At 66.5% G+C, this 57671-nt stretch carries 40 protein-coding genes and 2 pseudogenes (1 of these 42 running past the window's edge); 22 read left to right on the top strand and 20 right to left on the bottom strand.

Annotation, left to right across the window (positions count from 1 at the left end):
• From NZL82_RS16485 to NZL82_RS16445, 9 genes are all read right to left on the bottom strand, one after another.
• On the bottom strand, positions 1 to 511 hold the 5' end (the start) of the coding sequence (locus NZL82_RS16485; RefSeq protein WP_261270846.1) for a FemAB family XrtA/PEP-CTERM system-associated protein. It extends 527 nt beyond the left edge of the window; only the first 511 of its 1038 coding nucleotides appear in the window; the start codon lies at positions 509 to 511; the stop codon falls past the left edge of the window.
• Positions 508 to 1380 (bottom strand): XrtA system polysaccharide deacetylase, encoded by an 873-nt coding sequence (locus NZL82_RS16480; RefSeq protein ID WP_261270845.1) that lies wholly within the window; start codon positions 1378 to 1380, stop codon positions 508 to 510. Before NZL82_RS16480 ends, NZL82_RS16485 begins: the two co-directional genes overlap by 4 nt.
• On the bottom strand, positions 1370 to 2683 hold the full coding sequence (locus NZL82_RS16475; RefSeq protein WP_261270844.1) for an ExeA family protein: 1314 nt from the start codon (positions 2681 to 2683) through the stop codon (positions 1370 to 1372). Before NZL82_RS16475 ends, NZL82_RS16480 begins: the two co-directional genes overlap by 11 nt.
• A gap of 19 nt (positions 2684 to 2702) precedes the next feature.
• Positions 2703 to 4427, bottom strand: a complete 1725-nt coding sequence (locus NZL82_RS16470; RefSeq protein WP_261270843.1) for a hypothetical protein — start codon at positions 4425 to 4427, stop codon at positions 2703 to 2705.
• Positions 4427 to 5515: an AAA family ATPase gene (locus NZL82_RS16465; protein WP_261270842.1), complete on the bottom strand. Its 1089-nt coding sequence runs from the start codon at positions 5513 to 5515 to the stop codon at positions 4427 to 4429. The genes NZL82_RS16470 and NZL82_RS16465 overlap by 1 nt, the downstream gene beginning before the upstream one ends.
• Before the next feature lie 8 nt (positions 5516 to 5523).
• Positions 5524 to 7035, bottom strand: coding sequence for an XrtA system polysaccharide chain length determinant (locus tag NZL82_RS16460; RefSeq protein ID WP_261270841.1), 1512 nt, complete (start codon positions 7033 to 7035; stop codon positions 5524 to 5526).
• A gap of 12 nt (positions 7036 to 7047) precedes the next feature.
• Positions 7048 to 7686 (bottom strand): XrtA/PEP-CTERM system exopolysaccharide export protein, encoded by a 639-nt coding sequence (locus tag NZL82_RS16455; RefSeq protein WP_261270840.1) that lies wholly within the window; start codon positions 7684 to 7686, stop codon positions 7048 to 7050.
• Positions 7687 to 7777: 91 nt separating this feature from the next.
• Entirely contained in the window at positions 7778 to 9004 is a 1227-nt protein-coding gene (locus tag NZL82_RS16450; RefSeq protein WP_261270839.1) for a pyridoxal-dependent decarboxylase, exosortase A system-associated, read from the bottom strand.
• Entirely contained in the window at positions 9001 to 10503 is a 1503-nt protein-coding gene (locus NZL82_RS16445) for an AMP-binding protein (protein ID WP_261270838.1), read from the bottom strand. Before NZL82_RS16445 ends, NZL82_RS16450 begins: the two co-directional genes overlap by 4 nt.
• Before the next feature lie 159 nt (positions 10504 to 10662).
• Between NZL82_RS16445 and NZL82_RS16440 the strand changes: the two genes are divergently transcribed.
• The 8 genes from NZL82_RS16440 to NZL82_RS16405 all read left to right on the top strand — a co-directional run bounded on the left by NZL82_RS16440 (position 10663) and on the right by NZL82_RS16405 (position 19174).
• Positions 10663 to 10935, top strand: a complete 273-nt coding sequence (locus NZL82_RS16440) for an acyl carrier protein (RefSeq protein ID WP_261270837.1) — start codon at positions 10663 to 10665, stop codon at positions 10933 to 10935.
• Positions 10932 to 11627 (top strand): hypothetical protein, encoded by a 696-nt coding sequence (locus NZL82_RS16435; protein ID WP_261270836.1) that lies wholly within the window; start codon positions 10932 to 10934, stop codon positions 11625 to 11627. Before NZL82_RS16440 ends, NZL82_RS16435 begins: the two co-directional genes overlap by 4 nt.
• Positions 11615 to 12439 (top strand): hydrolase 1, exosortase A system-associated, encoded by an 825-nt coding sequence (locus NZL82_RS16430; protein ID WP_261270835.1) that lies wholly within the window; start codon positions 11615 to 11617, stop codon positions 12437 to 12439. The genes NZL82_RS16435 and NZL82_RS16430 overlap by 13 nt, the downstream gene beginning before the upstream one ends.
• Before the next feature lie 75 nt (positions 12440 to 12514).
• Positions 12515 to 13372, top strand: coding sequence for an SDR family oxidoreductase (locus tag NZL82_RS16425; RefSeq protein ID WP_261270834.1), 858 nt, complete (start codon positions 12515 to 12517; stop codon positions 13370 to 13372).
• 26 nt (positions 13373 to 13398) lie between these two features.
• Positions 13399 to 13920, top strand: coding sequence for a ferritin-like domain-containing protein (locus tag NZL82_RS16420; protein WP_261270833.1), 522 nt, complete (start codon positions 13399 to 13401; stop codon positions 13918 to 13920).
• A 70-nt stretch (positions 13921 to 13990) separates the two neighbouring features.
• Positions 13991 to 14857, top strand: coding sequence for a manganese catalase family protein (locus NZL82_RS16415; protein WP_261270832.1), 867 nt, complete (start codon positions 13991 to 13993; stop codon positions 14855 to 14857).
• 198 nt (positions 14858 to 15055) lie between these two features.
• Positions 15056 to 17800, top strand: coding sequence for a [protein-PII] uridylyltransferase (locus tag NZL82_RS16410; RefSeq protein WP_261270831.1), 2745 nt, complete (start codon positions 15056 to 15058; stop codon positions 17798 to 17800).
• Between the two features lie 117 nt (positions 17801 to 17917).
• Positions 17918 to 19174: a M28 family metallopeptidase gene (locus NZL82_RS16405; protein WP_261270830.1), complete on the top strand. Its 1257-nt coding sequence runs from the start codon at positions 17918 to 17920 to the stop codon at positions 19172 to 19174.
• A 98-nt stretch (positions 19175 to 19272) separates the two neighbouring features.
• Here NZL82_RS16405 and NZL82_RS16400 read toward each other — a convergent pair whose 3' ends face one another.
• Together NZL82_RS16400 and NZL82_RS16395 are read right to left on the bottom strand one after the other, a co-directional pair.
• On the bottom strand, positions 19273 to 20271 hold the full coding sequence (locus NZL82_RS16400; protein WP_261270829.1) for an RcnB family protein: 999 nt from the start codon (positions 20269 to 20271) through the stop codon (positions 19273 to 19275).
• A 148-nt stretch (positions 20272 to 20419) separates the two neighbouring features.
• A complete protein-coding gene (locus NZL82_RS16395; RefSeq protein ID WP_261270828.1) occupies positions 20420 to 20914 on the bottom strand; it encodes a GAF domain-containing protein in 495 nt (164 codons plus the stop codon).
• Between the two features lie 115 nt (positions 20915 to 21029).
• Between NZL82_RS16395 and NZL82_RS16390 the strand changes: the two genes are divergently transcribed.
• From NZL82_RS16390 to NZL82_RS16380, 3 genes are read left to right on the top strand one after another with little or no spacing between them, the layout of a single operon-like run.
• The gene (locus NZL82_RS16390; protein WP_261270827.1) at positions 21030 to 21920 is read left to right on the top strand and encodes a 2-dehydro-3-deoxygalactonokinase; all 891 of its coding nucleotides are present in this window, start codon (positions 21030 to 21032) and stop codon (positions 21918 to 21920) included.
• Positions 21917 to 22561: a 2-dehydro-3-deoxy-6-phosphogalactonate aldolase gene (locus NZL82_RS16385; RefSeq protein WP_261270826.1), complete on the top strand. Its 645-nt coding sequence runs from the start codon at positions 21917 to 21919 to the stop codon at positions 22559 to 22561. The genes NZL82_RS16390 and NZL82_RS16385 overlap by 4 nt, the downstream gene beginning before the upstream one ends.
• Positions 22562 to 22566: 5 nt before the next feature.
• Positions 22567 to 23508: a Gfo/Idh/MocA family protein gene (locus NZL82_RS16380; protein ID WP_261270825.1), complete on the top strand. Its 942-nt coding sequence runs from the start codon at positions 22567 to 22569 to the stop codon at positions 23506 to 23508.
• Between the two features lie 135 nt (positions 23509 to 23643).
• On the opposite strand, the gene NZL82_RS16375 is transcribed toward NZL82_RS16380, so the two are convergent.
• Entirely contained in the window at positions 23644 to 26727 is a 3084-nt protein-coding gene (locus NZL82_RS16375) for a TonB-dependent receptor domain-containing protein (RefSeq protein ID WP_261270824.1), read from the bottom strand.
• Positions 26728 to 27200: 473 nt separating this feature from the next.
• Positions 27201 to 30257 carry a TonB-dependent receptor domain-containing protein gene (locus NZL82_RS16370; protein ID WP_261270823.1) on the bottom strand — a complete coding sequence of 1019 codons (3057 nt, stop codon included), beginning with the start codon at positions 30255 to 30257 and terminating at the stop codon, positions 27201 to 27203.
• A gap of 349 nt (positions 30258 to 30606) precedes the next feature.
• Between NZL82_RS16370 and NZL82_RS16365 the strand changes: the two genes are divergently transcribed.
• On the top strand, positions 30607 to 31638 hold the full coding sequence (locus tag NZL82_RS16365; protein WP_261270822.1) for a N(4)-(beta-N-acetylglucosaminyl)-L-asparaginase: 1032 nt from the start codon (positions 30607 to 30609) through the stop codon (positions 31636 to 31638).
• Positions 31639 to 31769: 131 nt separating this feature from the next.
• On the opposite strand, the gene mprF is transcribed toward NZL82_RS16365, so the two are convergent.
• Positions 31770 to 34349 carry a bifunctional lysylphosphatidylglycerol flippase/synthetase MprF gene (gene mprF, locus NZL82_RS16360; RefSeq protein WP_261270821.1) on the bottom strand — a complete coding sequence of 860 codons (2580 nt, stop codon included), beginning with the start codon at positions 34347 to 34349 and terminating at the stop codon, positions 31770 to 31772.
• A 289-nt stretch (positions 34350 to 34638) separates the two neighbouring features.
• Between mprF and NZL82_RS16355 the strand changes: the two genes are divergently transcribed.
• The 3 genes from NZL82_RS16355 (at position 34639) to NZL82_RS16345 (ending at position 37131) form a co-directional block, all read left to right on the top strand.
• Positions 34639 to 35121, top strand: coding sequence for a hypothetical protein (locus tag NZL82_RS16355; RefSeq protein WP_261270820.1), 483 nt, complete (start codon positions 34639 to 34641; stop codon positions 35119 to 35121).
• On the top strand, positions 35090 to 35779 hold the full coding sequence (locus tag NZL82_RS16350) for a response regulator transcription factor (RefSeq protein ID WP_261270819.1): 690 nt from the start codon (positions 35090 to 35092) through the stop codon (positions 35777 to 35779). Before NZL82_RS16355 ends, NZL82_RS16350 begins: the two co-directional genes overlap by 32 nt.
• 77 nt (positions 35780 to 35856) lie before the next feature.
• Positions 35857 to 37131, top strand: coding sequence for a HAMP domain-containing sensor histidine kinase (locus NZL82_RS16345; protein ID WP_261270818.1), 1275 nt, complete (start codon positions 35857 to 35859; stop codon positions 37129 to 37131).
• A gap of 119 nt (positions 37132 to 37250) precedes the next feature.
• Here NZL82_RS16345 and NZL82_RS16340 read toward each other — a convergent pair whose 3' ends face one another.
• Positions 37251 to 40568 (bottom strand): glycosyltransferase, encoded by a 3318-nt coding sequence (locus NZL82_RS16340; RefSeq protein ID WP_261270817.1) that lies wholly within the window; start codon positions 40566 to 40568, stop codon positions 37251 to 37253.
• A gap of 191 nt (positions 40569 to 40759) precedes the next feature.
• On the opposite strand from NZL82_RS16340, the gene NZL82_RS16335 reads away from it, so the two are divergent.
• Positions 40760 to 41512, top strand: coding sequence for a virulence factor (locus tag NZL82_RS16335; RefSeq protein WP_261270816.1), 753 nt, complete (start codon positions 40760 to 40762; stop codon positions 41510 to 41512).
• A 23-nt stretch (positions 41513 to 41535) separates the two neighbouring features.
• On the opposite strand, the gene NZL82_RS16330 is transcribed toward NZL82_RS16335, so the two are convergent.
• Positions 41536 to 43206, bottom strand: coding sequence for an alkaline phosphatase (locus NZL82_RS16330; RefSeq protein WP_261270815.1), 1671 nt, complete (start codon positions 43204 to 43206; stop codon positions 41536 to 41538).
• A 178-nt stretch (positions 43207 to 43384) separates the two neighbouring features.
• On the opposite strand from NZL82_RS16330, the gene NZL82_RS16325 reads away from it, so the two are divergent.
• Together NZL82_RS16325 and NZL82_RS16320 are read left to right on the top strand one after the other, a co-directional pair.
• Positions 43385 to 45808 (top strand): TonB-dependent receptor, encoded by a 2424-nt coding sequence (locus NZL82_RS16325; protein WP_261270814.1) that lies wholly within the window; start codon positions 43385 to 43387, stop codon positions 45806 to 45808.
• Positions 45809 to 45923: 115 nt separating this feature from the next.
• Positions 45924 to 46868, top strand: a complete 945-nt coding sequence (locus NZL82_RS16320; protein WP_314732898.1) for a cell wall hydrolase — start codon at positions 45924 to 45926, stop codon at positions 46866 to 46868.
• Here NZL82_RS16320 and NZL82_RS16315 read toward each other — a convergent pair.
• The 3 genes from NZL82_RS16315 to NZL82_RS16305 form a co-directional block, all read right to left on the bottom strand.
• A complete protein-coding gene (locus NZL82_RS16315) occupies positions 46865 to 47569 on the bottom strand; it encodes an HAD family hydrolase (RefSeq protein ID WP_261270813.1) in 705 nt (234 codons plus the stop codon). The two genes, NZL82_RS16320 and NZL82_RS16315, sit on opposite strands and share 4 nt — an antisense overlap.
• A gap of 29 nt (positions 47570 to 47598) precedes the next feature.
• On the bottom strand, positions 47599 to 48309 hold the full coding sequence (locus tag NZL82_RS16310) for a hypothetical protein (protein WP_261270812.1): 711 nt from the start codon (positions 48307 to 48309) through the stop codon (positions 47599 to 47601).
• Between the two features lie 72 nt (positions 48310 to 48381).
• Entirely contained in the window at positions 48382 to 50970 is a 2589-nt protein-coding gene (locus NZL82_RS16305; RefSeq protein ID WP_261270811.1) for a PAS domain-containing protein, read from the bottom strand.
• A gap of 169 nt (positions 50971 to 51139) precedes the next feature.
• On the opposite strand from NZL82_RS16305, the gene NZL82_RS16300 reads away from it, so the two are divergent.
• From NZL82_RS16300 to NZL82_RS16290, 3 genes and pseudogenes are all read left to right on the top strand, one after another.
• Positions 51140 to 51598, top strand: a complete 459-nt coding sequence (locus NZL82_RS16300) for a DUF2946 family protein (protein WP_261270810.1) — start codon at positions 51140 to 51142, stop codon at positions 51596 to 51598.
• A 33-nt stretch (positions 51599 to 51631) separates the two neighbouring features.
• The gene (locus tag NZL82_RS16295; protein WP_261270809.1) at positions 51632 to 53845 is read left to right on the top strand and encodes a TonB-dependent siderophore receptor; all 2214 of its coding nucleotides are present in this window, start codon (positions 51632 to 51634) and stop codon (positions 53843 to 53845) included.
• Positions 53842 to 55062 (top strand): annotated as a pseudogene (locus NZL82_RS16290) (PepSY-associated TM helix domain-containing protein); the annotation flags it as partial. The gene NZL82_RS16295 and the pseudogene NZL82_RS16290, both read left to right, overlap by 4 nt.
• Positions 55063 to 55276: 214 nt before the next feature.
• On the opposite strand, the gene NZL82_RS16285 reads toward NZL82_RS16290, so the two are convergent.
• Positions 55277 to 57244: an acyltransferase family protein gene (locus tag NZL82_RS16285; protein ID WP_323131673.1), complete on the bottom strand. Its 1968-nt coding sequence runs from the start codon at positions 57242 to 57244 to the stop codon at positions 55277 to 55279.
• Between the two features lie 297 nt (positions 57245 to 57541).
• Here NZL82_RS16285 and NZL82_RS16280 point away from each other — a divergent pair.
• A pseudogene (locus NZL82_RS16280) lies at positions 57542 to 57671 on the top strand (IS5/IS1182 family transposase); the annotation flags it as partial.

The raw sequence follows: 57671 nt of genomic DNA, 5'->3' as shown, positions 1-57671 counted from the left end.
TCTCCCAGTCCTGCGACAGCGCCTTGCGGACCTCGGCGCGTTGCTTGCGGGGAATGGCCTTCAATTCGGCCTCGTCATCCATCGCAAGGGGACGGACGAAACCCAGATAGCTTTCGGCATCCGCCGTCCACCCCTGGGGCACCGGCCCGCCGCGCAACTCGACCGAGCCGATGTGGCGCTCGTCCGCAAGCGTCCAGGCCACCTCCGCCAAGGCATCACCGCCCTGCCCCAGCACGCCGCCATCGACCCCGAAGCCGGTCGAGACCATCGCCGCCCCGAACAAGGGCGATCGTATCTCGCTGAGCGGCAGAACGCCGATGATCGCGCCGGTCTCGTCCTCGGCCACCAGATAATGGGCCTTCTGCCCGCAACCCTCGGCCCCCGCCTTCGACCAGCCGGTGCGGTGGAAGGGCGTACCGTCCGGCTGTGCCGCCACGAAAGTATCGATCCGCGCACAGTCCGCCTCGCGCGCCAGATCGGCGACGCGGATCGTCGGCATCGGCGCGGTCATGCCAGCCGCGCCGCTTCCTCGGCCGCGACCTGATCGACCCGGCCCCAGTCATACCGCGTCAACAGCCCGCGCAGCTTGCCCGCCATTGCCCCCAACCGGCTGTAATGGCGAATGCGCGAGCGCAGCGGCGCATGGGTTACGCGCGGCTGGCCCGGATCGACCTCCCAGGGGTGGAAGTAGAAGATCGCGCCATGCGCATCGCGCTGAACCTGTCCCACCGCGACATCGGTCAGCCTGGCGGGCAGCATCCGGAAGAATCCGCCCCCGGTCGCCAGCCGCCGCCTGCCGAACTGCGCGACCGTCACCGGCAATTCGACCAGATCGGAATCGTCCAATGGCCGCCATGCATAGCGCGGCGATTCGGCCCAGCCATAATGATCGTGACGAAGCGGCGCGACGCTGGAGGAATAGCGGTAACCCGCCTCCGCCAGCACCGGATGCGCCCAGGGGGTCCGCTTGTCGATCGAAAAGCTCGGTGCGCGGTATCCGGTGACGGCCTGCCCGCCCGCATCCTCGATCGCGGCCTTGGCGCGGGCGAGGTCGGCGCGGAACTGATCGGCGGTCATGGTGAAGACGCGTTGATGGTCCCAGCCATGGCTGGCCATCTCATGCCCCGCCGCGACGATGCGGCGGATCAGCGAGGGGTGACGATGCGCGACCCAACCCAGCGTGAAGAAGGTCGCGCGCGTCCCCGTGTCGGCAAACAGCGACAGCACGGCATCGGTATTGGCCTCTACCCGGCTGTCGAGACGATCCCAGTCGCTCTTGTCGATGGTCTTCTCGAACGCGCCGACCTGAAACCATTCCTCGACATCGACCGACATGCCGTTGATCGGCCGTGTCGTCGGCGAAACGCCCTCAGGCGGCATGGCCCCACGCCCCCGGCCGAATGGTGGAGACGTCTTCGCGTCGCGCTTCGCCGGCGCGATTGTCGATTTCCGACCAGTCGACCAACAGGGTCAGGACACGGCGAAGCGCCGCCTCCTGCTGCTCCAGCCGGGCTTCCAGTTGCGCCACCCGGTCCTCCATCGCGGACAGTGCCGGGCTCTCGGCGGGCGGCTCGGCAGCCGGTTCGGGCTTCGGCCCGGGGCGGAGCGAAACGGGTTCGGGCGCAGGTGGCGGCGCGACGACGCGGTGGCGGGGCAGTTCGCCTTGCGGCATGGCCGGGGTGCGGACGATCGGATCGGCGGGACGAACCGGCGCGGCGGTATGCACACCCGCGCCGGTGCCGACATGGACGTTCGCGCCGTTCAGCTTGAAGGACTGCATGGTCGGACCGGCAAAGACCGGGCGATCGACAACCGGAGGCGTCGGCGGGACGGGCGGCTCTTCGACCGGAGCCGCCATAGGCCTTCCGCCCAGATCGGCGGCCATGTCGGCGGCAACGCTCTCGACCGTATCCTGGCCGATCAATTCGATTCCCTCGATCGCCGCCTGCAACAGCACGCGCCCCGCCAGCACGTTCAGGCGACGCGGCACCCCATTCGACACCGCATAGAGCGCGTCAAAGGCGTCGGCGGCGAAATCGGGGCGGCCGGTCCATCCCGCCACCGCCAGGCGATGCGCGATATAGTCGGGGACTTCCTCCGCCTCCATCGGGTCGAGATGATGGATGGCGATGACCCGCTGGCGAAGCTGCTCAACCGCGGCCGAGCCCAACAGGCGTTCGCGAAATTCGGGCTGTCCGACCAGCAGGATCTGGAGCAGCGCATGGCCCCCCGCCTGGAAATTGGACAGCATGCGCAATTCTTCGAGCGAGGCGAGCGGCAGTGCCTGTGCTTCGTCGACGATCAGCAGGATGCGGCGACCGTCACGCGCCACGCCGTTCAACGCGCGTTCGATACCCGACAGCAGCGCCGCCTTGGACAGGCCCTGCGCGTCGACGTTCAACTGCTCGGCCAGGACGCGCAGCAGGTCGTGCGGCTCGACCGCCGTCGACACGACATGCAGCACCTTCAGGCGGCGGGGATCGAGCGTTTCGATCAGATGCCCCACCAGCGTCGTCTTGCCCGCACCGACATCGCCGGTGATGACGATGAAGCCCTCACCCTGCGCCAGACCATAGCCGAGATAGGCCATCGCCTTGCCATGGGTGGCGGTTTCGTACCAGAAACGCGGGTCCGGCGTCAGTTGAAACGGGCGTTCGCCCAGCCCGAAATGGGTCTCGTACATCATCGTGCCTTTCGGCCGGTCAGAATTGATACCGTGCGGCGATCAGGGCCTGCGCCGACAGGGCGTTGGTCAGGTCCCCGACCGTGAAATGGTACAATCCAACCGACGCGGTTGTTCCGAGCCGACCGAAGTTGCGGAAATAGCTGGCGGTCGTACCCAGCGATACCACGTCCTCGGCCCCCGCCAACCTACTGGCATAATAGTTAACGAAGCCATTCACGTTAAGCCCCGAATTCGGGCTCAGCGCATGGCCGAAGAAAATCTGGGCATAGTAGCTTTCGTCCTCCGCGCCATAGACGATGATGCCGGGCGAAGCATCGGGTGCGAACAACCGCCGGCTGGCATAGCCGAGGCCGAAGCCCAGGGTGGACCGCCCCCGCGACAGCGACACGGTCGCATCCACGCCGCGCGCGCGATAGACCGAGGTCTGCACCGATTGCAGCACATCGTTCAGGCATCCTCCCGGCGTCGTTCCGGTGGCGGAGAAGACGCAGCCGTTGAACTGCTGCCCAAAGGCGTCGCGCGTTTCGATGAAGTTGGTTGGCAGGTTGGACAGGCCGTTGCGCAACTGGCGGCCAAAGGTCTGGATACCGTCGTAGACCGACGCCTGGACCATGACGTCTCGCGACGCCTGATAGCGCGCAAGCCCGGTGACGCTAAGCGATCCGTAACGCTCGCCGACATGCCCCTCCACCGAGGTGCGACGATTGGGACGCCAGATCACGCCCGCATCATAATAGACACCCTGGGTGCGATAGGCGATGCGGCGCGGGCTGTCCGGATCGGTGACGAACCGGCCCCGGGCATCGAGCAGCGGCTGACCGGCGGCGTCCCGCTCGGCATCGCGCTGGCTGGTCTGGATTCGCTCATAACCGGCTCCGGCAGTCAAGGCGACATAGGGGGAGATCGGCTTGAGCACGTCGCCACGGACGAACCACCCCTCGTAACGCTGCGCCAGTTGCCCCGCATCGTCGCGGTCATAGGCGGCGTTGAACGACAGGCCTACCGGCGCGACAGTCCCCGGCCGTGCCGTCGCGCTGAAGGTCGCAAGCTGGTTCAGGCTGTCGCTGAAATAGTCGAGGCGCGGCTGCCCCGGTGCCAACCCACCGAGGCCCGGCGTATCGGCCCGCGTAAAACCCAGCCGGTAATTGGCGCCGATCTGCACCGGTCCCGCCTGCGTCGCCAGCGAGGGCCCGATATAGGCGGAATAGACTTGCGAGATATTGCCGATGTCACCGACCAGCACGCCCGGCGCCGCCCCGCGAATATCGGCGCGCGTCCGGGTCGCCAGCGCGCCGCCGTCGATGCTGAGCTCGCGCGTCAGGCGATAACTGCCGCGCGCCAGCCCGCTATGGATGTCCCCATCCCCGGCGCGGTCGCTCCACCCGATCCGCCGTTCGTAGCGATAGCTGACCTGCCCCTCGGCCCGCATGGTCTGGACGGCGGCGTTCACCCCCGCCGCCAGCGTCGTATAGGTCACGGCGTCGCCGCCATTGAGGTCGGCGCTGAAAAGCTGCCCCACCTCGACATAGGGGGTCAGCCGGGCCCGCGAACGCGCCGGACGGGTCGCATCGTTGGATGTGGTGCCCGGTGCCCCGTTGCCCTGTACCCCGTTGCCCGGTGCCGGGTCGGTACGGGCCGCTCCGACGGAGGCCGCCGCTCCATCCTGTGCCTGCGCCGCAAGCGCGGTCGGCCATGCCGCCACCCCGCACAAGGCGCATGTCAGGATGAAGCGGCCGCGCATCACAGGGCGCCGTCCTTCCCATATGTCCCGTAGAAGCCGAACCGGCGGCTGCCCGGCACAAAGGCCACACTGTTCAGAACGAGCTGGATATTCTCACAAGCGTCGAGCAGCGCGACCGCCGCAGAGACTTCGCTTTCCGGGGTTCGGTCGGCGCGAACGACCATCATCACCTGCCCCGCCAGCATCGCCAGCACCGAGGCGGGCGATGCCACCAGCGCGGGCGGCGAGTCGAAAATCACCAGGCGGCGCGGGTTGGCGGACAGCAACCGCTGCACCACGGCGCGCGTCCGCGCCGAAGCGAGCAATTCGGTATCGCTGGCCTTGCGCGTCCCGCACGGCAGGACCGAAAGATGCGGAACATCGGTACGGATCACCAGCGACTCGACATCGATGCTGCTGTCGTCGAGCGCATCGAGCAGCCCCTGCCCCTCCACCAGCCCCAGCCGGGCGAGCACATCGGGCTTCGCGACATCGGCATCGACCAGCAGCACCTCGGTATCGCGCTCGGCCGCCAGCGACAGCGCGAGATTGACCGAACAGAAGGTCTTGCCGTCCTGCGGCCGGGCCGAACAGATCAGGATGACGCGCGCCTTGTCGTCGTCGCCGCCTTCGACCAGCCGCTGGCTGGTGGTAATGAGCTGACGTTTGACCAGCCGGAACTCCTCGGCCAGCGGGCCGATCGGCGCGCCGGGCACGATCATCCCATTTTCCGCCAGCATCGCGCGGTCGACCATCGCAATGTCGGAAAAGCCGGGATTATATTCGCTCGCCAGAAATTCCTCATCCCCCGGCTGGGCCAGGAACTCGGCGGGAATACCGCTGAGCGAGGCGGGGGCTTCGCCCGGGGCCATGGCGGGCGGCGCCGGCTCGGGTTCGTCGGGCGCGATGACCGCAGGCGGCGTCCAAACGGGTGGCGCGGGTTCGGGGGCCGGTTGGGGCACCGGCACGGCCTCTGCCGCGGGCGCATCCTCGACGCCCTGGGGCGCAGGCGCCTCGGAACCGGGGTCGCGGAAATAGGTCCGGAAGTCGTACACATTCGCCGCTCGTTCGAGCAGCGAGGGTTCGCGGCGGGGCTTGGGGTTTTTCACGCTTCCGTTCACGCGGCCATTCCCCGTTGTAATAGCTCGATCGCCAACACCATGACATAGGCGCCACCCAGCGCCGCCGTCCCGCCTAGGAACAGTTTCAGCCGCTGCGCCCGTGCCGTTGCCTGCGACCGCGTCACCACCTCTCCGATCGCACCGATCACCGGCATCCCCATGGTCCGCTGTAGCGATTGGGGGGTGGTGAAGGTCTGGCGCAGCTTAGACAGCGCGAAGGCCGAACCGATGCCCAGGCCGAGCCCGGCGGCGAAGACCATGCTGAGCAGCAGGATGCGATTGGGGGAGGTCGGCGCGCGCGGATAGGTTGGCGGGTCGATCAACGAGAAGCGCATCGCGTCGGTCTGGTTCTGCGCCTGTCCCCGCAGGGCAACCTGTTCGCGCTGGCGGAGCAGCTGGTCGTAACTGTCCTTCAGCACCTGATAGTCGCGGTCGTTCGCCCCCTGCTGCGCGGCCGCTTCGGGATCGCTCGACAGGCTGGCGTTCAGCCGGTCGAGATCGTTCTGCAGTTGCGACTTGCGGATCTTCAGGCTGGCGAGCTGCGCCTGCTTCTCGGCCGCCATCGACTGGAGCGACATGTAAAGCGGATTGGGCTGCCCGCCTGCCGCCGCGCCCGCCGGTTCGGCGCGGACCGCCGCCTGCGCCGCCACCAGCTGGTTCTTCAGCGCGACGACATCGGGATGGTTTTCGGTATAGCCCCGCGCCCGTGCGTCGGCGAGTTGCCCCTGGATGGTCGCCAGCCGCGCTCGGGCGGGACTGACCGCGACGCCGCCCCCGTCGCTGACGCTGCGCGGCGTCCCCGCGAGTTGTCCCTGTACCGCCGCGAAGCTGGACTGGGCGGCGGCGAGATCGCTGTCCACCTGCGCCATTTGCGACCGGGCCAGCCCGATCCGGTCCGCGACCGACCCCGTACCGGGCAGGCCGCCCAGAAACTGGTTCTGGTACTGGGCACGCCGCGCCTCGGCGATCTGAAGCTGTTTCTGGCGATCGGCCAGTTGCTTGTCGAGGAAAGCGAGGCTCTGGTTCGTGTTGTTGCGATCGCCGACCAAGTTGGATTCGACGAAGATGTCGATCAGCTTCTGCGCCACCTGCTGCGCCAGCTTGGGGCTGCCTTGCGTGACGGTCAGCTGGAAGATGGTGTCCTGCTGGTTCTCGATCTTGATCGCCTGCGCCAGCGACGAGACGCGGGCGGCGACATCGGCATCGCTCGACACGGTGCTGGCGAGGTCGGTGCCACGCACCACCTTTTGCAGGTTGATCGCGGAGATCAGCGTCTGGCGCACCCGATCGACCGAACCCATGTCGTTCGGCTGGCCGTTGGTCATTCCATCGGGCAGGATCTGCGAATTCTGGACCGCGATGCGCGCGCGCGATTCATATTTGCTGGGAATCTGCGCGACGAACAGCCACCCCAGGATGCACACGATCCAGGCCACCGCCAGCGCCAGCCAGCGGCGAATCCATATGGCATGGAGCGCGATGCGGATTTCGTCCTGAATGGTCGACACCGGCGATCGGCCTCAGAACATCGATTCGGGGATGATGATGACGTCGCCCGGTTCCAGCCGGACATTGGCGCTGGAGTCGCCCTTTCTCAGCAGATCGTTGATCTGCAGCGCATATTCCTGTTGCTTGCCGGTCTCGCGATTGGTGCGCACCAGCTTGGCCTTGTTGCCCGCCGCGAACTGGTTCAGCCCGCCCACCGCGATCATCGCATCGAGCAGCGTCATGTTCGCGCGATAGGGGATGGAGGCGGGCCGCTCGGTCGCGCCGACGATCCGCACCTGCTGGCTATAGGTGCCGGAGAAATTCTCGACGATCACCGATACGATCGGATTGGAGACATATTCGGACAACGCCTTTTTCAGATCGTCCTGCAACATCGCGGGCGTCTTGCCGACGGCGGGCATGTCGTTGACCAGTGGCGTGGTGATGCGGCCATCGGGGCGCACCTGCACCTTGGTCGACAGGTCGGGATTGCGCCAGACGAAGATGTTGAGCGTGTCGAGCGGGCCGATCACATATTCCTCGCCCGGCTGCTCCTTGCGCGCGACATAGCCGGCCGAGGGCAGCTCGGACCTGGTCCCGCCCGTGGAACAGGCGGTCAGCGTCGAGGCGGCCATGCCTGCGAGCAGAAGGGGGCGGGCGAACGATGCCATGCGAACAAGTCTCCTGAACCTCCCGCCCCGATTGGAGACGAAAGGCAAATTGCGCAGGATCGGCTATGCCCACCAATAGGTGAACATAGGGTTATGCCTTTGTGCGCGGGCCCATCTCTTCCCCGGCGGGGGGATGTCCCAGAAACGCGGCAGGGCTGGCCGAGGCTCCATAGGCCCCCGCCAGGAAGATCGCGACGATGTCACCCACCCGTCCCGAAGGCAATGCCACCCGATCGCCCAGCCGGTCGAGCGGGGTGCAGAGCGGGCCGACCACCGATACCGTCTCCACCGGGTCGTCGCCCAACGCATGGGCCAGCGCCAGCGGATAGTTGCGCCGCACCACCGTGCCGAAATTGCCGCTGGCGGCGAGTTGATGGTTGAGCCCGCCGTCGAGGATCAGGAACGTCTCGCCCCCGCTCTCCTTGCGGTCGATCACGCGCGCCAGATAGACCCCTGCCTCCGCCACCAGCCAGCGGCCGAGTTCGATGGCGAAGCGGCTGTCGGCCAGGATGGCGGGGCGGGCGCTCAACGCCTGCTCCAGCGCCTCGCCCACCCGCGCGATGTCGAGCGCGGTGTCGCCCGCGAAGTAAGGCACGCCGAATCCACCGCCCAGATTGACCAGCGGCGGCGCCTGCCCCGCCGCTTCCGCCAGCCGGGCGGCCAGCGCGATCGTCGCGGCCTGCGTATCGATGATAGCCTGGGGGTCGAGCGCCTGGCTGCCCGCATAGATATGAAAGCCGCGCCAGTCCGCCCCCGCCGCGACGATTTGCCGGACCAGCGCGGGCACCCGCTGCGCATCGATGCCGAAGGGCGATGGCCGTCCGCCCATCTTCATCCCCGATCCGCGCAACTCGACATCCGGGTTTACCCGGACGGCGAGGCGCGGACGGGTGCCCAACCGTTCGGCAATGGCAAGCGCGCGGCTTGCCTCGCCCTCCGATTCCAGATTGAGCGTGATGCCGCCTTCGATCGCGGCGGCCAGTTCGGCGTCGCGCTTGCCCGGCCCGGCAAAGCTGATCGGCTTGCCCAGCCCCGCCACCTTGGCAAGTTCCCCAGCAGAGGCGACGTCGAACCCGTCCACCAGGTCCGCCATGGCCGAAAGCAGGGGCGGATGAGGATTGGCCTTGATCGCATAATGAAGATCGATCGACGGAAAAGCCGCGCGGAACCGGGCGACCCGGCGGGCGACAATGGCGAGGTCATAGACGAACAGCGGACCGTCCCGCCCCTGCATCCAATCCTCGGCGCTTCGTCCGGCGATGGTCAGCACCCCTCGCTGTCCGGCGAATTCGGGGGGGATCGGGCCCATCGGCTTCATCGCGTCATATCCTTGTCGCACCCAGCCTCGACCAATGCGCGGCGGAGCGAAGCGCGGTCCAGCTTGCCATTGGCGTTGCGCGGCAGGTCTTCCCGCCAGTCATAGGCTGCGGGCTGCATGAAACTGGGCAGGTCCCGCTTCAGCCGCGCCCGCAAGGCCGGTTCCACCGCGGGATCGCCCGCCAGCACCACGACGATCGCCTGTCCCTGCGCTTCGTCGGGAATGCCGATCGCCACCGCCTCCCGGGCTTCGCCGCCCGCGAGCACCGCCTCCTCGACCTCTTGCGGGCTGATCCGGTTGCCCGACACCTTGATCATCTCGTCATCGCGCCCGACGAAGCGGAGCAGGCCGTCCGCCCCCTCGACCACCGTATCTCCCGACCAGACCGCGCAGGGCCAGCCCGGTGCAGGGCGGAAACGCTGCGCCGTCCGCTCCGTATCGCGCCAATAGCCTTGCGCGACCAGCGGCCCGGCATGGACCAGTTCCCCCGGCTCGCCGGGCTCGGCGGGGCTACCGTCCGGGCGCAACACCATGATCTCGGCAAAGGGGATCGCCCGGCCGATGGAATCGGGATGCGCGTCGATCAGCGCGGGGTCGAGATAGGTCGAGCGGAACGCCTCGGTCAGCCCGTACATCGCATAGAGATCGGCCGCCGGAAAGCGATCCCGCAGCCCCCGGACCAGCCGCGGGGTCAGCGCGCCGCCGGAATTGGTCAGACGCCGGATCGGCGCCACCGCCTCCTCGGGCCAAGTGGCCGCCAGCAACTGCGTCCAGAGCGGCGGCACCCCCGCCAGCGTCGTCGCACCGACCCGCGCCACCGCTTTCACCACGTCGCGCGGGGTCAGATAGTCGAGCGGCGCGACCGCACCGCCCGCCACCAAGGTCGAGAAAAGCTGGTTCTGCCCATAGTCGAAGCTGAACGGCAGGACGGCCAGCACCCTGTCGTCCGGCGTCAGCCGCAGATAATCGGCCACCGCGATCGCCCCGAACCACAAATTGGCATGGCTCAGCATCACACCCTTGGGCCGCCCCGTCGAACCGGAGGTATAGAGGATTGCCGCCAGCGCATCGGAATCGGCGGCGGACCGGGGCAGCGCATCGCCCTCCCCCGCCTCGGTGAACAGCCGCACACCCTCACCCACGTCGCCAGGCTCCAGCGTGGCGGCGCGGGGACCATGGGTCAGCAGCATCGCCGCGCCGCTGTCCGCCAGGATATGCGCGACCTGCGCGCGCTTGAGCAGCGGATTGACCGGCACATGCACCAGCCCGGCGCGCGGCGCGGCAAGCGGCATCAGCGCGGCGACCCGCGTCTTGGGCAGCCAGGTCGCCACCCGCGCGCCGGGCTCGAAACCCTGCATAGCCAGCCACCCCGCCAGCCGCGCGACCGCCTGCTCGGCTTCGACAAAGCTCAGGCCGCCGTCCCGCTCGATCAGCGCCGGGGCATCGGGCGCTCCACGCAGGACATGGTCGATCGGATAGGCGGTCGGATCGAGGATCATCGGGCCATCTACAGGGCGGTGGGGGACAAAGTCGAGCGGCGGGTGCAGGCTAAGCTTTCGCGCGATCAGGGCCGCCCTGCCCACGCCACGGCCGGTTGCCGAAAGCCCCCCGCCGCTTTAACGCAGGTCCGCACGATACAGATAGCAAGGTGACAGGGTTTGGAACTCCAGACGGGTGGGAATGTCGAGGCGACGGTGCGCGGCGTGCTGGCCGATGTGCTGGGGCTGTCGCAGGAGCGCGTAGAGAGCTTCCGGGCCGACACGCCGCTGTTCGGCGCGCTGCCCGAACTGGATTCGATGGCGGTCGCGGGCGTGCTGACGGAGTTGGAGGACCGGCTGGGCATCCTGATCGAGGATGACGAAGTCGATGGCGAAATGCTGGAGACGTTCGGGCAACTCGTCGCCTTCGCCGACACCAAGGCGCGCGCTTGATCGACTATTATGACTGGCCCGGCGGGCGCGAGGCGATGTTGCGCTTCGGCCCCGCGCAAGGACCGGTCGTGCTGGTCGCGCTCCCCTTCTGGGAGGAGGCGAACCGGACGCGCAGCCTGGCGGTGGCGATGCTGCGGCGGCTGGCGGATCATGGCATTGGCGGCGCGCTGCCCGACTGGCCGGGTACGGGCGAAAGCCTGATCGACACCGAACAGGCGAGCCTGATCCAGTGGCGCAATGCGCATGAGGCGGCGGCGGAGGCGCTGGGCGACCGTCCCTGCTACGGCGTGTCGATCCGGGGCGGCACGCTGGTCGATGGCTTCGCGTTGTTGCTGGGGCGCTGGCATCTGGCGCCGATGACCGGCGAAGCGGTGCTGCGCGACGTCATCCGCCTGCGCGCGGCGGCAGGATTGCACAGCGACCGCTATGGACTGTTCGGCGCGGAGTCTCCGGTGCGGATTGCGGGCAATCGCGTCTCGCCGCATTTCCTGGCAGGGCTGGCGGGGGCCGAACCTTACGACCAGCCGGGCGTGCCGCGCCGGGTGGTGCGCCTGGGCCATGACCGCGCACCCGCCGACCGGACGATCGACGCCGTCCCCCCCTGGCGCCGTGCCGAGCCGCAGGAAGACCCCGACCTCGCCGCCACGCTGGCGCAGGACATCGCGCAGTGGATCGCTTCATGCGCAGGCTGATCTCCTTTCCCTGCGACGATACGACGCTGGTCGGGACGCTGGACGAAGGCAGGCGCGACACCGGCCTGCTGATCGTGTCCGGCGGAAACGAGCCGCGCATGGGCGCGCATCGCGGGCAGGCGATACTCGCGGCACGGATCGCCGCACGAGGCTTTCCGGTGTTCCGCTTCGACCGGCGCGGCGTGGGCGACAGCGAGGGTGCGAATGGCGGCTGGGAGTCGAGCGGCCCCGACATCGCCGCCGCCGTCGAGGCTTTCGTGCACGCGACAGGGGTGGCGCGCGTCATCGGGTTCGGCAATTGCGATGCCGCCACCGCGCTGGCGATGTTCGGCGCGGAGGCGCGACTGGGCGGGATGCTGCTGTCCAATCCCTGGCTGTCCGACGAGCCCGACACCCTGCCCCCCGCCGCCGCGATCCGCCGCCATTATGCCCGCAAGCTGGCCAATCCCGCCGAATGGATGCGGCTGGTGCGCGGCGCGGTCGACCTGACCAAGCTGCGGCAGGGGCTGACCAAGATCGCCGCCTCGCCCGCGCCGCTGAACGAGGCTGCGGCGCCGCTACTCCATGCCATCCATGCCTGGGGTGAGGATGCGGCGATCATCGTGGCGCGTGGCGATGCGACCGGGGTCGCCTTCCGCGCCGCCGCCCGCGGGCACGGCTTTCGCATCGAGACGCTGGCGACGGACTCGCACAGCTATGCCGATGCGCTTGACCAGTTGGAACGGGCGATCCTGGGTCGGCTTGCGGCGTTCGACTCGGACGAAGCGAGCGACGGACGGGACGACCTATCGGAACCGAAAAATATCGACTAACGCGTTTTAAGATAACAGTTTTTACCGGAACGCCTCTGCGCCCCGTTTATTGGTCCGGGCAAGGAGAGACGGTCCATGAACGAACGCCCCACCCCACCACAACCCGAACAGCAGCAGGACATGCCCGGCGAGACGGAGGCGATGACCCCCCGCCCCGATCATGGCGAGCACAGCTATGTCGGCCATGGCAAGCTGACCGACAAGAAAGCGATCATCACCGGCGCGGATAGCGGCATCGGTCGCGCGGTCGCCATCGCCTTCGCCCGTGAAGGCGCGGACGTTGTGATTTCCTACCTCTCGGAAGACGAGGACGCCGCCGAGACCCAGCGACTGGTCGAACAGGCGGGTCGCAAGGCGCTGCTGATCCCCGGCGACGTCAGCGATCCGGCCCATTGCCGCACCATCGTCGAGCGCGCGGTCCAGACCTTCGGTCGGGTCGACATCCTTGTCAACAATGCCGCGCATCAGGCCAGCTTCCAGACGGTGGAGGACATCAGCGACGAGGAATGGGAAGTCACCTTCGCCACCAACATCCATGCGATGTTCTATCTGGTGAAGGCCGCGCTGCCGCACATGGGCGAGGGGTCGTCGGTCATCAACACGACCTCGATCAACGCCGACAAGCCCAACCAGCAACTGCTCGCCTATGCGACGACCAAGGGCGCGATCCACAATTTCACCGCAGGACTGGCGCAAATGCTGGCCGAGCGGAACATCCGGGTCAATGCGGTGGCGCCGGGGCCGGTCTGGACCCCGCTGATCCCCTCCACCATGCCGCCCGAGTCGGTGAAGAGCTTCGGCCAGCAAACGCCGATGGGCCGCGCCGCGCAACCCGCCGAACTCGCGCCCCCTTACGTCCTGCTGGCGAGCGGCGAGGCCAGCTACATCAGCGGCGCGACCATTCCCGTCACCGGCGGCACCCCCTTCCTCTGATCCTCAAGCGAAAGGAGCGATGATCCATGGCATCCCTACCCCATGACGTGGTCGCGGCGGTCTTCGTCGCCGGATTGAAGAACGCCCATGCCGTCGAGCATCAGGCCTTGGCGCTGATCGACCGGCAACTCGACCACCTGGCCAACTATCCCGACGTCGCCGACCGGCTTCGGTCGCACCGGGGCGAGACCGAGCAGCAGATCGTCCGGCTGGAGGACATACTCGACGGGTTCAACGAGAGCCGGTCGGTGCTGAAGGACGCCGCGCTGTCCTTCTCGGGCAACATGGCGGCGCTGGGCCACACCTTCGCGCCCGACGAGATCCTGAAGAACAGCTTCGCCAACTTCGCCTTCGAGAATTTCGAGGCGGCCAGTTACAAGTCGCTGATCACCATTGCGGACGTCGGCGGCTTCGCCAGTGCTTCGCCGCTACTGACCCAGTCGCTGAACGAGGAACTCTCGATGGCGGCCTGGGTGGACGAGAACAATGCCGCGCTGACCCGCCGCTATCTCGAACGCCGGGCCGCCGGCGAAACCGCAAGCCATTAAATCCCGTCGACTCCGCCCGGCCGGCTCGTCGGTCGGAGCGGCCCCCTGTCCCCCAGAAGCGAGGCCGACCATGTATTATCACGACAAACGCCTGCAATATCCCGTCCGGTGCGAGGCACCCGACCCCCTGTTCGCACGCATGCTGCAACAGGCGATCGGCGGCGTGGAGGGCGAGATCCGCGTCTGCATGCAGTATTTCTTCCAGGCATGGGGCAACCGCGCGCCGACGCCGAAATATCGCGACATGCTGCTCCACACCGCCACGGAGGAGATCGGCCATATCGAGATGCTGGCGACCGCGGTCGCGCTCAACCTCGACAAGGCCCCCGCCTCCTTGCAGGAAGAGGGTGCGGCGGACGGGATCGTCGGCGCGGTGATGGGCGGCGGCAATGCCCGTCATGCGATCGAAGGAACGCTGCACAAGCATATCCTGTCGACCGGGCTTGCCGCGCATCCCTCCGACTCGGACGGCGTACCGTTCGACATGAGCCATATCTATGCCAGCGGGAACATCGCCGCCGACATGTATTGCAATGTCGCCGCCGAGAGCACCGGCCGCGTGCTGGCGACCCGCCTCTACAACGCCGCGCACGACCAGGGCATGAAGGACATGCTGCACTTCATGATCGCGCGCGACACCATGCATCAGGAGCAATGGCTGGCCGTGATCGAGGAACTGGGTGCCGAGTCCTCCCTTCCCATCCCCAACTCCTTCCCGCAGTCGAAGGAGGATCAGGCCCACAATTACGACTTCTTCGTCACCTCGATAGACGGCACCTATCCCGAAGGGCGCTGGACCAAGGGGCCGAGCACCGATGGTCGGGGCGAGTTCACCGTATTCCGCAACGAACCGATGGGCGAGGAACCGGTCCTGGGCCCCGCCCGCCCGGACAGCAGCGCCCAGGCCGAACAGATCGGCGAGAAGCCAAAGGTCTGATTTCCAGGTCGACTCTCACGCGGGGCTGCTTCCTTTGCCCCGCGTGAGGGGATCGGGCGGCCGGGTTTCCTGACGATCTCCTGCATGGGGATCGCGGGTGCATGTCATTCGACCCGGCGCTGCTGCTCAGGATGGGCGGCGACGATTTGACGGCCGTCCCCTCTCCATTTGTTCATCCCGAGTCCCTATGACAGCGGCATGCACAGCCGTTTCGAATCCCTGCCCAACCGCCGCGCCATCGTCGATCGCCGGGCCCTGGCCGAACAGGTCGCCGCGCTCGGCATCACCGGGCCGGAGGGACGGACCCTCGTCACCCCGACCTTAAAGGCCGCACTGGAAGCCGGGCGGCAGGAAGTGGCGCGACGGCTGTCGCTTCATCCGTCGCGCGGGTTGGAGGCTGCGGCAGCGCAGGCGTATCTGACCGACCAGATATTGAAGCTGCTGTTCGAATTCACCACCGAGACGCTCTATCCGCTGAGCAACCCGACGGCGGGCGAGCGGCTTACCCTGATTGCAGTGGGCGGCTATGGCCGGGGCGAGATGGCACCCTATTCGGATGTCGATATCGGCTTCCTCACCCCCTTCAAGCAGACGCCCCATGCCGAACAGGTCATCGAATCGATGCTCTATTCGCTCTGGGATCTGGGGCTGAAGGTCGGCCATTCCAGCCGTTCGATCGACGAGATGATCCGCCAGGCGCGCGCCGACGTGACGGTGCGCACGGCGCTGCTCGAAGGGCGGTTCCTGTGCGGCGACCAGGCGCTGTACGAAGAAGCCTCGCGCCGCTTCAAGGCGGAAATCCAGACCGATACGCACCGCCAGTTCATCGCCGACAAGCTGGCCGAGCGCGACCTGCGCCATCGCAAGATGGGCGACACCCGCTATGTCGTCGAACCGAACGTCAAGGAGGGCAAGGGCGGCCTGCGCGATCTGCACGCGCTCTTCTGGATCGGCAAATATGTCTACGACGTGGACCGCGCCGCCGATCTGATCGATCGCGGGCTGTTCACCCGCGAGGAATATCGGCAATTTCACCGCGCCGACAATTTCCTGTGGGCGGTACGCTGCCACCTCCACACCATCACGGGCCGCGCCGAGGACCGGCTGACCTTCGACGTGCAGCGCCAGATCGCCGAGCGGATGCGCTTCTCCGACCGGCCGGGCAAGGCCAAGGTCGAGCGGTTCATGCAGCTCTATTTCCTCCAGGTGAAGACGGTGGGCGCGCTGACGGGCGCGTTCCTGGCGCATCTGGACGAGCGGTTCGCGGCGCGCGGGCATCGCTTCGGCCTGCCCACAATCCGCCGCCGCCCGCGCCGATTGAACGGCTTCGTGCTGGATCGCGGACGCCTGGCGCTTCCCCGCGACGACTTCTTCCAGGAAGATCCGGTGCGGTTGATCGAGATCTTCCAGCTTGCCGACCGTTACGAGCTGGAGGTCCATCCGCTGGCGGTGCGGGCGGCGTCGCGCGACGCCAAGCTCGTCGATGACGTCCGCCGGGATCCGCGCGCCAACGCGCTGTTCCTGGACGTGCTGACCAGCCCCCGCGACCCCGAACTCGTTCTGCGGTGGATGAACGAAGCGGGCGTCTTCGGCCGTTTCGTGCCCGATTTCGGCCGGGTCGTCGCGCAGATGCAGTTCGACATGTATCATCATTATACGGTGGACGAGCACACCATCCGCGCGCTCGGCCTGCTCGCCCGGATCGAGCGGCAGGAACTGCTCGACGAACATCCCGTCGCTTCTGCGATCATCGGGCAGATCGTGTCGCGGCGCGTGCTCTATGTTGCGGTGCTGCTCCACGACATCGCCAAGGGGCGCGGTGGCGATCACTCGATCCTGGGGGCGGAGGTGGCCGAGCGCCTCTGTCCGCGGCTGGGCCTGACCGATGCCGAGACCGAGACGGTCGCGTGGCTGGTTCGCTGGCACCTGCTGATGTCGGCGACCGCGTTCAAGCGCGACCTGTCGGACTTCAAGACGATCCTGGATTTCTGCGAAACGGTGCAAAGCCCAGAGCGCCTGAGGCTGTTGCTGGTCCTGACCATCGTCGACATTCGCGCGGTGGGGCCAGGCACCTGGAATGGCTGGAAGCGCCAGTTGCTTGCCGATCTGTACGAAGCGGCGGAGGAAGTCCTGCGGCTCGGCCACAAGCAACGCGGCCGGACCGAGCGGATCACCATCAAACAGGCGCGCCTGCGTGAAACGCTGGCCTGGCCGGAGGAGCAGTTCGATGCGCTGGTCCGGCGGCTGCCCGAAGCCTATTGGATCGCCGAGCCCGAGGATGTCCTAGCCCATAACGCCCGCCAGATGGCGGCGGCGGGCGATGCGCAACTGTCGATCGATGCGCAGGTCTATGGCGAACGCGGCGCGACTTTGGTGTCCATCTATGCCGCGGACCATCCGGGCCTGTTCTACCGCATCGCGGGTGCGATCCATGTCGCGGGCGGCAACATCATCGATGCGCGCATCCATACGACGCGGGACGGCATGGCGATCGACAATTTCCTCGTGCAGGATCCGCTGGGCCGCCCCTTCGACGATCCGGGCCAGCTTTCGCGCCTGCGCCGCGCAATCGAGGATGCGCTGGCCAATCGCAACAAGCTGTCGGACCGGCTGGTCGCCAAGCCCTCGGTCCGGCCCCGCGCCGACGCCTTCCCGATCGCACCCAATGTCCTGATCGACAATCGCGCGTCGAACCGCTTCACCGTGGTCGAGGTCCATGCGCGGGACCGCCCGGCGCTGCTCAACCAGCTCGCCCATGCGCTGTTCCAGTCGAAGGTGACGATCCATTCGGCCCATGTCGCGACCTATGGCGAACGGGCAGTCGACGTCTTCTACCTGACCGACCTGACCGGCGACCAGATCACCAATGGCGGGCGGTTGAAGACGCTGGAGAAGCGCCTGCTGGGCGCCGCGGCGGGAGAGGCGATCGAGCTGGCCGCTTGATCCACTATTCGGTCGCCCGAAGAATAGCGGGCCGGGGCGAGCCATGTGTCGAGTTGATCGGATCAGACCGGAAATCCGACACTTGCCTCGCATTCCCGGCTCGGCCAGTCTGACGGCATGATCCTTCCTTTGCTTCTCGCCGCGACGCCGACCGCCGCCCCCTCCCCCGCCCGTCTGAAAGCCGATGTCGAGGCGCTGGTCGGCTTCGGCACGCGCCACACCTTGTCGACCACGAACGATCCCAAGCGTGGCATCGGCGCGGCGCGCGACTGGGCGGCCCGCCAGTTCGAGACGATCGCGCAAGGCTGCAACGGCTGTATCTCCGTCGAGCGGATCAACCGCCGCTTCACCGGCCCGCGCGCGCCGAATGGCGTGATGGTGGAGGATGTGCTGGGCATTCAGCGCGGGCGCGATCCCTCGCGCGTGGTCATCGTCGGCGCGCATATCGACAGCCGGGTGACCGATGTGATGGACGCGATCTCCGACGCGCCGGGGGCCAATGACGATGCCTCGGGCGTCGCGCTGGTGCTGGAGGCCGCGCGCCAGCTGTCGAAACGACAGTTCGACGCGACCATCGTCTACGCGGTCTTCTCGGGCGAGGAACAGGGGCTATGGGGCGCGACCCTGCTCGCCGACACGGCCAAGGCCCGCAACTGGCGGGTCTCGGCGATGCTCAACAACGACATAGTGGGCAACACCATCGGCCAGGGCGGCGTGCGCGAGGCCCGGTGGGTGCGCGTCTTCTCCGAGGGCATTCGCTCGTCAGAGGACCTGCCCCAGCAGTTGCAACGGCGCGGCAATGGCGGCGAGGATGACGGCCCCAGCCGCGCGCTGGCCAAGGCGATTGACGGCGTCGCGGACAAGCTTGGCGGGCTGGACGTATTTCTCGATCGGCGCCCGGACCGGTTCGGGCGCGGCGGCGATCATGAGCCGTTCCTGAAGCTCGGCTATCCCGCCGTCCGCTTCTCGGTCGCGAACGAGGATTGGGACGCGCAGCATCAGGATCTGCGCAAGGAGGGCACGACGGCCTATGGCGATACGATCGACAAGATGGACTTTCCCTATCTGGCCAGGGTGACCGCGATCAACATCGCCACCCTGTCCCGCTTGGCCGCCGCGCCGCCCGCGCCCGAGAAGGTGACGATCAGCGGTGCCCTGTCCCGCGATACGACGGTGGAATGGGCGGCGGTGCCGGGCGCAGTCCGCTACCGCGTACACTGGCGGCGCAACGACTCGTCCGATTGGACCCAGTCGCGCGACGTGACCGAGACCAAGACGGTCCTCACCCAGATTCCGGTCGACGATCACTTCGTCGGCGTATCCGCCGTGGCGGCGGACGGGGCCGAAAGCCTCGTCACCTTCGGCGGGCGCTGATCGGATCAAGTGGGATGCCGCCCCGAGGGAGTGGGCGGAGCGGCATCCCGATTACAACCCGGCGTCTCTCGGGTTGAAATCCCCCCTGGGGGAAGGCGTCAGCGGCGAGTCGTTCGGCTCCGCACACGCGTACGGCGTGGCGTCGAGCGAACCTCCTCGGTCGTGGTTGTCGTCGTTGTCGTGGTAACCGGCGCGCCTTGTACCACAATCGTGGTCGTGGTGGGAGCGGGATAGTAGTAGCCGCCATCATAATAACCCGGCTGGCCCGATGCGAGCGTGCCGACGGTCGTGGTGGTGGTGACGGTGGTGCCGTCGCGCGTTACGATCCGGCGGCCCATGGCGGGCGGCGGCGGTGGCGGCGCATAGGCATAGGGATCGGAATAATCCGGGCGACCGTCATAGCCCTCGCCGTAATCGTCCCGACCCGGCGGCATGGATCGGCGCCGATCCTCCGCCCGGTCGATGGCATAGCCCGCCGCCGCGCCGACGCCCGCACCGATCAGCGCACCACCCAGCCGGTTCCCGCGGCCGGCGATGACATGGCCCGCGACGCCGCCCGCGACCGCACCGATCGCCGCGCCGCCCAATCCGTCGTCACCGCGCCCGTCGTACCGACGCGCATGCGGCGGCGGTGGGTATCCCGCCCCGGCATAGGCCGGTGCCCCGCTGCCATCCCAATCCACCCCCGCCACGCTGTCATACACGGCGCCGCGCGGATCGATCAGGACCGCATCGTCATAATAGCGCGACCAGTGATAGCCGACCGGCGGCTGCGGCAAGGGATAGTTCGCCCAATCCTCGACAGCGAAGCGCCGGTCGTTCCAGTAAGTGGGGACGACCATGCCGCGCATGGGACGGCGATAGGCCTGCCATCCGCCCGGCGCATTGGCCCCGCCCCACCAGCGACCGCCGACCCGGCTGCCCCAGCGGGCCGCGCGCGCGGGCGGGACGCCTACCGTGCTGGTCGCAACGACGGGCCGCGCCGACGGGCCGGGGGTGGCGTCGATGGCGGGACGCGGATAACGCGCCCCCGCCTGCGCATCGGCCGGCGCGCTCGCCACCATAGCCATCGCCATGGCAGTCGACAGGGCGATCATATGCGACGTTCTCCGCATGGCGCGACGTTATTCCCCTGTATCGAGACAAAGACGTCACCCGAAACGCCTTTGCCCAAACAAGGTTTATTACCAGCGCCCTAGCCCTGCCGATAGCGCCTCATCACGTCCCGAATCGGGTCAGGCGGGATCAGCGCGGTCCGGCAGCGAGGCGGGGGGCAAGAAGCGTCATCAACGCCTCGCACCCCGCCTGATCCTCTGCATCGAACCGGTCGGGGATCGGGCTGTCGAGATCGAGCACACCGATGACCTGGCCGTCATGCAGGATCGGCACCACCAGTTCCGAACGGCTGGCCGCATCACAGGCGATATGCCCGGGAAAGGCATGGACATCCGCCACGCGCTGCGTCTGAGCGGTCGCCGCGGCAGCGCCGCACACCCCCTTGCCGACGGGGATGCGGATACAGGCCGCCTTGCCCTGGAACGGGCCGAGGACAAGCTCCCCCTCGACCATCCGGTAGAAGCCCGACCAGTTGAGATCGGGCAGATATTGCCCGATCAGCGCGGCGGCATTGGCCATGTTGGCGACCGCATCCGCCTCCCCGCTGGTCAGCGCATCGAGCGCGGCGTGAAGATCATGATAAAGCTCCGCCTTCGATCCGGCGGCGATGTCGAACTCGTACATAAGCCCGAGTGTAGGCCGCCGAGGCGCGCCCGTCATCCCCCGCCGTCGCGCTTGCGCCGGGCATTTTATTGTCCTACAAATCGGACAAGAAAATTCAGGAGAGGCCGTTCCCACCGTGCCATCAGAGATGACGCCCGCCTATATCGCGATCGACTGGGGCACCACCAATCGCCGAATCTACGTCCTCGCCGATGACGGCCGGATGCTGGACACGGCGCGCGACGATCGCGGCGTGCTGGCGATGCGGCAGGAGGATTATCCCAGCGCGATCGCGGCGATCCGGGTACGGTTCGGGAATTTGCCGATCATCACCGCGGGCATGGTCGGATCGACGCGCGGCTGGCGAGAGGCCGCGTATGTCCCCGCCCCCGCCGACCTGCCCGCGCTGGCCCGCGCCGCGACCCGGATCGCGGATCATGACGTGGTGATCGTGCCCGGCATATCCCTGCTCACCGACACCCGCGCCGATGTGATGCGCGGCGAGGAGGTTCAGATTCTGGGCGCGATCGCGGCCCGACAGGCTCCCGCCGACGCACTTTTCGCGCAACCGGGAACCCACAATAAATGGGTCTATACGCAGGACGGCCGGATCACCGACTTCGCCACCACCATGACCGGCGAGCTGTTCGCGCTGATCAAGGGACACGGCATATTGGCGGGGATGCTCGATGGCCCGGTGGCGGACGGCCCGGCCTTCCGCGACGGCCTGTCGCGGGGCGGCGGGGCGTGCGATCTGACCGCCGCCTTGTTCGGGGTCCGCGCCTCGGTACTGCTCGGCCGGATCGCGGCGGAGGACGCCGCCGCCTATGCCAGCGGATTGCTGATCGGGTCCGACATCGGCGCGGTGCCGGACATGGAGGGCAAAGTCGTCCATCTCCTGTCGAGCGGGCTTCTCGCCGACCTTTACACCATCGGGATCGAGGCACGCGGCGGTCACGTCGTCGCACTCGACAGCCATGCCGGTTTCCTTGCCGGACTTCACGCCATTCGGGAGCATTTGTCATGACCGACTCCGCCCAAAATTCCGCAAAGGCGCGCTTCGCCGCCGCCTTCGCCGCCTGCCCGCTCGTCGCGATCCTGCGCGGCCTGACGCCCGACGAGGCGATCCCGGTCGCCGACGCATTGGTGGAGGCGGGCTTCACCCTGATCGAAGTGCCGCTGAACTCGCCCCAGCCCTATGACAGCATCGCTGCCATCGCGGCGCATGTCGGGGACAAGGCGATCGTCGGTGCGGGCACCGTGCTGACCACCGAGCAGGTCGATCGGGTGAAGGCGGCCGGCGGCACGCTGATCGTATCGCCCAACACCGATACCGATGTGATCGCACATAGCGTGGCGGAGGGGCTGATCTCGCTGCCCGGCTATTTCACGCCCTCCGAGGCCTTTGCCGCCCTGAAGGCGGGCGCGCACGGCCTGAAACTCTTCCCCGCCGAGGGCGCCTCGCCGACCTTCCTGAAGGCGCAGCGCGCCGTCCTGCCGCGCGAGGTCGCGGTGCTGGCGGTCGGCGGGATCACGCCCGACAACATGGCCGAATGGCGCGCCCATGGCGCGGACGGCTTCGGCCTGGGCTCCAACCTTTATCGCGCGGGCAAGCCGGCGGCGGATGTCGCCGTGTCGGCGCGCGCTTATGTCGAAAAGGCACGCTGATACCGATGACCGACACGATCCGCCTCGCGCTGGTCGGCATGGGCAAGATCGCCCATGACCAGCATGTCCCCGCCATTGCGGGCAATCCGGCCTTCGAACTGGTCGCCACCGTCAGCCGCTCGCCCAATGGGGTCGACGGCGTGCCCCATTTCCACGACATTGATGAGCTCGCCCAGAGCGACGTGACGGTCGATGCGGTGGCGCTGTGCACGCCGCCGCAGGTCCGCCACGCCATTGCCGCCGCTGCGCTGGAAAACAACTGGCACGTCTTCCTCGAAAAGCCGCCGGGCGCGACGCTGGCCGAGGTGGCGGTGCTGGAGGAGCTGGCGGCCAAGGCGAATGTCACGCTCTTCGCCAGCTGGCACTCCCGCTATGCGCTGGGCGTCGAGCCCGCGCGCGAGTGGCTGTCCACCCGCAAAGTGACATCGGCGGCGATCACCTGGCGCGAGGATGTGCGCCAATGGCATCCGGGCCAGGCCTGGATCTGGGAAGCGGGCGGCTTCGGCGTGTTCGATCCGGGCATCAACGCGCTGTCGATCGCGACGCATATCATGCCCCAGCCCTTCTTCATCGAACGCGCGACGCTGGACTTCCCCGCCAATCGCGACGCGCCGATCGCCGCCGACGTGGCGTTCCGCACGACCGAGGGAACGCCGGTCACGCTCGACCTTGACTGGCGGCAGGAGGGGCATCAGAGCTGGGACATCATCGTCGAGACGACTGACGGCACGCTCAAGCTGGCCGAGGGCGGCGCGGTGCTGACCCTGCCCGACGGTTCGACCCCGCATCGCGAAGAGGGGCTGCACGGCGAATATCCGGGGCTCTACGCCCGCTTCGCCGAACTGGTGAAGGGCAGCCGCTCGGACGTCGACATCGCCCCGCTGCGCCACGTCGCCGACGCCTTCATGCGCGGCAAGCGGCGCGAGGTGGAAGCCTTCGTGGAGTAGGGTCAACTCTTGCCCACTTCCCACTGGGGTCGAACGGTCAGGAAACCCGATACGAAATAGGCCGACTGCCCCACCGGGCGGTCGGCCTTTTCCCTTTGGGTAAAGGCGGGATGCCGAAGCACCCCGCCCCTATCATCAGAAGTTGATGGTCGTCCCGATCGAGATCTGGCGACCGAGTGCATCGTAACGCTGCGGCGCAGTGTTCGCACGCGACAGGGCCACGGTGTACGAGTTCGGAATGATCGGCGGGTTCTTGTCGAGCAGATTGTTCGCGATGATGCGGAACGCGAACTGCCGCGCGATATTCCAGGTCAGCGCCAGGTCGAAATAGCTCTGCGGCGCGATCCGGGCATAGGTGTTGCGGAAATTGGCGGCCGTCCCGCCGATATCCGCATTGCCCGAATTATAGGCCGTGGTGAGCGATCCCGTATAGCGCCAGTTGAACGAGGCATTGAACGTGTTGTCCGTCGTCGTCCAGGTGGTGCGCAGGCCGTGCATCCACTTCGGGACCAGCTGGCCGCAGGCGATGCCGTTCGAGAAATAGCCCGCACAGTTATACTGGCTGCGCAGCGGCGAGTCCTGGCCACCGGCCAGCGTGGTGAGCGAGCCGTTGAAGTTCCAGTCGAGGCGCCCCGCCCCGCCAAGGCCCAGCGTGTACTGGCCCTGGAAATCCCAACCATAGGCCAGCGAACGATAGAAGTTCGTCGTACCCTGACGGATGAAGCCGCTGGTCGGGTTGTTGGCAGGTGCATTGCCGATCGACCCGGTCGTCGGATCGCGGACGATCCCCTGACAGAAATAGGGGTCGCCATTGGACGCCAGACAGCCGTTCAGGAAGTAATCCGCGCCGTTGTAGCTCAGCGAGTTGACGATGCGGATTTGATAGCGATCGACCGAGAAGACCAAGCCGGGCACGAAGCTGGGCTTCACGATCAGGCCATAGGTCAGCGTGTAGGCCGTCTCCGGGTCCGCCGTATAGCCGCCGGTACGCACCGTGCAGCCCTCGGTCGGGCAGAGCAGCGACGTGCTGCCGTACAGGTTATCGGCCAGCCCGGTCTTGCGGCACAGATCGCGCGAGGCGAGCGGAGCGGTCGTGACCGTACCATCGGCCTGCGTACGCTGCACGGGAGCGCAGAAGTCGGTCAGCGTGCTGTTACGACCATAGCGGATCGCCGTCGCCTGCTGGATCTCGTTCACGGTCGGCGCACGCTGCGCCTTGTTGTACGAGGCACGGAAGGTCAGGTCCGACACCGGCGCATAGATGCCCTCGATCTTCCAAGTCGAGAAGGTCTTGGGATTCGAGCTGTACTTGGAGACGCGGAAGCCACCATTGGTCTGCAGCAGATGCGCAAACGGCTTGTCCTGGATCAGCGGCGCCTGGAGCTCGATGTTCGATTCCCAGACGTCCTGGCGCAGGTCGGTGCGGCTGTCGCCATTCTGGCTGATAAAGACGTCGTTGGCGGTCGAGATCAGACGATCCTTGCGATATTCCGCACCCAGCGCGATCGCCAGGCCGTCGGTCGCCCAGGGCGTCTTGATGCCATACTTGCCCAGGTCGCCCGTCACCGTGCTGATGACGTCGTACAAGATGCCGATCTGGCCTTGGACGCCGCTCTGGCTGCCCGGACCGTTGAACAGATAGTTGGTCAGCGCGCTGTTGCCCGATCCGGCGCGGAAGGCGTCGAACGGCACGCAGGCGCTATCGCCACCCGTCAGGTTCGATACGCAGGTCGGGGTGCCGTTGACGTTGACGACGTTGAGCGAACGGTTGACCCGATCGGGATCGGCATAGGGTGCATAGCGCGCATCCTGCTGATTGCGCGCATAGACTCCGCCAATGTCATAGGTCCAGGCATCGCCGACCTTGCCGCGCAGGCCGCCGGTCGCCCGGATACCCTGGTTGATATAGGTATCGACCAGATTGGGCTGTCCGTCGAAACGGTAGCGAACCTCCAGCGGGACCGAGTTGGTCGCGCCTGAAGCGCAGCCCAGCGCACCCGCCTGCCCTGCCGACAGGAAAGGGTTGTTGCAGTTCACCTGATAGGGCGTCGAACCATAGACGGTATAGCTGTAGACGCGCAGCGGGCTGGGGTTGATCGACTTGTCGCGGAACCAGATGGCGTCGCCATAGAGTTCGAATTCCGGTGCGATCTGGAAGCTCAGGAAGCCGCCCGCGGTATAGCGCTCGCTCTGACGCTGGAAGGAATAGTCGTCATAGGGATTGGCTGCGATGCCCGGGCGCGGCCCATACGATACAAAGCTGCGCGTCCCGTCCGGATTGTTGACATAGGCGGTCCCGGAGTTCGGCCCCGAACGCGGCGAGATATATCCGGCGGGCGAATAGGTCGACACCGGCGAACAGGTCAGCGGGCCGTCCTTGCTGGTTTGCGCGAGTGGGCACGCTGCGATCGAGCGGTCCCCGGTGCGCACCAGTTCCGCCGTCCGGTAGTTGAAGAAGCCCGACACCTTCAGTCGGTCATCGAGCAGCTTCTTGCCTGCGGTCAGCGTCAGGTCGGCACGGCCGCCGTCATTGGTCCAGCCAAGCGGCGTCTTGAAGCCGACGCCCTGCGCGAGCGGGGTGACGATGTTGCTCTTGTTCAGGTGATTGTAGAAATTGTAGTTCGCGTCGACCCGAAGACCGTCGAAATCCTTGCGCAGGATGAAGTTCACGACGCCCGACACGGCGTCCGAACCATAGACCGACGACGCGCCGCCCGACAGGATGTCGACGCGCTGAAGCAGCGAGGCAGGGATGATGCCCGTATCCTGCCCGTTCATCGTGCCCAGCCGCTTGCCGTCAAGCAGCACCAGCGTCCGCTCGAAGCCCAGGCTGCGCAGCTTGATCCGCTGGCGACCGTCGGAATCCTGATAATTCTGCTGCGCGTCGGGCGCGATCTGCGGCAGGCGGTTGAGAACCTCTTCGACGTTCAGCGGCGCCTGCGCCTGGATATCCTGCGCGGTGACCGAGGTGATCGGCGAGGCCGAAGCAAGATTCGGGCGAGCGATGCGGGTGCCCGTCACGATGACGTCGCCATCGTTCGACGCCTGCGGCGTGCCGGTGATCGCCGCCACGCGCGTCTGCGCGGCGTTGGCGCTGGACGACGTGTCGTCGGCATCGGTCTGAGTGGTCGTATCGACTTGCTGAGCCAGCGACGGCGCGGCGACCAGCATCGCACCGGCCGACAAGGCGAGCCAAGATATCGGGTGAAGCAGCTTCATTGGATTACCCCCTATTTCGGGCCGACGGCGTTTTCGCTTGGATCGGCGCATTACTAGAACAATACAGCTAGGGGTGATCGGTCAATAACCTGGAGATACCGATCTATAATCTTCTGTATTTTTGGTCTGATATTGTTGCCGTTTCGCAACAAAAAGGTAAAGATTTAAGTCATTGAAAAAGCTAGTTAAAGATTTGACATAGCTGCGGATCACGACAGATTTCCCGTAAATACAGCATGTTAGGAAACGCCTCCCGCCCCCGCCACACATGTGGCCGGCGAAGAGGTTTTCCGTCCGATGTCCAGCGCCTGCCGGGCATGTCGCGACCGATGGGACGAACGAACTCGACACCTCTGATCGCGATCGGTCCCCCAGAGAATCACGCGCAAAAAAGGCCGGGCTCCTGCTGGAGCACCGGCCTTTTCAGTTCGGGAATGGGCGGAGTGCCAGTGCACCCCGCCGGAGGGAAGGGATCAGAAGTTGATCGTCGTCCCAATCGCGATGTTGCGACCCAGCGAGTCGTAACGCTGCGGGATGGTGTTGGTGCGTGCCAGGCTGATATTGTACGAATCCGGCACGATCGGCGCGGCCCTGTCGAACAGGTTGTTTGCGATCAGGCGCAGCGAGAACTGCTTGGCGATCGCAAAGTTGAGCGCCAGGTCGAAATAATTCTGCGGTGCGACGCGGTAGTAGTTGGTCAGCGCCCGCTCCGGCGTGCCGCCGATCGCCGAGTCGCCCGAATTGTTGGCGTTGGTCAGCGAACCGACATAGCGCCAGTTGAACGATGCACTGAACTTCTTGTCGACCGTGGTGTAGGTCGTACGCAGGCCATGGCTCCACTTCGGGATCAGCTGGCCGCAGCCATTGCCGTAATAGCCCGCACAGTTGCGCTCCGGCTGGAGCGGCGAGTCCTGGCCACCGGCGGCGGTGGTCAGCGAGCCGTTGAAGCCGAAGTCCAGACGGCCGACCGACTCCAGCGTCAGCGCATATTGCGCCTGGAAGTCCCAGCCCTGCGCGATTGAGGTGTAATAGTTGGTCGTGCCCTGGCGGATATAGCCGCCGTTGAACAGCTGGCCGGTGGTCGAGTTGCGGACGAGGCCCTGGCAGAAGAACTGGTCGCCGCCCGAACGCAGACACCCATCGGTGTAGTAGCTATAGTCGTTATAGCCGAGCGAGTTGTCGATCTTGATGCGATAGCGATCGACCGAGAAGACCAGCCCCTTGATGAAGCGCGGCTTCACCACCAGGCCATAGGTCTGGGTATAGGCGGTTTCCGGATCGGCGGTGAAGCCGCCCGAGCGGACCGCGCAGGCGCTGCTGCCGTTCGGCGTGGTCCCATTGCTGCACAGCAGGTCGCGGCTGCCATAGAGTGCGTCGGACAGGCCGGTCGCGCGGCAGACTTCGCGCGATGCGATCGGCGCGCCATAGGAGACGCCGTTGGCACCATTGGTCACGGTCGGGGCGCAGAAGTCGGTGAAGGTGCCCGATCCGCCCCCGGCAAGCTCGATATTGCTCGCCTGGCGGATCTCAACCACGGTCGGCGCGCGCTGCGCCTTGTTGAACGAGGCGCGGAAGGTCAGGTCGCTGACCGGGGCATAGACGCCCTCGATCTTCCAGGTGTTGAACGCCTTGGGATTGCTGCTGTACTTCGACACGCGATAGCCGCCATTGACCTGCACCAGCTCGGCAAAGGGCTTGTGCTCGATCAGCGGGGCCTGGACCTCGACATTGGCTTCCCACACGTCCTGGCTGAGATAGGTGTCGGTACCGCCCAGCGCGTTGCGATAGGCGCTGTCCGCACGCGACTTCAGCGTGTCCTTGCGATATTCGGTGCCCAGCGCGATTGCCAGACCCTGTTCGGCGAAGGGAGACGTGATGCCGTACTTGCCGAGGTCGCCGGTGACATTGGCCTGTACGTCATACAGCGTACCGGTGGTCTCCGAGGTGCCATAGCCGAACAGATAGTTGATCAATGCCGGGTTGTTGGCACCGGCGCTGAAGATGTCGAAGGGCACGCAGCCCGCCGCGCCGCTGGCGCAGACCGGGTTGGCCGCCGTGCCGCCGACATTTACCGCATTCTGCAGCGTGCCGGGAACGCGGAAGCTGGGCGTATAGTCCTGATGGTTGCGGGCATAGACGCCGCCGACATCATAGGTCCAGGCTTCACCCACCTTGCCACGGACGCCGCCGGTCAGGCGAACGCCGGTGTTGATGAAGGTGTCGGGACGATCGTTATTCTCGCCCAGGCGATAGGCGAGCGTGACCGGCACGCTGGTCACCCCGGTGCCGCACCCGATCGCGGTCGCCTGCGTTCCCGACAGATAGGGGTTGCTGCAATTGACGTTGACGGTGCCGCTCGCGATCGTCGGATAGTTGGTGTACGACTTGTCGCGGAACCAGATGCCCGAGGCATACAGCTCGGCTTCCGGCGCGAGGTCGAGCGTGGCGAAGCCGCCCGCATTCACCCGCTCCGAAGGACGCTGATAGGCATAGCCGCTGAAATAGTTGGACGCATTGCCCTGCCCCGCGCCGAACGGCACGAAGCTGCGCGTTCCGTCCGGATTGTTGACATATTGCGCGCCTGCGTTCGGGCCGGACTGCGGCGTGATGAGGCCGCTGGTCGAGCTGCTGGGCGTCAGGCCGCAGGACAGCGGGCCGTTGAGCTGCAACTGGGTGAGATAGCAGCCCGCATTCGAGCGCGAGGTCAGCGCGATTTCGTCGGTATGCCGATAATTGACGAAGCCGCTGACGTGCAGCTTGTCATCGAGCAGCTTGGTGCCCGCCGTCAGCGTCAGGTCGGCACGGCCGCCGTCATTGGTCAGCCCCCGCGCGCTACCGAAGCCCGCCGCGCGGGCCAGCGGCGACACGATCGTGTCCTTGTTGTAATGGTTGAAGAAATTGTAATTGGCGTCGAGCTGAACGCCCTCGAAATCCTTGCGCAGGACGAAGTTGACCACGCCCGCAACCGCATCCGAGCCATAGACGGACGAGGCGCCGCCGGTCAGCACGTCGACGCGCTGCAACAGCGAGGTCGGAATGATGCCCACATCCTGGCCGTTCTGCGTGCCCAGCCGCTTGCCGTCGATCAGGACGAGCGTCCGTTCGAAACCCAGGCTGCGCAGCTTGATGCGCTGGCGGCCGTCGGAATCATTATAGGTCTGCTGGCTGTCGGGCGCGACCTGCGGCAGGCGGTTGAGCACGTCCTCGACATTGACCGCGGCCTGCGCCTGGATGTCCTGGCGCGTGACCGAGGTGATCGGCGCGGCGGAGGCGAGGTTGGGACGGGTGATGCGCGTGCCGGTCACGACGACATCGCCGCCGTTCGGGCTGGCCTGCGGAGTACCGGTGATCGCGGCGGAACGGGTGGCGGCGGCATCGGCGCTCAGGTTACCCGGATTCTGGTCAGTACCGCTTTGCGGCGCGTCCGCCTGGGCACCGGTGGTTCCGGTCTGCTGCGCAATGGCGGGCGCCGCGAGCATCATCGACGCGGCCGACAGGGCCAACCATGATGCGGACTGCTGGATTCTCATACATCTCCCCTTCGTCCCGGTTGATGGGTGACCGGGTGCGCGGAAATGACAATTGTTTTTCGGTATTTGGTCAATACCTAATGCATACCTATGCGCTACCCATCACGACATTAGGCCGCCACTGTAACCGTAAAGACACAAATTCAAACGTTTTCATGTTTTTGCGTTCATCTGCGCGCACCGTCGCGTGTCGTCGCCCTCCCGAACGACCAGTTCCCGCCGCGCCATTGATCCGATGAGTCGCCTTATTGGTTCTAGATAGGTTGGGGCGGGCTTGCGAGTTCGGCTTTCCGCCCTCACAATCGCCACCGGTATCAGCAGCGCGATACGACAGATGGGGAACAGTCGAATGCAGAACGGGCGGCGGGGATTTCTGGGCGGCATGGCGTCGATCGCGGGGATCGGTGCGGGATGGGCCGTGGCTCCGGCGCGCGCCTTCGCCCAGGCGGCGGGCCCGCGCGCGACGATCGTCTCCACCTGGGATTTCGGCGCGCCCGCCAACGACGCCGCCTTTGCCGCGGGCCGGGCGGGCGGATCGCTGATCGACATGGTCGAGGCAGGCGTGAAGGTGCCCGAGGCCGATCCGAACAATCATTCGGTGGGTTATAGCGGCTATCCCGACCGCGACGGGCACGTGACGCTGGACGCGGTCATCATGGACGATGCGGGCGGCGTCGGCGCGGTTGCCGCGCTGGAGGATACGGTCCACGCCATCTCGGTCGCACGGGCGGTGATGGAGCATACGCCACACACCCTCCTGGTCGGCGAGGGTGCGACCCGTTTCGCGCGGGACCGGGGCTTTCCGCGCGTCAACCTGCTGACCCCGGAGGCGGAAAAGGCGTGGCGCGACTGGCTGAAGACCCAGAATTACCGCCCCGTCGCCAATAGCGAGACGGGCACCTATGGCGCGGGCCGCCCGGGTACGCCCGGCGGTGCGCTCGACCATGACACGATCGGGATGCTGGCGCGCGATGCACAGGGCCGGATGGCGGGGGCGTGCACCACATCGGGCATGGCGTTCAAGATGCGCGGGCGCGTCGGGGATTCGCCGCAGGTCGGATCGGGCCTTTATGTCGAGCGCGGCGTGGGCGGCGCGACCTCGACCGGGCTGGGCGAGGAAGTCACCCGCACCGTCGGCACCGCGCGGGTCGTCGCCTCGATGCGCCACGGCATGAGCCCACAGGCGGCTTGCGAAGAGGCGGCCCGCCATATCGCCAGCCTGCGCGGCGATGCCATCAAGGGTGTGCAGGTTGGCTTCCTCGCCATGGACACGGCCGGGCGGATCGGGGCCTTCTGCCTGTTGCCTGGCTTTACCTATGCCGTGACGGATGCCGCCGGGCGGACGCGCGTCGAAAAGGCGCCGTCGTTGTTCAAGGCTTAACCATCCCCCCGGCATGGGGAGGGGGACCGCCGCGAAGCGGTGGTGGAGGGGGATCGCCACACAGGAGGTCCTTTGTGGAAGCCCCCGTCCGTCAGGCCTTCGCCCTGCCAGCTCCGCGTGCCGGGGAGGATTTACCCCTCCCCCCCATCGGCAATCAGCGCGTTCAGGTCGCGCAGCGCCTTGACCAGACCCAGCCCGCGCGGCCCGGCGATATAGCGCGGCGCCCAATCCGGCTGGAACTTCTCCTTATACGCCCGCAACCCCCGGAAACCGTAGAAGCGCTCGCCATGGCGGAACACCAGCGCGGCGACCTTGGCCCAGGTCGGGGCCATGCGCCGCCCGCCGACGCCGGACAGCGGCGCCAGCCCGAGCGCGAAGCGGGCATAACCTTCTGCCTGCCCCCACAGCATCAACTCGACGAACAGATAGTCCATCACGCCGCCGGGCGCGTCCTCCACATGGCGCATCAGATCGACCGACAGTTCGCGCTTCTCCCCGGCCTTCCAGATATTGGCGAAGGCGACGATCCGCTCCCCGACCCGCACCACGGCGCAATCGGTCAGCGCCAGATAAGCGGGGTCGAACCGCCCCAGGCTGAACCCCTTTTCGCCATGCCCCTTGGCCAGCAGCCAGTCGTCGGACACCCCCTTCAGATCGGGCAGAATGGCGGGCACTTCGGCGGCGGGCACGATTTCGAACCGGGCATTCTCGCGCGTGCGGAACCGGCTGAGCGTCTGACGCAACCCGCGCATCCGCCCGCCCTCCAGCGCGAAGCCGGGCAGGTCGATCAGGGCCTCCTCGCCATATTTGATGATCTGCAGGCCCATCTCGATCGCGATTTCGAGCGTGTCCGGGGTGATCTGATACAGCAGCAGCCGCCCCTGTGCGGCGTCGGCCAGCGTGCGAAGCTGCCAGAGCAGATCGGCCCAGGCCGGGCGCGGGCCGACCGGATCGCCCATCGCGATCCAGCTCGTGCCGCGCACCTGATACATCACGAAGGCGTCGCCCTCGGGCGAGAAGAGGAAGCGCTTGTCGCCCAGCAGCGCCAAGGCGGCATCGGTCCGGTCGGCCCGTTCGACCACCGGCAGCACCTGCGCCATGGCGGGGTGATCGGCCTCTCCCGGCGGCGCGGCGAGGAACAGGCGCCAGAGCCCCGCCGCCGCCAGCATCACCGCCACGCCCAGGCCCGCACGCAGGAAGCGCGAGGCGTCGTCGGACAGCGCGAAACGCCACCACAGCGCTTCCTGATAATCGACATGCTTATAGGCGAAAAAACCGATCCAGCCGGTCCCGACGATCACCACCGCGACGCTAAACAGCCAGGCGGGTGACAAGGGTCGCGCGACCAGCGAGGTCCGCCGGTAGAAGGCGCGGCGGCTCATCTGAAGAAACAGCGCGATGGTCAGGCAGACCGCCGCCTCCTCGTAATCAATGCCCTTGGCCAGCGAGAAAACCGCCCCCGCGACCAGCAGCGCGCGTGCCGCCAAGCTGGCCCCGTCGAGCCGACGGTACAGGCCCGGCGCAAGCAGCAGCAGCCCGGTGCCGACCAGGCTGGCGGCGAAATGCGACGCCTCGATAAAGGGCAGCGGCACGATGTGGACGAGCTGGTGGACGCGCTGCGGGATGGCGGGCAGCGATCCCGACAGCAACAGGATCGCCCCACCCCCGAAACAGGCGGCGCTGAGCAGGGTCGGCGCGACGTTCAGCAGCACCCGGCGAAGATCGGTCAGCGCCTTGATCGGCCGCCGCCGCGCTTCGTCCCACGCCAATAGCGCGATGCCGAGTGCGAGCGGCACCAGATAATAAAGGACGCGGTAAGCGATCAGCGCGGCGAACAATTCGGTGCGATTGGCGGGCACCGTCGCCAGTACCACCGCTTCGAACACGCCGATCCCGCCCGGCACATGGCTGACCAGCGCGACGATGATCGCCAGCGCATAGGCCAGGATGAAGGCGGGCAGCAGCTCTGGTGCCGCGCCCGGCAGCAGGACGAACAGCGCCGCGCTGGCGCAGCCCAGATCCAACGTCGCGATGCCGATCTGCGCGACCGCCTGGGCCGGGGTGGGGAGCGGCACGCTCCAGGCGCGCCAGCCGACACGCTGTCCGGGCCGTAAGGCGCAGAGCAGGATCAGCAGCAGCGCCCCCGTCACCACCGCCCCGCCCAGCCAGCGGACCACCCCCTGCCCCAGCACCAGCGCATCGAGCGTGATCGGTCCGTCGTGGAACAACAACCCCAATCCGGTGACGGTGAACACCCCGAACCAGAAGGTCGCACTGGCGATCGCCACCACCCGCGCGATGTCCGGCCCGTCCAGCCCGGCGGCGGCATAGACGCGGTAGCGTGCCGACCCGCCGGTCAGCAGGGCCAGTCCCAGATTGTGGCTGAGCGTATAGCTGGTGAACGACGCCATGGCCGCGGTCCGCCAGCGCAGCGGCCGCCCGATGACGCGAAGCGCGATCACGTCGTAAAAGGTCAGCGCGATATAGCTGGCGATGGTGAAGGCGATCGACAGCATGATCTGATGCGGATCGATCGCGTAAAAGGCCGCCCGGACATCGGCCAGCCTGATCTGCCGCGTCAGGTGATGCAGCGCCGACAGGCCCAGCGCGACCAGCAGGACGACCGCGGCGACCGCCAGATAGCCGCGCCGCGCCCTGGCATAGGCGACGATCCGATCGAGCAAATGGGCCGGGCGGGATATATCCTTCACGACCTGAACCCTGTCACGACCGTCATGGCCGGATCACCCGTCATCATCTCCCCGCTCACGCACATATTCGTTTAAGGTCCAATCGTTCCGCGGTGGCGTCGCGGGACATAGAACCGGCGTCGCCCTCACCGCCTTACGGTCGCATGACAAGTTCGTCATCCCGCCTGACGGCGCCTTGATGACAGAAGCGTCATGCTTCGCCCACCCTTCGCTTATGTGGTTCAAGTTACACGGAGAGGGTGAAAGGATCGACCATGCCCGCTGTCCCAGATGCCGTGCCGCCCCGTGCGTGTCGCGTGTCCGGTTCGTCGTTCCGGTGAAGGGGCTGCGGATCGTGGGCTGGGGCGCGGGGCTGACCGCGCTGATCGGCGGGGCGGCGGTTGCGCTGCTCATGGGGCATATGCCGCTTCATGCCGGGTCGCCTGCCGCTTCGATGCTCTACGGTGCCACCTTCGCCCCGGTCGGAAACGACCGGCCGGGCCTGGTCGTCACCAGTCTGCGCAGCGAGGTGGACGATGCCAGCCTGCGCAGCGCTGTGGACAAGGATCGAGCCGCGGCGGTCAGGCCTCCCCTGCATGTCGGGGATACCATCCTTGCGGTCGACGACCGGCCCGCCACCTCCTTTTCCCTGCTACGCGAGGAAGCCTCGCGCGCGGGCGACGCGCCGGTGCGCCTGCGCGTTGCGCGCGACCATGGCTTGATCACGATCACGCTGCTAAGGAGCGGGTCGGGAGGACTGCGTGGCCAACAGGATTTTGCTGATCGAAGATGATCGCTCGACGGCGGACTATATCGCCAACGGGTTGCGGGAAGAGGGGTACCTGATCGATCATGCCGCCAACGGACGCGATGGCCTGTTCCATGCGACGGACGGCACCTATGATTGCATCATCCTCGACCGGATGCTGCCCGGCATGGACGGCATGTCGGTGCTGGCCGCGATCCGTGCGGCGGGAATCGAATCGCCGGTTCTGATCCTGTCCGCTTTGTCCTCGCCGGAGGACAGGGTCGCCGGGCTGACCTCGGGCTCGGACGATTATCTGACCAAGCCCTTCGTCTTCGCCGAGTTGCTGGCGCGGGTCCGCCTGCTGATCCGGCGCGGCGGCACGACGGGCAATGCGGTGCAGACCAAGCTGGTATGCGACGATCTGGAGATGGACCTGCTCGCCCACCGGGTACGCCGCGCGGGCAAGTCGATCGACCTGCAACCGCGCGAGTATCGGCTGCTCGAATATCTGCTCCAGCATGTCGATCAGGTGGTCACGCGCACCATGTTGCTGGAGGGGGTATGGGATTTCCATTTCGACCCCAACACCAACGTCACCGACGTGCATATCAGCCGGCTGCGCAAGAAGATCGACGAAGGCTTTGCCCGCCCGCTGCTGCATACGGTGCGGGGTTCGGGCTATAAGCTGGGGGTCGAGAAATAACGCCCGCCTTCCTCCGTTCGACCACGCTGCGCTTCGCGCTTCTGGTCTTTGCGCTGCAGCTGGTCGGCGCGGGTGCGATGGTGGCGATGGTGCGCCACCTGACGCGCGGCGAGATCGCCGCGCAGGCGGAGGATGCGGCCGGCGACCTGCGCGACGAACTGGCGAGCATGTGGCTTTCGGGGGGCCAGGAGGCGGTTCGCGCCGCGGTCGACCGGCGGCTGACCACCGATCGTCTGCCGCTCTCGGTCATCTTGCTGACCGACCCCAACGGGCGCTTCGTGGCGGGCAATATCGCCGAATGGCCGCCCAATGTGCCCAGCCCGGGTGCCGCCACGATCGAGATATTCCGCATCGGCCATTCGCAACCCGAGCGGATGCGCGTGATGGCGATGCGCCTGCCCGATGGATCGCGAATCCTGGCCGGTCATGTCGTCGAGAGCGAGTTGCGCGTTGCGCGGGCGATGGAAGAGGCGATGGCGGTCGGCATGGCGGCGGCGATCGTATTGGCCGCGCTGGCCGCCTGGGCTGCGGCCCGGATGATCGAACGGCGGCTGCAGGGCACCGTCGCCACCGCCCATGCCGTTGCAGGCGGGGACCTGTCGCGCCGTGTCGTGCCCAGCGGCGGCGGCGATGCGTTCGACGCGCTGGCGCAGGCGGTAAACGCGATGCTCGACCGCATCGCATTGCTGATGACCGAGTTGAAGGTCGCCACCGACGGGCTGGCGCACGACCTGCGTTCGCCGCTGACCCGGTTGCGCGCGACGCTGGACCGGGCGCTGGCGGAATGCCGGGACGAGAATGCGCGGGTCGCGGTGGCGCGGGCGCTGGACGAGGGCGACCGGCTGCTGGTGATGCTCGACACTGCGCTGCGTATCAGTCGCGCCGAGGCGGGGCTGGGTCGCGACGCCTTTGTCGAGACCGATCTGGCGGAAATGATCCGCGACGTCGCCGACATGTTCGAGCCGCTGGCCGAGGATCGCGGCATGACGATCCGCGCCGATGGGCCGAAGGCGCTGGTCGCGACGGTGCACCGCGAGTTGCTCGGCCAGGCGGTGGCAAACCTGATCGACAATGCGCTGAAATATGGCGCGGGCGAGGTCGTCGTCCGGGTCGAACCGGGTCCAGTGCTGGTCGTCGCGGACGACGGCCCCGGCATTCCCGAAGATCGCCGGGACGAGGCGTTGAAGCGCTTTGGACGATTGGATGCCGCGCGGACCGAGAGCGGGGCGGGCCTGGGGCTGTCGCTCGCCATGGCGGTCGCGCATCTGCACGGCGGCATGGTGACGCTGGAGGATAACGCGCCGGGGTTGCGGGTTCGCCTGACGCTTGCGCCGGATGTCCGTTCCGCCTGAGCGGAGCCGCAGGCAATGCCCGGCGCAACCTCCGGGCATGCGTTTCGATTTCGGCCAGCGCGGACGGAGGTTGAGGTAAAGCCCCCCTCGCCCTTGAAGAAGGGGGCCGGGATTAGTCCCTACGCCCCGACATTCCCGGTGCGCTCCAGCTTGCCCCAACCGACGATCCAGCCGCCGATCGCCGAACTGATCGCGCGGAGCACGACCCAGTACATGATCTGGCGGTAGACCAGCCGCTGCGCGACCAGCAGATGCGCCGGATAGCGCACCCGGTTGCCGTCCAGGCGATAGGCCATCCACCCGCACAGCACGTCGACCGAGGTGAAGACCAGCCAATAGACCCCCATCTGGAACACATCGGTGTGCGTCTGCGCCCAGCCATGCTGCGCGACCCGGACAGAGGTGCCGATGATCGACAGGATCAGCGACAGGTCGATCAGCGGCGAGATGGCGGCGAACAGGATCTGGAACAGCCACGCCTGCGGCAGGCCGACCCGCGCCAGCCCCTTGGGCCGTCCGGTGCGCAGCACCGCACGGTGCTTCCACAGGCATTGCAGCGTGCCGAACGCCCAGCGATAGCGCTGCTTGGCGAGTGCGCGGAACGTCTCGGGCGCTTCGGTCCAGGCGACGGCGCGCGGGTCATAGGTGACGCGCCAACCCGCTCGCTGGATCGCGATGGTCAGGTCCTGATCCTCCGCCAGCGTATCCTCGGGATAGCCGCCGACCGCGTCCAGCGCGGCACGACGCCATGCGCCGACCGCGCCCGGCACCACCGTCATCGCATCGAACCCCGCCAGCGCGCGCCGTTCGAGATTCTGCGCAGTGATATATTCGACCGCCTGCCAGCGGGTGACCAGATTGACCCGGTTGCCCACCCGCGCATCGCCCGCCACCGCACCCAGCCTGGGATCGGCGAACCAGCGGGCGAGCTTGGTGATCGTCTCCGGCTCGAATTGGGTATCGGCGTCGAGCGCGATCAGAACCTCTCCCGTCGCTTCGCGCAACGCCCGGTTGAGCGCCGCCGCCTTGCCGCCATTGGACAGGGTCAGCAGCTGGACGCGCGGCTCCCCGGCAAAGGCTTCGCGCACCACCGCGCTGGTCGCATCCTTCGACCCGTCGTCCACCACGATGACCTGAAGCCCCGGATAGTCGCTGGCGAGTACGCGCGCGACCGACTGAGCGATCACCCGCTCCTCGTTATAGGCGGGAATGATGACCGAGACGCTGGGGGTGAATTCGGGCGGCACCGGCTTGGATCGGCGGCCCTGGAACCAGGCGAGCCCCGCCATCACCACCGCCCGCGCGATACCGAGCGCGATGGCCAGGTAGAAGAGCCAGGCAAGCCCCGCCGACAAGGTCGCGAGGATGACGAAGATCGCCACGTCGGTCCGCACCGCCAGCAGGTCCTTGCCCTCGACCAGCGGCATCGCCTGGTCGCGGCTGACCCCGACCAGCTGCGAGGCGGCGACGAAGCGATAGCCCTCGGCACGCAGCGTATCGATGATGCGGGGAAGCGCCTCCACCGTCTGCTCGCGATTGCCGCCGCCATCGTGCAGCAGGACGACATTGGCCGAATTGTCGGGTGTCGCGCCGTGCACCTGCTCGATCACTTCATGGACGATCTTGTCGGTGCCGGGAGTCTGCCAGTCATTGGGATCGACATGCAGTCCGACCACCGTATAGCCGAGATTCTGCGCGACCAGCGCCGGGCCGATCTCGTCGCCCGTGGTGGGCTCGGCATCTCCGAAATAGGGCGCGCGGAACAGCGTCGTGGAACGGCCAGTATAGGCCTGGATCAACCGCTTGGTCGCGTTCAGTTCCAGCTTGATCGTCCGCTCGCCCGTCGTCGCCATATTGGGGTGGGTATAGCTGTGATTGCCGATCTCGCTGCCGTCCGCGACGATCCGGCGCAAAAGCTGGGGATGCTGAAGCGCGTTTTCGCCGATGACGAAGAAGGTGGCGGGCACATGCTCGCGCTCCAGCACGTCGAGGATCTTGGGCGTCCATTCGGCATCGGGCCCGTCGTCGAAGGTCAGCGCGATGGTCTTGGGCAACGCACCGGCACGCTGTACGACATAAGGCGTCGGAAAGGCCTGATAGACCTCGTTCCGGATGATGCCGTCCTTGTCATATTGCATGACCCGCCGCCCCTCGGTGGGCTGTGCGGTGATACGCAGGATTTCACCCGGCCCCTCGACATCGGTGTTCAGCGGCGAGTTGATCGTGCCCAGCCGGGGAATGACGCCCCGTGCGGTGCTGCGAAAGGCGGCGAAATCGGCCCACAGGCCGGGGTCTTCGCTGCCTAGCTGCCAGAAAGCGACATCGTCGATGCCGAGACGCTTCAGCGCCTGGAGCTGGTTCCAGCTCGTCGCCGCGTCGAGCATCCAGACGATATGGTGCTCGCCATTCTCGTCATAGGCGAAACCGGCATTGCCGCTGGCCGGATCGAACGTCACCTTCGCCTGGCTGTCATGCGCCATCAGCCAGGCCTCTTCAATCGACTTGGCCTCGGCGGGTTCGGCCGGGCCGTTGCCCTTGCTGGGCCAGTCATAGGCATAGCTGCCCAGTGCGACGATCAGCTTGTCGCGACCCACCTCGCGCAACGCCTTTTCGGACGATTGCAGGAAGAAGGGCTGCGACGCGATCGGGCCGGGCGTGCCCGATTGCCAATGCTCGTCATAGGCCATCAGGATCACCCGATCGACGACGCGCGCGATCGGCCGCAATTGCCACGCCTCATCCTCCGCCGGTACGGTGACGGCGAGCACGGCCCCCTTGGGCAGATGCGCCTTGATCCGCTGCAACAGGCGCGGATAGCGCGCCATCGCGCTGGCGGGCAGGTTCTCGAAATCGATGACCAGGCCCGACTGGCGATTGGCCGTCACCGACTGACCGAGTTGCGTCGCCAGCTTTTCGGAGGCGGCGGGGCTGGCGATGATCCGCGCGATCGCCTGGCCGTCCCATTCGTCCGCACCAAGATTCTGGACCATCGGCAGCAGGCGCGGCGGCTTGGCGGCGCGGGCCAACAGGCTGGCCAGCTTGGCATCGTTGCTGATCTGCAACTGCGCCTTGGGCCCGGCGACGTTCATCAGGCCGGGGACCAGCCAGTCGATCTGGCCCATATGCGCATTGATCGAGGCCAGCGCGGAATCATTGCCCGGCGTGTAGAAGGCGATGGTCAGCGGCGTATGCCCCTGCGCCACCGATTTGCGGGGCAGCCATTCGCCACGCCGCCCCTTCAACTGCGCGGTCGGCTCCAGCGTCATCGCCTGGCGCCGCGCGAAGGGCAAGGGCAGGACGCCCGAATTGGGCACCGCGACCAGCGTCGTGGCAAAGGCGATCGCCGCGATCACCACGGCCAAGATCAGAACCCCGACACCGCGCCGCGCCCATGCGCCCCGGCGCCCGGTGGGGTCGAAAAAGATCGGGTTGGTCACGGACGTCGTTCCTCGCGGCTGGTCATCGACATGGCGGCCGCCGCCGGCCAACCCATGTCTTCACCGGTTCGCCGATGACAGATCATGCGCATAGAGCGCGTGATCGTAACATTACAGATTTTTCATGACCGCATTCGCCAACACCAAGTTCGGCTGGTGACAGCGGGCGGATGGCGGGATTAGGACGAAGCATGTCCGATCGTCTGGCCCATCTTCGCCGATACCGTGGTCGTTATCTTGCCGCGATCCTGCTGCTGATCCTGGGCGGCATATCTATCCTTCTCTATTCGGGCAGTTATTTCGACAGGGACCCGTTTACCCGCTATCCCGCGACGGGCCGGGTACAGCCGGTGCTGGTCCTGTCGCTGTCGGGTGACATGGGGCTTCGCTACGGCATGAGCGGGGTCGTCGCGCGGCAGTTGAGCGCGAACGGGATCCCGGTGCTGGGCGTCAATTCCCCGGTTCTGTTTCGCGAACACCGGACCCACGAACAGGTCGATGCGCTGATCGCGGACCTGATCCGCCAGGCCGCGCGGGAAGCGGACGGGCGACGGCTCGTGCTGCTCGGCCAGTCCTATGGCGCGGACATGTTGCAGACCGGGCTGGCGCGACTGCCGGCCGATCTGCGCGCCCGGGTGTCGGCGCTGATCCTGGTGGTGCCGGGCCGGACGGCCTATTTCCGGTCCGATCCCTCGGGTCTCGCCTATATGGGCCGGCCCGACAGCCTGGGCATCACCACCGCACGGACGCTGGACTGGTTGCCGGTCACCTGCATCTATGGTGTCGAGGAGCCGGACAGCCTGTGCCCGCTGCTCAAACTGCCCAACGCCCATGTCGTCGCGATGCCCGGCGGCCATTATATGAACCATGACGACCCCGCGCTGGTCGCCCATGTGCTGGCGGCCATTGCGGGCCAGCCCCTTTCCGCCGCGGCGATGCGCTGACGGAAAAGGGGCTGGCGCGACCCTCAGGCGGTCACGCTTTCGATCGGGGCATTCCCGCCAGATCGCGTCCGCCAGATCGCGGCGCACCCTGGCGCATAGGGCTTGGCCATCACGGTCGAGACGGTCATGTAGCGCGCGGTCGCCATGTCGCGGGTCAGGGTCAGGTGTAGCCAGCCCTTGTCCTCCTGGTCGCAGAAGCGGACGACCTTGGGATTGGCGGCGGCGATTTCCCGGCCGATGCCGGGCATGATGTCGCCCCAGGAAGGGCTGGTGACCGAGGTTCCCGCAAACTCCGCCGCGACCAGCTTTCCGCTTCCGTCATACAGGTCGTTGGCCCAGGCGGCATGGCTGTCACCCGACAGGACGACCGGATGGCTGCCCGCCCGCTGGAACGCGGCATATAGCCGCTCGCGCGCCGCCGGATAACCGTCCCAGCTATCGAAATTGAGCGGCAGGCCCGCACGATAGGAGGCCTGGGCTTTGCCAAGCTGGGTCTTCATCGTCTCCGACAGCCGCGCGGTCAGCCTGGCATAGCCCTCCGCCCCCATCTGCTTTTCCAGGTCGGGACCGTCGATCCGCGCCATCACCACCTGATTGCCGATCACCTGCCACGGCGTGCCCGCCTTGACCGAACGGGTCAGCGTCCGTTCGATCCAGTCGAGCTGCCCGGCGCCCAGCAATTCGCGTTCGGGCCGCGCCCGCTCGGCCATCATCGCGGCATATTCGGACGGATCGGGCGCATCGCCCTTGGCCCGAACCTGCTTCGACCGGGCAAGCAGCCGCGTCTCCACCATCACCAGCGTCGCCAGATCGCCGAAGTCGAAGCTGCGGTTGATCGCCGCCCAGGGCTGGCCAGGGCGCGGGTCGCGGATCGGCATCCATTCGAAATAGGCCTGCATCGCTGCCGCCTTGCGCTTCCCCCAGTTTCCCTCGGTCGCGGGATCATGGTTTTCCGCGCCGCCGATCCAGTCGTCATTGGCGACCTCGTGATCGTCCCAGACGCAGATGAAGGCGGCGCGGGCATGCGCGGCCTGCATGTCGGGATCGCGCTTCACCTGTGCATGACGCTGGCGATAATCGGCGAGCGACAGGATTTCGTGGGCGGGTTCCGGCAGGCGGTTCAGCTTGCGCCCGGTCTCCGCGCCATAGCCGTCGGCGCCATATTCATAGATATAGTCGCCCAGATGCAGCACCGCGTCCAGCCGCTCGGACCGCGCGATCGCGTCATAGGCATTGTACAGCCCGCCGGGATAGAGCTGGCACGACACCACCGCCAGCACCACATCCTCGATGCGCCCGCGCGGCAGGGTGCGGAACCGGCCTTCGGGCGAGCGCTCCCCCTTGGCCGTCTCGAACCAATAGCGATAGTCACGGCCAGGGCGCAGCCCGGTCACCTCCACCTTGGCGGTGAAATCGCGCGCGGCGCGGGCCGTCACCCGCCCGGTGCGCAGGCCGACCGCCTCGCTCGCATCCATGGGCGCGACATGCCAGGTCAGCGCCACGTCACTCCCCTGCCCCTCCGCCGGGGTCGCGCGGGTCCACAGAATGGCGCCGTCCGCCGAAGGATCGCCGCTGGCGACACCATGGTCGAAACGCGCCAACGGCTCGGCCGCCTCGGCGATCGTGGCCGGAAGGCTGAGCGCCGCGCCACTGCCCATCAGGGTGATCGCGCGGCGTCGGTTCATCATCGTCATCGTCGAAGGTCCTTTCGCCGGGCACGGCTAATGACCCCAGGCGACAATGCGATGGCGGATGGATGACGATTCGACGACATCGAAACGCGATTGTCACAAATCCGCAAGCCGCGGGACACCAACTGGTAATCCGTTTCGTCTATGCGGCCCACAACAGGGGTAATCACCGGGGACCGATATGACTTCGACCGTGCGCCGCATGACGCTGGCCGCGCTTTTGGCGAGCCTTTCGCCGATCGCCTTCGCGCACGCCGCGCAAGCGCAGGCGATGATCCAGCCGCAGGACGAGGCCGACGGCGCCGACGAGGTGATCGTCACCGCGCAGAAGCGGGAACAGCGGATCGAGGACGTGCCGGTTACCGTCAGCGCTGTCTCGGGCGAGCGCATGGCCAATCTGGGCGTCAACTCGCTGTCGGAAGTGGCGCAATATATTCCGGGCCTGCAAATTCAGGAGCAGAGCGCGAACAATCCCGGCTTCGTGATCCGCGGCATCACGTCCGACTCCGGCTCGGCGCAACAGGGCGCGCGCGTGACGCTCTATTATAACGGCATCGACATCAGCCGGACGCGCGGCGCCTATCAGGACCTGTACGATATCGAGCGGATCGAGGTGGTGAAGGGCCCGCAGGCGACCCTGTTCGGCACCGCCGCCGCGATCGGCGCGATCAGCATCATCTCCGCCCGCCCCCATGCAGGGACCGAAGGCGGCCTGGTCGCCTCCTATGGCAATTTCAACCGGACCCAGTTGTCCGGCTATCTGAACGCGGGCAACGAGACGCTCGCCGCTCGCATCGCCTTCGCCTATAAATATCGCGACGGCTATGTCCGTAATATCGCGGGCGATCCCGATGTGCCCAATCAGAATCAGGGGCGGGTCGATCAGGACGATCTGAACGGGCAGGATCAACGCGGGGTGCGTGGATCGCTCCGCTGGACCCCCAATGGATCGGTCACCGCCGATCTCGTCCTGACCTATGACGGACAGCGCAATCCCGGCACCGCGTTCAAGAGCCGCGTCTTCGCCCCGACGGGTGGACAGACCGGCGACTATGGTTATGCCGAACTGTCGGGATCGCCCTATTCCGCCGAGATATTGGGGCGGCGCAAGCTGGGCCTGACCCGCAATGTCTATGACGCGAACCTGACCCTGGCGGTCGACGTCGCGCCGGGGGTCACCTTCACCACCGTCAACGGCTATCGCCGGTTCGACGCGCTGGAAATCTTCGATGCGGATGGCGGCCCCGCCTGGTATCTCGAATTCGGCGAGGATGCGCGCGGCGACCAGTGGAGCCATGAAAGCCGCTTCGCATTCGACGGCGACCATTATCGCGCCTCGATCGGGTGGAACGCGTTCTTCGAGAATGGGCAGCAGCGCGTTCCCTTCTCCACCGAGGAAGGGACGTATCTGGCCTGTTCGACCGCAGGTGATTTCGCGCAGGTTCGGCAGATGCTGGGCGCGGCCGGCCTGCCGACCGGCACCGCCTGCGTCGCCGCCAACGGCACAATCCCGGCGACGCGCGCGACGGCGATCCTGTCGCGCGGTACCGCGACGATTGTGCCCTACAGCGCCAGCTTCGCCAATTACGGGCGCAACAACACCTATTCGGTCTTTGCCGACACGACCTGGATTCCTGTTCCCGCGCTGGAACTGACGGCAGGGGCGCGCGTGCTGATCGAGGATCGGCGTTCCAGCTATGGCAGCGTGATGCCCGACAGCCGCCTGCTGGCAGGCGCCGGCGTGTTCACCAGCCTGCTGGGCGCCGCCAATACCAAGGGGCAGTTGTTCACGGCGCAGCGTAGCTATGCCGCGATCCTGCCGCGTTTCAATGCGCTTTACCGGCTGGGCGGTGACGTGAATGTCTATGCGACGATCAGCAAGGGTCGCCGCTCGCCGGTCGTACAATTGGACGCGCAGCGGATTGTACCGCTGACCGTCGCCAATTCGGGAGCGATCCCACGGCTTCAGATCGTGCCGCAGGAAGATGTCTGGAATTACGAGGGCGGCATCAAGGGCCGGATCGGCGCGTTCAGCGGCGCGGCGTCGGTCTTCTATCAAAGCTATAAGGGCTTTCAGGTCACCGCGTTCGAAAATGGTCGGACGGTGACGCGCAGCGCGGGTTCGGCGAACAATATCGGCGTGGAAGTAGAGGCGAACTGGGCGGTGCATCGCTGGCTGAGCCTGTTCGGCAGCTTCGCCTATATCGATGGCGGCATCGCGAACGATCCGGCCAATGGCGTGTTCGCGGGCAATCGCTTCCGCCTGCAACCCGACACGACGGCGTCGGGCGGCGCGACCCTGCGGGTGCCGGTCGGCTCCTCGGCGACTTTCTATGCGACGCCCAGCGCGACCTATCGCTCGAAAGTCTATTTCGAACTGCCCAATCGCGAGGCGATCTCGCAGGGCGGCTATACGCTGGTCAATCTGCGCGCCGGGATGGAATTCGGCGCGGAAAGCCGTTTCCATATCGGCGGCTTTGCCCGCAACCTGACCAACAAGCGCTATCTGATCGACGCGGGCAATACCGGCGGCACGTTCAGCGCACCGACCTATATCGCGGGCGAACCGCGCTTCTACGGCATCGAGTTGGGTGCGCGATTCTGATGCCGGGGGAACGGGCGTGTCCATCGGGATGCGTCCGTTTCCGGTGACTTAACCGCTTCCTAACCCCCGCCCGGTACAGCGCCGTCATGGGGCAACGGGTTGGGATAGGGCGAACGTGCTGCGCTGGTTGATGTTGGTCGCGACGCTGGCGATCGCGACGTCGTGCACCCCCGCGCGGCACCCGCCCGCTCACCTGACGCTGGACGTTCCGCCGCCGACTGCCAAGACTCTGCTGCGGCAGCTTGCGCTCGACGTGCCCGACAGCGACCTGCCCGAGACGATCAGTGGCAACACCCCGATCGAAATGGCTGCCGCCCCCGCCTTTTCCGGCGTCGCCCGCTCCGCGCAGGATGCCGCACGCGCCGCCGAGTGCCTGACCGCCGCCATCTATTATGAAGCCCGCTCCGAACCGATAGACGGCCAACGCGCCGTCGCGCAGGTCGTACTGAATCGGGTACGCGACCGCGCCTTTCCCAAGAGCATCTGCGGCGTCGTCTATCAGGGGTCGGAACGCTCGACGGGGTGCCAGTTCAGCTTCACCTGCGACGGATCGATGCTGCACCCGCGCGAGCCCACCGCCTGGGCGCGCGCCGCCGACGTCGCGCAGGCCGCGCTGGCGGGCATGGTCTATGCGCCCGTCGGGGCCGCGACCTTCTATCACGCCAATTACGTGCTGCCCTGGTGGGCGCCCAGCCTGAACCGGATCGGCGCGATCGGCAGCCATATCTTCTATCGCTGGAAGGGCGCGCTGGAACGCGACCTGTCCTTCCGCCAGCAATATGCCGGGGCGGAGCCGAGCATCCCGGCCCCCGCCCCCGCCATGCTGGCCGACGCGCCGGTCGCCGGCGTGGAGACGATGGCCGGCGTCGTCATCCATCGCGGCGAACAGCATGGCGGCGATCCCGCCGTTCCGACCGGGCCCACGCCCCCCGTCGCGGCGGTGGCGGCGACCGTCCCGGTCACGACGGCGGGTGTCCGCGTCCACCGCAACGGTTTTGCCCATGACGGGCCGGGCGTGGAGCACGGCGTCGTCGTGGGCGCGGAAAGCGATCCGGGCTAAGCCGTTCCGCCGATCGCGTCGATCCAGCCCGGCAAATCGCCGAGCCTCTCCAACTGGCGAAAATGCGGATGATCGGTGGGCACCCGCCCTGCCTCATGGCTCCATGCCAATGGTTGCGGGATATAGGCGGCCCAGGCCCCGGCCTCCAATGCGGGCAATATGTCAGAGCGCATCGAATCCCCCGCCATCACCGCCCGCTCCGGCGCGACGCCGTGGCGATCGAAGATCCGGCGGAAGGTGTCGGGCGTCTTGTCGCTGACGATCGCCACATCGGCGAAATGCGCGCCCAGCCCCGATGCGGCCAGCTTGGCCTCCTGATGCAGTAGGTCGCCCTTGGTCACCAGCACCAGCCGCCCGCGCTGGGCCAGCGCGGCCATGGTCTCCGCGATGCCGTCGAGCAGTTCGACCGGGTGGGCCAGCAACTGCCGCCCCGCCTCCAGAAGACGCGCGATCAGCTCGGTGGGCAGGGTCGGCCCGGCCAGCTCCACCGCCGTCTCGATCATCGACAGGGTAAAGCCCTTGGCGCCATAGCCATAAAGCCGCAGGTTGCGCGCCTCGCACGATTCCAGCGTCGCCCGCGCCACCCGTGCCTCGGCAAAGGGGGCGAGCAGGCCGACCAGCGCCTCCTCCGTCTCCGCGAAATGACGCATATTATGCCACAGCGTATCGTCCGCATCGAGGCAGATCAGTTCCACGGCCATATCCTGTCTCCCGGTTCGCGGCCGTCCCATCACAGTTCGCGGATGATTCGCAATCCCAGGCGTGGGCGGAACCGCTCGCCCCGCGCCTTTTCCACGCTGGCCCCACCTTGAACGCCCAGCTTGCCGACCGCGCGGTGAAGCTGGGGCATCAGCAGCCAATAGGCCCCCTCGCCATTCTGCCGGTTGAGTTCCAGTCCCAGCACGGTGTCGGGATTCACGTCGTAAAAGGTCGAATGGTTGACGATCATCCCCGTCTCATTGCCTTCGCGCAATGTCACGTCACCGACACCCACCATCGTCATCGTGCTCCACCGCTCGCCAAAACGGTTGCCGAGCAGCCAGAGCAGGGTGGAGGTCCATCCCCCGCTCTCCCGGTCGTGCAATCCCAGATACTGGACGCCGTGCACCCCGCGCCCGCCCCGGATCGTGCCCAGCTTTCCCTGCAAACCCATCTTATACTGGACGATGCGCGCGTCGATCAGCGGCAGTTCCAATTCGACGGCAAGGCCATCGGCCACCGCCCATTCGACCTCGGGCGCCCATTCCAGTTCCCCGCGCGGCCCCGTCAGGTCGCGCTGCGCCAGGGCGTTCACCTCGACCTCGCCCGCCTTCGCGGTTAGCGGACGGATCATGTCGAACACCATCGGTTCCGGGATTTCGGGCCCGCTCTGGGCCGCAGCGGGGCTCATGGCGGCGAACAGGCCCCCGCCCAACAGCAAAAGGGCCAAGCGGCTGGTCATCATAGCGTCGAACTCCCGGTCGTCATCGTCATGCGGTGCCGCACATGACCCGAAGCCGGGGACGCTAGGGGATCAGGGAACGTGCGGTTCGTACCGGCGCGCGGTCGCGCCCATGGCGGCCTGTATCCCCGTGACCAGCGCGTCCACGGTGAACGGCTTGGTCAGCAACTGCATCCCCGGCGACAAATGGCCGCTGTTCAACACCGCGCTTTCGGCATAGCCCGTTATGAACATGACATTCAATTCATGTCGCAATTCGCGCGCCGCCTCGGCCAGTTGCCGCCCGTTCATTCCGCCGGGCAGACCGACATCGGTGACCAGCAGATCGATGCGCACCGACGACCGCAAAATGGCCATGCCCTGGGCGCTGTCCGCCGCCTCGATCACCCGATAGCCCATGTCGCGCAGCACATCGACGATCAGCAGGCGCACCGTCGCCTCGTCATCGACCACCAGCACCGTCTCACCCGAACCGGCGGGGCCATCGGGAATACCGGTCGAACCTTCTTCGACCGGCTCCGCCGGGCCGTCATGGCGCGGCAGATAGAGGAACACGGTGGTGCCCTCCCCCGGCGTCGACTGGATACGGACCTGGCCGCCCGATTGCTTGGCAAAGCCATAGATCATGCTGAGCCCGAGGCCTGTCCCCTGCCCCAATGGCTTGGTGGTGAAGAAGGGGTCGAACGCCTTTTCGATCACCTCCGGGGTCATGCCGATCCCGGTATCGGTGACGCACAGCGCCAGATACTCACCATCGGGTATGTCACCGAACCGCGCATTGTCACCGTCCAGCCGCCGGTTCACCATCTCGATCGCGATGCGCCCGCCCTCCGGCATGGCATCGCGCGCATTGATGCACAGGTTGAGCAGCGCATTCTCCAGCTGCGGCGCATCGATCAGGACGGTCCACAGATCGTCCGCCCCCTCCGTCTCGACCGTGATCGCCGGGCCCACGGTCCGACGGATCAGGTCGGTCATTCCGGCGACCAGCGCGCCGATATCGGTCGGTCGCGGCGCCAGCGTCTGCCGCCGCGAAAAGGCGAGCAGCCGGTGGGTCAGCGCCGCCGCGCGCCGCGTCGCGCCCTGCGCCGCGTCCATATAGCGATCGACATCGGCCGTCCGCCCTTGGGACAGCCGCAGCGCCATGAGTTCCAGCGAGCCCGAAATGCCCGCAAGCAGATTGTTGAAGTCATGCGCCAGCCCGCCGGTCAGCTGGCCCACCGCCTCCATCTTCTGCGACTGGCGCAACGCCTCTTCGGCGCGCATCAGTTCGGCGGTGCGCTCCGCCACACGCTGTTCCAGCTGGCTGGTCAGGGCGCGCAATTCGGCGATGGCGTGGTCGCGCTCGGCCTCCAGCGCCAAGCGACGGCTGACGTCGATCAGCACACCTGGAAAGTGCAACGGCGTGCCGTCAGGCGCGTGATCGACCCGACCATTGGCCTCCAGCCAGTGATAGCTGCCGTCGTGCCGCCGAACGCGATATTGATGCGCATAGGGGCCGCCCCGCGCAATCGCCTCCCTGATCGCCTCGGCCAAGCCCGCCTGGTCGTCGGGGTGAACCGTCTCCACCACCTGGGCGAGGCTGAGGCCGTCATGGCCCAGGGCCGGGTCCAGCCCGAAACTGCGCGCAAAGGGCTCGTCCACGGTAAAACGGTCGGTGGGCAGATCCCAGAGCCAGGTGCCGATGATCGCCCCCGCCCCCAGCGCCAGTTGCACCCGTTCGGCATTCTGCCGCGCGCGGGCCTCGCTCTCGCGCAATTGATGCTCGATGCGCACCCGGTCGGTGATGTCGAAGCTGACCCCCGGAAAACGCACGCAACGCCCCGTTTCATCGAGGATGCAGCGCCCGCGTGCGGACACCCAGTGGATCGACCCGTCGGACTGGACCAGCCGATATTCGGAGGCGAAAAGCCATGCCTCCTCGCCCTCGCCCTTTCCGGCCATGACGGCGTCGATCTCCGCCTGGACGCGGGCGCGATCGTCGGGATGGATACTGCGGAAGAACTCGGCGATCGGCATCCCGACCTCGGCCGCCGCCGGATCGACGCCATACATCGCCGCGAACCGGCGATCGGACCGTACCGAGTCGTTGACCACGTCCCAGTCCCACATGCCGACATGCGCACCCGAACTGAGCGCAAGGGCCAGTCGCTCGTCCGCCTCATGCTGGCGTCGTTCGGCGAGGACGCGCGCGGTCGTCTCCCCGGTGACGCAGATCATGCCCGCCACCGCGCCGTGATCGTCGAAGACCGGCGAGTAGGAGAAGGTCCAGTAGCTTTCCTCGGGTTCGCCATGCCGCGCCAGGTCCAGCCGCATATCGGTGACCCGTGCGACGCCGCCGGACAGCGCCTGATCGACCAGCGGCTCGATCTCGTTCCAGATGCTGCCCCAGAGAATGCGGAACGGCATGCCCATCGCGGTCGCCGCCCGATAGCCCAGTATCGGGCGATAGGCGTCGTTGTAGAAGGACACCAACTCGGGTCCCCAGACCATATACATGGGCGCCGGACAGGCCAGCATCGTCGCCAACTGGCACCGCAGGGCGATCGGCCATTGCTCCGGCCCGCCCAGCGAGGTCGCCGACCAGTCGAAGCCGATGATCTCGTCGACCACCTGCCCGGAAACGCCATTCAGAAAAGCAAATGCGGGGGAGTCCGTCATCGTCCGATACATGATGTAAAGCGCTACTAAGCGCCAATCGTTGCTATAGGAAAAACACAGCCCGGCTAGCACGAAAATTACCGATCATCATGATCGAGGATAGCATGGTTCATCCGCTGTGCCGATCTGTCCAAGTGACAAGCCTGGCCCCCTTGTCTAGCGCGGAAACGTGACGGCGATCCGCAGCCTCCTCGCGCAACGCCATCTGGCCGTGCTGCTTTGCACGGCGACGCTGCTGCTCAAGCTCATGATGCCGATGGGATATATGGTCGGAGCGGTCGAGGGACGGATCACGGTGATCCTGTGCCCCGGTGCCGGGCCGCTGCCCGCACCGCCCCCTGCTCCGCACGAGGGGCAGGGATCGGGAATGGCGATGGCGGGCCATGCCATGACGATGCACGACCGCTCCGACCATCCGGCGGGTCATTCGGATGGCGGACATGGCCGCGACATGCCCTGCGCCTTTGCCGGGCTCGCCACGCCGATGCTGGCGGCGATCGATCCGATCCAGTTGGCGCTGCTCATCGCCTTCGTCATGGCCCTGGGTCTGGTCGTGCGCATCGTGCCACGCCCGGTGGACGCACCCTATCTTCGTCCCCCGCTTCGGGGACCGCCAGCGCTTTCCTGACCCGTTTCATCCGGTGCCGTTTGCGGCGCCTCCATGATCCTCGTCCGCCATATGCGTGGCGGACCGGTCGAAAGCCTGTCGATGTTCCTACCCCTTATGATGCCGGACGCCGTCGCGTCCGGCCAGCAATCCGTGCCCGCGCCCCCCACGGTCGTGGTCACCGCCAAGCGGCAATCGGACGCCCCGGTCGCCGCTGCCAGCCGCCTGCCGCTGACGATCCGGGAGACCCCCGCCACCGTCGAACTGCTGACGCAGCAGGATCTGCAACAGCGCGGCGTCCGCACCGCGCGCGAAGCGTTCGACCAGGTGGTCGGCGCGATGTCGGGCAATGTGCCGGGCAACCCCGCCGTCGTGTCGATGCGCGGCTTTGCGGGCAACACCGTCTCGATCCTGCAGGACGGAGTGCGCCTCGCCGCCTCCACGGTGGCGCAGCGCGATGCCAATATCTGGCATTACGACCGGATCGAGATACTCAAGGGCCCCGCCTCCGTCCTCTATGGCGAGGGCGCGCTGGCCGGCGTCATCAACAAGGTGACCCGCAAGCCCGTGCCGGGCGAGCGGCATCTGGACATGCTGCTATCGGGGGGCAGCTTCGGCACCGTCTTCGCGGCGGCCGGTGTCAATCTGCCCGTTGCGTCCACCGTCTCGGTCCGCGCCGACGCCAGCTATCAGCGATCCGACAGCCTCTACGATGTCGAGCGCAATGCCAGTTTCTCCGCCGGGCTGACCGCCAGTGCCCTGTACCGGCCCAGCGACCGCCTGTCGTTGCTGATCGCGGTCGATCATTTCGAGGATCGCTACGACTCGACCTATCAGGGCCTGCCGCTGATCCCCGCGCGCTATGCACTGGACCCCAGCGATGCGGTGCGGACCGCGAACGGGCTGGTCGCCGATCGCGCCCTGCGGCGGAACAACTATAATCCGCGCGGGGCCTGGTCGGGTGCGGACGAGACGACGATCCGATCGCGGCTGGACTGGGCGATGGGCGATGGCTGGACCTTCGCGCTCGACCTGACCGGTTATACCGCCGACCGCGCCTTTCTGCTGGCCGATACGCAGAGCTTCGTCGCACCTGATGCGCGTTTCCCGAACGGCAGCATCCGTCAAAGCTATCAGGATTTCCGCCACGATCACCGCTTCTGGAATGTGCGGGGGGCTGTCGGACGCGACGGGCGCATCGCGCGTCTGCGCCACCGCTTCACCCTGGGCGTCGAATATAACGACACCGACTTTACCAGCCTGCGCCAGCAGGCGCCGGCGGGCACCCTGCCCGATGTCGATGTCCGCCATCCCGGCGTCATCGCCATTCCCACCTCTGCGGCGGTGTTCACCAGCGGCAACGTCACCTTCCTGTCGCGCCTGAAGCAGAGCGCGGTCTTTGCCGAGGACGCGGTCAACCTCACCGGCAAATGGCTGCTGGTCGGTGGCCTGCGCTGGGACCATATCGCACTCAACCGGACGGCGATCCAGAATCTTGGCGGCGCGACCGATCGCAACGCCCCGCGCTTCGATCCCCTATCCTGGCGCATTGGCAGCAGTTGGGCGGTGACACCCGGCCTGACCGTCTATGCGCAATATACCACCGCCGTTTCGCCGGTATCGTCGATCCTGCTCGCCTCGATCGCCAATAGCCGCTTTCGCCTGACCCATGGTCGCGCAATCGAGGCGGGGTTCAAGGCTGAGGGCTGGGCCGGCCGGGCCAGCGTCACGGGCGCAATCTATCACATCCGGCAATCCGACATAGTGACCCGCGACCCCATAAACCCCTCGCTCAGCGTCCAGGGCGGGCGGCAATCGTCGCGCGGCGCGGAAGTGTCGGGACAGATCACCCTCTTGCCGCCGTTGAGCCTGTCGGTCGGGGCATCCTATACCGACGCGCGCTACGACGCGCTGGCCGAGACGATTGGCGGCATAAGGCTGGATCGCAGCGGCAACCGCCCGATCAACATCCCGGACACGACGCTCTATGCCGCTGCGTCCTACACGATCACTCCGGGCGTGACGCTGGGCGGCACGCTACGCCAGACCGGGGGTTTCTACACCGACACCGCCAACAGCATCCATGTCGCGGGGCGCATGCTGCTCGACGCCAGCCTGTCGCTGCCGATCGCCAAGGCAATGACGCTGAGATTGCGCGGACGGAACCTGACCAACCGTTTTTATGGCGAATATTCGGGTTATCCGACGACCAACATCTATATCGGCGCGTCGCGATCCTTCGAAATCGCGCTGGCGGCCCGGCTATGAAGGGGAACGCCATGACGCGAGGCTTGCACCGCGCGGCCTTTCACCGGACCATCTGGCGCTGGCATTTCTGGGCCGGGCTGCTGGTCGCGCCGATCCTGCTGATGCTCAGCGCGACGGGCGCGATTTATCTGTTCAACGACGAGTTGAACGATGCGCTTTACCCGCAACTCCGCTTCGTCGCGCCGCATCGCGAGAATGTGCCGTTGTCGCGAATGATCCGCGCGGCCCTGCACGCCTATCCCGGGACCGCGTCGCGGATCGACATGCCGGCGACGGCCGATCGATCGGCGGTGGTATTCGTGACACCCGATGGCGGCGAACCGCGCCGCGTCGCGGTCGATCCCGGAACGGCGCGCGTGCTGGGCAGCGTGGTCTATGACCGAACGCTGGTCGGCTGGGCGGATGCCATGCACCGGTCGATGCTGATGGGCATTGCGGGCGAGCGACTGGTCGAACTGGCGGTCACCTGGGCGCTGGTCCTGCTGGTGACGGGGGTGATCCTATGGTGGCCACGCCGCGGCTTTCGGGCCGCAGGGACGCTGTGGCCCCACTGGTCGGGACGGGGGCGACGCTTCTGGCGCGATCTCCATGGACCGGTGGGCGTGTGGACCGTCGCGCTGATCGGATTCCTGATCGTCACCGGCCTGCCCTGGGCAGGCGTGTCGGGCCCGCTACTTCACCGGGCAAGCGCGGCGATGGGGATCGGCTATCCCCCGTCCTTCCGCCAGTATAACGCGCCGCACAGCCAGCCGATGAAGGCCATGCTGGGCGATGCGCCATGGACTTTGGAGGATGCGCCGATGCCGCATTCCACCATGCCCAACCTGCAGGGCGAGCACGCCGAACACCGTCCCGCCGCGCCGGGCGCGACCCGCGATCCGGCGGTGATCGCGGGCACCGACCGGGTGGCGAAATTGCTGACGGCGCAGGGTTGGTCGGGCAGCTATCGCCTGTTCCTGCCCAGCGGCCCGACCGGAGTCTATACCGTCTTCACCTATCCCGACCGTCCCGCCGGACAGCGCACCCTCTATGTCGATCGCTACAGCCTGAGGCCGATCGGGCCCGAAGTCCGCTACGCCGAATATGGCCTGGTCGGGCGCGCGGTGGAATCGGGGGTGCAGCTTCACATGGGCAATTATTTCGGGCGGGCGAACCAATGGCTGATGCTGGTCCCGTGCCTCGCCATCTGGATATTGGTGATCAGTGGCGTCGCCATGTGGTGGAAACGACGCCCGGCCGGTCGCGTGGGCGCTCCGCCGCCACTGTCGGGCGCGCGGATGGGCGGACTGCTGGCGTCGCTGGTCGTAGCGGGCATGGTCCTGCCATTGTTCGGCGCGTCGCTGCTGATGATTGGGATGATCGACCGATTGGTCACCAGTTTCTGGCGGTGGAGAACGCCTTCGGCTTGCGCCACCGCCAGACGGCTTTCGTTCAGCGGGCGTCGATCGTTATCAGCGGCAACCGGCTTGCCACATCCCGTGCCCCCGAATTGGAGAGGTGCTGAGAATCCGTGTAGAAAATCGTATTATCGTTACGGAACAGGCAGCCGGTACTGTCACAGAGCAACGACACAGGGTCGAGAAGCCGGACGCCAGAGCGCGGGTCGACCGCCATCCGCACGATAGGGCGGGCGCTGTCGGGAACAATCGCGGTCAACGCCACCCGATCGCCCCTTACCAATGTGCCAGCCCGATCGGGTGCTGCAAACCGGGTTATCGCCCCCCGAAGCGGTATCAAGCTGGCCAGCCCAATCGTCGACGGATCGACCGTGAAGCGCGGCACATCCTGCAAAACGATGACCTGTCGCCCCATACCCCGAATAGCGGCGATCATCTGACGCAGACCCCAGGCCAAGTTCTCGCGGCTTTGCGCCAATGTCGTGCGCGGACCATCGCCGTCCGCAGGAACATAACGAAAGCCGTCCTTCTCCTCGTCGAACGACGCTGCCCAATAGCTGGCCAGGACGACCGTCTTGATCTCGGGATGGTCGCGCACGGTCGATACGGCAGATCGCATGAAAGCGGCGCATTCCCGATCATGACCCAGGTGGTTGGGCATGTAACGGGTGTAGCCGAATAACGCCGGGCAGGATGATTTGGTCAACTGGTCGAACGCCAGGCCCCGAGCGTCCGCGAGAGATTTGATCCCGGCGGCCAGCGCATTGGCATGGCTATCGCCGATCAACGCGATGGCGGGTTGCTTCGTGTTAGCCACGCAGGGTAAGCCGAGCCTGGGCCTTTCCTCCCCATATTTGGCGAGGCAGGGATTTTTGAGCGCGCCCAGCGTATCGTCCTCGACCGATTTGATCTGGGGCGAGGCAAATCGATAGAGCCCTTTCGTCGCGACCAACGCGCAAAGGGGAAAGACGGCAACGCACAAGGCCACCCCATAGCGCCGCAATACCCGCCGGTGATCGGCAGGCCCGCGACGGAACGGCGTCTCAACGAGATAATAGCTGAGCATGCCCGCGATCAGCGTGGAAAGGATGACCGCGATCCTGCCGCCGAGGCTAGGTTCAATCTCCAGCACATGCATGACGGCAACCGGCAACCAATGCCACAGATACCAGGAATAGGAGATCAGGCCGACGCCAACAAAGATACCCGATGACAGGATATGCCGGTTGACCAGCGATTCGCGTGAAACGATCAGCATCGCCGCGCCAACGACGATCACGACGTTTAACGCGATAGTCGGAATGCCGTTCTCGGTTCCGATGGCGATCACGAACAGCAGGATCGCCACGACGCCCAATGCCTCGTGCAGACGGCGGGGTAGCGACTGGGCGAAACCATTCGCCCCGGCCAGTGCCAGAAGCGACCCGACACACAACTCCCACGCGCGAAAGGGGATGAGGTAGAACGCCGCTTCCGGACGAAAATGATTGGCGAGGACGGCCATGATCAACGAGGCGACCGTGACACCCGCCATGATCGGCAGCAGCAGTTTTTTTCGCCAACCGATCAGGAACGCCATGGTTGGCGGGAAAAGAACGTAGAACTGCTCTTCCACACCCAGAGACCAAGTCATCAGCAAAAGTTGACGATCGGCCTTGGGCGAGAAATAGTCGACAAAGCTGAAGAACGCGAAATTGGACAAACCGGTCAAAGCGCCGATGGCCGTTATCGCGTAACGTTTCAAATCATAAGGGGGCAATAGACTCGCGGCCACGACAGTGGTCACCGTGACGGTGGCGATCAGGGCGGGTAGAATTCGTCGGAACCGTCGGGAATAGAAACGCGCATAGGTAAATTCACCACGAACCATCTCGCGATAGATAATCGAGGTGATCAGATAGCCGCTGATGACAAAAAATATGTCGACGCCGAGAAAGCCGTTGGCGAAAAACGGTATACCGTAGTGAAACAAAACAACCGAGATGATCGCAACGGCGCGCATCCCGTCCACATCTCTTCTATATGCAAATGGCATGTCATTGCCCCCGGCCAAAAACCACCGCCCCGTTCAGCGAGAAAGAGTGGATGGACCTTCGCACCAAGGGCGATGCGGTACAACGAGTCTTTAGTTAGACCATAAGACAGAATGTCATCTTTCAGAACAGATTCAGAGCCATTCCGAAGTATCACCACCTTACGGCAATCCCTCGCAAGCCTATGATATTAAATCACATTACTAGGGTCAGGACCTATTGATGTGAGCATCGCGATCTGATTCAGGCTCCGCAAGGAGACTGGAATGAGCGACCTGTTTTGGCTGACGGATGAGCAGATGGAGCGGCTGCGACCGTTCTTTCCCAAGAGCCATGGTAAGCCGCGCGTGGATGACCAGCGGGTGCTGAGCGGCATCGTGTTCGTCAACAAGAATG

The sequence above is a fragment of the Sphingomonas sp. LC-1 genome (assembly GCF_025371035.1).
GTDB classification, from domain to species: domain Bacteria; phylum Pseudomonadota; class Alphaproteobacteria; order Sphingomonadales; family Sphingomonadaceae; genus Sphingomonas; species Sphingomonas sanguinis_E.
Note: the sequence above shows the minus strand (reverse complement) of the source record. Positions and strands in the feature narration are given on the sequence as shown.

Excerpts from the sequence above, each read along its gene's own strand:
- NZL82_RS16480 (WP_261270845.1), bottom strand. The coding sequence starts at position 1,380 with ATGCCGCCTGAGGGCGTTTCGCCGACGACACGGCCGATCAACGGCATG.
- NZL82_RS16475 (WP_261270844.1), bottom strand. The coding sequence starts at position 2,683 with ATGTACGAGACCCATTTCGGGCTGGGCGAACGCCCGTTTCAACTGACG.
- NZL82_RS16470 (WP_261270843.1), bottom strand. The coding sequence starts at position 4,427 with ATGCGCGGCCGCTTCATCCTGACATGCGCCTTGTGCGGGGTGGCGGCA.
- NZL82_RS16455 (WP_261270840.1), bottom strand. The coding sequence starts at position 7,686 with ATGGCATCGTTCGCCCGCCCCCTTCTGCTCGCAGGCATGGCCGCCTCG.
- NZL82_RS16450 (WP_261270839.1), bottom strand. The coding sequence starts at position 9,004 with ATGAAGCCGATGGGCCCGATCCCCCCCGAATTCGCCGGACAGCGAGGG.
- NZL82_RS16445 (WP_261270838.1), bottom strand. The coding sequence starts at position 10,503 with ATGATCCTCGATCCGACCGCCTATCCGATCGACCATGTCCTGCGTGGA.
- NZL82_RS16430 (WP_261270835.1), top strand. The coding sequence starts at position 11,615 with ATGCGCAGGCTGATCTCCTTTCCCTGCGACGATACGACGCTGGTCGGG.
- NZL82_RS16425 (WP_261270834.1), top strand. The coding sequence starts at position 12,515 with ATGAACGAACGCCCCACCCCACCACAACCCGAACAGCAGCAGGACATG.
- NZL82_RS16420 (WP_261270833.1), top strand. The coding sequence starts at position 13,399 with ATGGCATCCCTACCCCATGACGTGGTCGCGGCGGTCTTCGTCGCCGGA.
- NZL82_RS16415 (WP_261270832.1), top strand. The coding sequence starts at position 13,991 with ATGTATTATCACGACAAACGCCTGCAATATCCCGTCCGGTGCGAGGCA.
- NZL82_RS16410 (WP_261270831.1), top strand. The coding sequence starts at position 15,056 with ATGCACAGCCGTTTCGAATCCCTGCCCAACCGCCGCGCCATCGTCGAT.
- NZL82_RS16405 (WP_261270830.1), top strand. The coding sequence starts at position 17,918 with ATGATCCTTCCTTTGCTTCTCGCCGCGACGCCGACCGCCGCCCCCTCC.
- NZL82_RS16400 (WP_261270829.1), bottom strand. The coding sequence starts at position 20,271 with ATGATCGCCCTGTCGACTGCCATGGCGATGGCTATGGTGGCGAGCGCG.
- NZL82_RS16395 (WP_261270828.1), bottom strand. The coding sequence starts at position 20,914 with ATGTACGAGTTCGACATCGCCGCCGGATCGAAGGCGGAGCTTTATCAT.
- NZL82_RS16385 (WP_261270826.1), top strand. The coding sequence starts at position 21,917 with ATGACCGACTCCGCCCAAAATTCCGCAAAGGCGCGCTTCGCCGCCGCC.
- NZL82_RS16380 (WP_261270825.1), top strand. The coding sequence starts at position 22,567 with ATGACCGACACGATCCGCCTCGCGCTGGTCGGCATGGGCAAGATCGCC.
- NZL82_RS16375 (WP_261270824.1), bottom strand. The coding sequence starts at position 26,727 with ATGAAGCTGCTTCACCCGATATCTTGGCTCGCCTTGTCGGCCGGTGCG.
- NZL82_RS16370 (WP_261270823.1), bottom strand. The coding sequence starts at position 30,257 with ATGAGAATCCAGCAGTCCGCATCATGGTTGGCCCTGTCGGCCGCGTCG.
- NZL82_RS16365 (WP_261270822.1), top strand. The coding sequence starts at position 30,607 with ATGCAGAACGGGCGGCGGGGATTTCTGGGCGGCATGGCGTCGATCGCG.
- NZL82_RS16345 (WP_261270818.1), top strand. The coding sequence starts at position 35,857 with ATGGTGGCGATGGTGCGCCACCTGACGCGCGGCGAGATCGCCGCGCAG.
- NZL82_RS16335 (WP_261270816.1), top strand. The coding sequence starts at position 40,760 with ATGTCCGATCGTCTGGCCCATCTTCGCCGATACCGTGGTCGTTATCTT.
- NZL82_RS16330 (WP_261270815.1), bottom strand. The coding sequence starts at position 43,206 with ATGACGATGATGAACCGACGCCGCGCGATCACCCTGATGGGCAGTGGC.
- NZL82_RS16325 (WP_261270814.1), top strand. The coding sequence starts at position 43,385 with ATGACTTCGACCGTGCGCCGCATGACGCTGGCCGCGCTTTTGGCGAGC.
- NZL82_RS16315 (WP_261270813.1), bottom strand. The coding sequence starts at position 47,569 with ATGGCCGTGGAACTGATCTGCCTCGATGCGGACGATACGCTGTGGCAT.
- NZL82_RS16310 (WP_261270812.1), bottom strand. The coding sequence starts at position 48,309 with ATGACCAGCCGCTTGGCCCTTTTGCTGTTGGGCGGGGGCCTGTTCGCC.
- NZL82_RS16305 (WP_261270811.1), bottom strand. The coding sequence starts at position 50,970 with ATGACGGACTCCCCCGCATTTGCTTTTCTGAATGGCGTTTCCGGGCAG.
- NZL82_RS16295 (WP_261270809.1), top strand. The coding sequence starts at position 51,632 with ATGATCCTCGTCCGCCATATGCGTGGCGGACCGGTCGAAAGCCTGTCG.
- NZL82_RS16285 (WP_323131673.1), bottom strand. The coding sequence starts at position 57,244 with ATGCGCGCCGTTGCGATCATCTCGGTTGTTTTGTTTCACTACGGTATA.